Origin of the sequence: Janthinobacterium sp. (genome assembly GCF_031995485.1) — a bacterium.
Lineage (GTDB): Bacteria > Pseudomonadota > Gammaproteobacteria > Burkholderiales > Burkholderiaceae_D > Janthinobacterium.
Genome location: NZ_DAMAGB010000008.1, coordinates 78,241 through 120,440, shown reverse-complemented (window position 1 = coordinate 120,440; position 42,200 = coordinate 78,241). Strand labels below are relative to the sequence as shown.

Here is a 42,200-nt window from a genome sequence, read left to right as displayed (position 1 = left end):
GCAGGCCGTTGCCATAGCCGTTCAGGGGAATCTCGGAGGTCTTGCGCACGAAGCTGCCGATCAGGCTGAAGTTGTCCGTCAACTTGCCTTGCAGCGCGGCGCGGTAGGTCCATTTTTCAAATTCGGGTTGCAGGTCGGCGGTGGTCGAATTGGCCGCGCTGGCGCGCTGGCTGTCGTTGAGCTTGTATTGCATCCAGCTCGAACGCGTGCTTTCCACCGACACCTGGCCGCCCAGCTTGCGCGTCGGCGCGCAGGTATTGGCGTTGACCACGCCGCCCTTGAAGCGGCCATATTCGGCGCCGACGTTCGAATCGAGCACCGTCACCTCGCACAGCAGGCTGGTATCGATGGCGAAGCCCTGGCTGGCCGACGGCGGCGTGGTGGCGTTGTTGGTCTTGGCGACACTCACGGTGGGATTGTTGGTCGGGCCGATATCGTTGTTGAGCGACATGCCGTCCATCTGGTACAGATTGTCGTAGAACTTGGCGCCGTTGATGCTGATGTCGGCCGGTGCCAGCTCGCCCTGGGTGGCGGACTCCAGCTGTTTGTTGGCGAACTGTACGCTGGGATTAATGCGCAGCAAAGTGGTGATATTGCCGTCGATGCCATTCATGGCCTCGATCTGGCGCCGGTCCAGCTTTTGCTCGCCCAGCGATTCGCGCTCGGCCTGCAGGCGCACTTCGGGCATCACCTGGTGCGCGGGTTTGTCAGGATCGGCCTCGGCGGCAAAGGACAGGGGAGTGGTGCTGCTGGCGCCAAAGGCGAGACTGATGGCCAGCACGGACTGGCGCAGGGTAAAGGTGGAAGACATGGCGACCTTGAAACGGAGAAGAAGGGAGACAGTCCCACGAGACTGTCCTCACCTGCGTAGCTGGGGTCGATTGCTCATGCTGTCAGATGTAAATGATAACCATTTCTATTTGGATTGGCAATATTGATTTTGCCGTTCGTAAAAACAGGGCGCACCTGTGCACGCGGCGGCCTTCATGCAATTGGGCGATAATCGCCGCATCTTCCCCACCATCACAGGATGCCGCGTGAACACCAAAACCATCAACGGCCTGCACCAGGCTTACCGCGACGATATCGCCGATCTCACCACGCGCCGGCCCGTGCCGGGACCGCAGCTGGAGCAGGTTGATCCTTTCCTGTTCCTCAATCACCACGGTCCGCAGACCTATGCGCCGGGCAACCGCGGCTTGCCGTTCGGCCCGCATCCGCACCGCGGCTTTGAAACCGTGACGTTTATCCTCGAAGGCGAGCTGATGCATAGCGACAGCGCCGGCCACGACAGCATCATCCGCGCCGGCGGAGTGCAGTGGATGACGGCCGGTAGCGGCCTGGTGCACGCGGAACTGTCGCCGCCCGCCTTCAAGCGCGCCGGCGGGCCGCTGGAAATCCTGCAGCTGTGGCTGAACCTGCCGCCGCGCCTGAAGATGACGGCGCCGCGCTACCAGGGCGTGCAGGACGAAGCCATTGTCAAGCTCGCCACGCCGGACGGCTTGGGTACCCTGCACCTGGTGTCGGGCCAGTATGCGGGGCAGAAGGGGCCGGTCGAGTCTCTGACGGGCGTCTTCATGTCCTGGCTGGTACTGCGCCCCGGCGCGCGTTTTGCGCGCGATGGCTTGCGTGGACGCAATGTGTTTCTGTATGTGGTCAACGGCGCGCTGGCGCTGGAGGGACGGACAGCCGCCGCGTTTACCCTGGTCGAACTCGATCTGGAAGGCGATGCGCTGGAATTCACGGCGCCCGATGGCGCGGTGGTACTGTTCGGCCATGCCGAGCCGATCGGCGAACCGGTGGTGGCGCATGGCCCGTTCGTGATGAATACGCGCGACGAAATCAACCAGGCGATCCGCGATTATCAGGCAGGAAAGTTCGAGCCAGGTAAAGGCTGAGCTCTTGGTCGATCTGTTCTTCGGCCGGCTTGATCTTGGGCCTCGGCCTGGCTGGCCGGTGTCGCGCAAAGGCGATGTCCAGTTTCGCCAGTGATTGCGCTGATTTGCCGTCTGGCCGCCCGCGGCGGCGCCACATTGTATAGACATAATGGTTCCGCTATCTCTCCAATATTCACTTTTTACAGGCTTGCGGACTATATTTTCAAAAAGGAAAATATATATCGATGAAACGTTGACTCTAAAATAAGTGCGCTCTATATTCGGTTTTGCAGCTTGCAAATTCGATCAATTCATAAGCACTTTTGAGTGGACGTTTTCCCATGCCTAACAAAATCAAGACTGTCGCCGTGTATGCCTTGATACTCGCTGCCGGCCTTGGCAGCGGATATGTGCTGTCGCTGGCACCTGCCCTGTTCAAATCGAATTACACGGAAGGCAATTACGCCGCGTATTTCCCCAATGCCCACAGCAAAGTAGTGTTGTACGGCACCGCCTGGTGCGGCTATTGCGCCAAGACGCGCGACTATTTCAGGGCCAACCATATCGATTTTGTGGATCTCGATATCGAGAAGTCGCCGGAAGCGCTCAAGGCGCACAAAGAATTGGGCGGCGGTGGCGTGCCGGTCGTCCTGATCGGCAACCGCAAGATTACCGGCTACGACGCCGATGCCTTCCAGGCGGCGATCAAGAAAGCCGCCAGCTGATTCCTGGTCCTGTACGCAACATGAAACGGCGGCATGTTGCGTTTTTATCCGCGCCACTCATAAAGGATCAGCATGTTTAAAAAGTTTGCCTTTTTTCTGTTTGTGGCAGGCGCCAGCCTGTCGTTCAACAAGGCTGCGCACAGTGAACCGGGCTGTTCGATCCAGTGCAGCCAGCTGAGAGCGATCTGCCTCGATGAAGGCCGTGGCGCCGCCTCCTGCCGCGACAACTACAATTTCTGCATTGAAAACTGCCGTAACGGGATTTATCCGGAGATGCCGGAGTAGACATAACTGCGCCAGGCCGCTGCGCCTGGTGTCGGCAGGACGCGGTTCGGGCGGCGCATCCTGACGGTCATTTATCGCCTGTCATTTACCGGGAGTCTTGGCAATGCTGAAAAAACTGGGTTTCTTCTTGTTTGCAATGGGTGTGAGCGCATCGTATGCGATGGCGGGCGGCGGCGAGCAGGCATGCTATGCGCAATGCGATGACAATCTTGATCAGTGCGTGGTGGATCATCCGACATCCACCGGTGCTTGCACCAAGATCCACAGCATCTGCTACGAACGCTGTGATCACGTCAACGACTGATACAGCGCTGTAGCACGCAAAGCTCAGGATCGGCTTAGCGCGTAAGGGGCGGCGCGCCATGCATATGTTTGATTGCCTTCCATTTATACAAAGGAGCATCAATGTTTAAAAAGCTGGGTTTCTTTTTGTTTGCCATGGGTGTCAGTGGATCGTATGCCTTGGCCAGCAGTACCGCCGACATATCGGAATGCCAGTCCGAGTGCTATATGGCGCTTGATGCCTGCGTCATGGAGTTCAAGGTTCCGGAATGCGTCCGCCTCAACAAAGCGTGTCTGCAGCGCTGCGGCTAAGCAGCACCTGTCTGATACAAGACGGCGATGCTGTTTGACAGGCATCGCCGTTTTTGTCTCATCCGCGCGCGCGGTCATGCCGCCACAGCACGTCCGTACCGCCGGCAAACCGGTTCAGCACGCGCGACAGCACGAACAGCAGGTCCGACAGGCGGTTGACGTACTGGCGCGGGTGTTCATGGATGGTCTCGCTGCTGGCCAGCGCCACGATGCTGCGCTCGGCGCGCCGGCACACGGTGCGGCACACATGGGCCAGCGAGGCGGCGCGCGAGCCGGCCGGCAGGATGAATTCGGCCAGCGCCGGCAGGTCCGCATTGTATTTGGCCAGCAGCGCGTCGAGGCGCAGCACATGTTCTTCCCTGATCAGCTGGTAGCCGGGGATGCACAATTCGCCACCGAGATCGAACAGGTCGTGCTGGATGGCCACCAGCTCGTCGCGCAGCGCGTCCGGCATCGCTTCGCACAGCAATAACCCCAGATTGGAATTGAGTTCGTCCACGTCGCCCATGGCGTGGATGCGCGCACTGTCCTTGCTGGTGCGGCTGCCGTCGCCCAGGCCAGTGCTGCCATTGTCGCCGGTGCGCGTGGCGATTTTCGAGAGTCGCTTGCCCATGTTGTTGCCTTATCGTATGAAAGTATGAAGAAGAGGGCAGCATACGACACTGCGCTCCGCTTCGGCTGAAACTTGGCGCCGATTCCGGCGAAACATGCGCGGCGCCGCGGTTTTTGTGCTTACAATCGTGGCAACGCCATGCCTGCCCGGACCACCATGCATACCGATATCGCCGAACCAGGGTTTACCATCTCACGCCAGCAAACGGTGGCTGCCGCCTTGCGCGCCGTGCTGCCGGCGCGCTGCGTGCTGTCCGACACCGAAGACACGCGTCCGTACGAATGCGACGGCCTGGCTGCCTACCGCCAGTTGCCGATGATCGTCACCCTGCCCGACACGGAAGAACAGGTGCTCGCCATCGTGCGCGTGTGCCGCGAGCTGCAGGTGCCGATCGTGCCGCGCGGCGCCGGCACCGGCCTGTCGGGCGGCGCCCTGCCGATCGCCGATGGCGTGGTGCTGTCGACGGCACGCCTGAACCGCATCGTGCGCGTCGATGCCTATGCGCGCATCGCCGTGGTGCAGCCGGGCGTGCGCAACCTGGCCATCTCCGAAGCGGCCGCGCCCCACGCGCTGTACTACGCGCCTGACCCGTCGTCGCAGATCGCCTGCAGCATCGGCGGCAATGTGGCGGAAAATTCGGGCGGCGTGCATTGCCTGAAATACGGGCTGACCGTGCACAACGTGCTGCGCGTGCGCGTGGTGACCATCGACGGCGACGTGATCGAACTGGGCGGCGAAGCGCTCGATTCGCCCGGCCTGGACCTGCTGGCCGTCTTTATTGGCTCGGAAGGCATGCTGGGCATCGTTACCGAAGTGACCGTCAAGCTGATCCCGAAACCGGCCACCGCGCGCGTCATCATGGCCTCGTTCGGCGATGTCGTCACGGGCGGCAATGCGGTGGCCAATGTGATTGCCGCCGGCATCATTCCGGCCGGCCTGGAAATGATGGACCGGACCTCGTCGCGCATGGTCGAGCCGTTCGTCAAAGCCGGCTACGACATCGATGCGGCCGCCATCCTGCTGTGCGAAGCGGACGGCACGCACGAAGAGGTGGAAGAGGAAATCGCGCGCATGACGGCGGTGCTGGAGGGGGCGGGCGCGAGCGCGATTGCGGTGTCGCAGAGCGAAGCGGAGCGCCTGAAATTCTGGTCCGGCCGCAAGAACGCGTTTCCCGCCGCCGGGCGCATCTCGCCCGACTACTACTGCATGGACGGCACCATCCCGCGCAAGCGGCTGGCCGAGGTACTGACCGGCATCGCGGACATGGAAAAGACCCACGGCCTGCGCTGCGCCAATGTGTTCCATGCGGGCGACGGCAACCTGCACCCGCTGATTCTGTTCGACGCCAACATGCCCGGCGAATTCGCGCGCGCCGAAGCGTTCGGCGCCGATATCCTGGCGCTGTGCGTGGCCGTTGGCGGCACCATCACGGGCGAACATGGCGTAGGGATGGAAAAGATCAACTCCATGTGCGTGCAGTTTACGCGCGCGGAACTCGATGCCTTCTTTGCCGTCAAGCGCGCCTTTGATCCGCACGCGCTGCTCAACCCGGACAAGGCGATTCCGACCCTGAACCGCTGCGCCGAATTCGGCCGGATGCATGTGACGGCCGGACGGCTGCCGTTTGCCAACCTGCCGCGTTTTTAACTTTGCCGGAGAGCCTTTTGCAAGCGATCGTCGAACAATTCAGGCACACCATCATGGCCGCCAGCGCGGCGGGTACGCTGCTGCGCCTGCGCGGCGGCGGCAGCAAGGACTGGTATGGCCAGCAGCTCGCTGGCGAGGTGCTCGATACGCGCGCATACACCGGCATCATCGACTACGAGCCGACGGAACTGGTGATCACGGCGCGCTGCGGCACGCCGCTGGCTGACATCGAAGCGGCGCTGGCCGCGCGCAACCAGATGCTGGCCTTCGAACCACCCCATTTCGGGCCCGGCGCGACGGTGGGCGGCACGCTGGCCTGCGCGCTGTCCGGGCCGCGCCGCGCCAGCGCCGGCGCCGTGCGCGACTTCGTGCTGGGCGCCGTGCTGATGGACGGCCGCGGCGAACGCCTGGCGTTTGGCGGCCAGGTGATGAAGAACGTGGCCGGCTATGACGTCTCGCGCCTGCTGGCGGGGTCCATGGGCACGCTGGGGCTGGTGCTGGACGTGTCGCTGAAAGTGCTGCCGCTGCCGTTGCGCGAAGCGACCCTGCGTTTTGACTGCGCCGAAATCGCCGCGCTGCGCATGCTCAACGAATGGGCCGGCAAACCGTTGCCCATCTCGGCCAGCTGCTGGCATGACGGTGTCTTGATGCTGCGCCTGTCGGGCGCCGAGGCGGCCGTCTGCGCGGCGCAGGCCACGCTCGGCGGCAGCGTGGTGGCGCCGGAAGACGCCAGCGCTTACTGGATTTCCCTGCGCGAACAGACGCACGGCTTTTTCGATGGCGCCGGCAGCCTGTGGCGCCTGTCCCTGCCGCCGCACGCCAGCGCGGTGATCCTGAAAGGACGCCAGCTGATCGAGTGGGGCGGCGCGCAGCGCTGGCTGAAACTCGATGGCGACGCCGATGCGGCCGGCGCGCAGCGCATCCGCCAGACGGTGGCCGCCGCCGGTGGCCACGCCACGCTGTTTCGCGGCGGCGACAAGGCGGTCGGCGTGTTCCATCCGCTGGCACCGGCCGTGGCGCTGATACACCAGCGCCTGGCCCGCAGTTTCGATCCGGCCGGCATTTTCAATCCGCAGCGAATGTACTGAAGGTATTGAAACTCCATGCAAACCAATCTTGCCGATTTCATCAGGAATACGCCGGCCGGCGACGAAGCCGAAGCCATCCTGCGCGCCTGCGTGCATTGCGGCTTCTGCACCGCCACCTGTCCCACCTATCAGCTGCTGGGCGACGAACTCGATGGCCCGCGCGGGCGCATTTACCTGATCAAGCAGGTGCTCGAAGGCGCGCCCGTCACGCACAAGACCCAGACGCACCTGGACCGCTGCCTGACCTGCCGCAATTGCGAGTCCACCTGTCCGTCCGGGGTGCAGTATGGCCGCCTGGTCGATATCGGCCGCAGCGTGGTCGAGCAGCGCGTGCAGCGCCCCTTGCGCGAGCGCGCGCTGCGCTTCGTGCTGAAGGAAGCGCTGCCGCGCCGCTGGCTGTTTACGCCGGCCTACAAGGCGGGCCAGGCGCTGCGTCCGCTGCTGTCAAAGGGCCTGCAGGACAAATTGCGCCCCGCGGCCAAGCCCGGCGCGTGGCCGGCGCGCCGGCATGCGCGCACCATGCTGGTGCTGGACGGCTGCGTGCAGCCGGCCATGTCGCCCAATATCAACGCGGCCACGGCGCGCGTGCTCGATAGCCTGGGCGTGCAGCTGATCACGGCGCCCAGGGCCGGCTGCTGCGGCGCGCTGCGCCACCACCTGAACGACCAGGACGCGGCGCTGGACGACATGCGCCGCAATATCGATGCGTGGTGGCCTTACGTGGAAACGGCCGAGGCGATCGTCATGACGGCCTCCGGCTGCGGCGCCACCGTCAAGGAATACGGCCATCTGCTGGCGCACGATGCGCGTTATGCCGGCAAGGCGCAGCGCATTGCCGAAATGGCGCGCGACCTGTGCGAGATCCTGCCGGCGTTCGAGGCGGAGCTGGCGGCGCTGATGAGAGGGCGCATCACCGAACGCGTGGTGTACCACCCGCCATGCACCTTGCAGCATGGCCAGCAGATACGGGGCAGGGTGGAGCAGGTGCTGCGCGCGGTCGGCGTCGATGTGCGCCTGTGCGCCGACAGCCACCTGTGCTGCGGCTCGGCCGGCACCTATTCGATTCTGCAGCCGGCACTGTCGCTGCAACTGCGCGACAACAAGCTGGCGCACCTGGAAGCGTGCGCGCCGGACGTGATCGTGTCGGCCAATATCGGCTGCATCAGCCAGCTGCAGTCGGGTACCGGGGTGCCGGTGCGGCACTGGATCGAATTGATCGATGCGGCGCTGACAGCACCTCAGACCTGATCTTCCGTGTAGCGCGCCGCGCGCCATTGCGGCGGCGCGGTAAAGCTGTCGGCCCAGTCCAGCACCGCGTCGGCCGGCATCGGCCGGGCGATGCCATGGCCTTGCGCCAGCTCGCAGCCCAGTTCGATCAGGCGTTCGCCATGGGCGATGCTTTCCACGCCTTCGGCGATCACGGTCAGCCTGAACGAGCGCGCCAGGCCGATCACGGCGCGTACCAGGTGCAGGTCGTCGCGGTCGGTCAGCATGTTGTGCACGAAGCTCTGGTCGATCTTGATGATATTGGCCGGCAGCCGTTTCAGGTAGGACATCGAGGAATAGCCGGTGCCGAAATCGTCGAGCGCAAACGTGATGCCCAGCGCCTGGCAGGCGCGGATAATGCGGCGCACATGTTCGACGTCGTGCAGGGCAGACGATTCGAGGATTTCCAGTTCCAGCATGCTGGCGCGCACGCCGGGAAATTCACCGAGCATGGTTTTCAGGCGCAACACGAAATCGGGCTGCTGGAAGTGGCGTGCCGCGATATTGACGCTCACTACCCACTGCTTGCCCGCCGCGCTCCAGCGCTGGATCTGCCACAGCGCCTGGCGCAGCACCCATTCGCCGATGTCGATGATCAGGTCGGTCTGCTCGACCAGCGGCAGGAACTGCGCCGGCGCCAGCAGGCCGCGGCACGCATGCTGCCAGCGCAGCAGCGCTTCCATGCCGATCACGGCGCCGGTGCGCATGTTGACCTTGGGCTGGTAGTGCAGGCGCAGTTCGCCATGGTTCAGAGCGTGGCGTACTTCGGTGCGCTGGTTATGGTGAGTGCGTACGGTTTCGTCGAGCCGGCTGTCGAAAAAGTGATACTGGTTGCGCCCCGTCAGCTTGGCCTGGTACACCGCATGGTCGGCATGGCGCAGCAGGCTTTCCGCATTCAGGTCCTTGCCTTCGTACACGGCGATGCCGGCGCTGGCCGTCAGGTACACGGCCTGCTGGTCGCACTGGTAAGGACGCCCCAGCTCGCGCATCAGCAGCTGCAGATGCTGTTCGATGGCGGCCACGCTGGCCTGGCCGCACAGCAACACCACGAATTCGTCGCCGCCCAGGCGGGCCGCATAATGGAGCTTGCCGCTGAAGTCGTGCAGGCGGCCAGCCACCTGCTTGATGATCTCGTCGCCGGCTTCGGCGCCATGGCGGTCGTTGATGCCCTGGAAGTGATCGAGGTCGAACAGGCACACGGCCATCAGGCGCTGGCGCTCGCGCGCCAAAAACAGTTCCTGTTCGAAGCGCGCCGCCAGCGCGGCACGGTTGGGCAGACCTGTCAGCAGGTCATGGTAGTTTTGCCAGGACATTTTTTGCAGCACCTGCTGCATGTGCACGGTTTCCGTCAGCTGCACGTCCAGTTGCTGCCGGCTCGTCTGCAGCGAATGGAGCATCTCGCCCACATCGCCGACCATGCCGTTGAAGGCGCGCGACAGGTGCTGCGCTTCCGGCGTGGCGCCGGTGGCCATGCGTACCGTGAAGTCGCCGCCGCGCAGGCGTTCGATGGCCTGCGCCAGCCGCGCCAGCAGCCTGCGGTGCGACGCCAGCAGGAGGCCCAGCAGCGTCACGATCAGGACGATATTGATGGCGCTCAGCAGTGCTTGCTGCCGCACCGCTTGCCAGACATGCATCAGCGGCAGCGCCGGTGTATAGCGCAGCTCCAGCACGCCATCGCCACCGCCCGGCAGCGAGACTTGCAGGCGGCTGTGGATGGGCGCCATGCCCGCCAGGCCGGCAAACCACGGCGGCACGCTGGCGGCCGCGGGGGCGTTGTCCGGCTGCCCGGCCAGCAGCTCGACGTCGCTGCCGGCGCCATGCCAGGCGATGGCGGCCAGGTCGTGATTGAGCGGCAGCGCCGCGCGCAGTACCTGCGCAATATTGCCGCTGTCGCTGCGGACCGCCAGCGGCAGCACGGTATTGGCCAGGTAAAGATTGAGCTGCCGCGCCTCGCTGCGGTAGCGTGCATCGGCCTGCGCCGTTTCGGTCGTCAGCAAGGTGTAATAGCGCAGCGCCGAAACGGCCAGTATCAATAACACGATGGGCAAAAACCAGCGGGAATAGGTTCCCATCCGCAGCCATGACGACAAGAGTTTCCCAAAGACTGGCATCGTTGTGTATCGATATTCGTGAATAATTTAGCAAACATTATCACCGAAAATTGCCATTTGGAACACAATATTGACAGCAATGCTTAAATAAAATCAATTGTGCGGAAAATACATGATTGTTGTTTAAAATCAATGTAAGCCTTGATATTCCAGGCTTGACAGATTGCTTACAACAGGCCCAGTGAACTGCTGACGGCCGCTGCATTGCCGGCGTGCGCCGCTTTGCCGTTCAGCTTGATCGCCAGCCGCAGGTCATTGACGGAATCGGCATTGCGCAGGGCGTCTTCATAGCTGATCAGATCGAGCTCATGCAAATCGAACAGGGCCTGGTCGAAGGTCTGCATGCCCAGTTCGCGCGACTTTTTCATCAGCTCCTTGATCTCGTGCACCTGACCTTTGAAGATCAGGTCGCTCATCAGCGGTGAATTGAGCAGGATTTCCATCGCCACCTTGCGCCCGGCGCCATCCTTGCTCGGGATCAGCCGCTGTGAAATCAGCCCCTTCAGGTTCAGCGACAGGTCCATCAGCAATTGCTGGCGCCGCTCTTCGGGGAAGAAATTGATAATGCGGTCCAGCGCCTGGTTGGCGTTATTGGCATGCAGGGTGGCCAGGCACAGGTGGCCCGTTTCGGCAAACGCGATCGCATGGTCCATGGTTTCGCGGTCGCGGATCTCGCCGATCTGGATCACGTCGGGTGCCTGGCGCAGCGTGTTTTTCAGCGCCGTGGCCCAGTCTTCCGTATCGACCCCCACTTCGCGCTGGGTGACGATGCAGTTGCCGTGCGGATGGACGAACTCTACCGGGTCTTCGATCGTGATGATATGGCCGTGGCTGTTCGCATTGCGGTGGCCCACCATCGCCGCCAGTGTGGTCGACTTGCCGCAGCCGGTGGCGCCCACCATGATCACCAGCCCGCGCTTGCTCATCACCACTTCCTGCAGGATGGCTGGCAGGCCCAGCTTGCCCAGCTCGGGTATCGCTGTGTTAATCGTGCGCAGCACCATGCCTGCCTGGCCCAGCTGCATAAAGGCCGACACGCGGAAGCGTCCCAGGCCCTCGGGGCTGATGGCAAAATTGGCTTCGCGGCTCGCTTCGAACGCCTGTGCCTGCTTGTCGTTCATCAGCGCGCGCACATAGCTGGCTGCCTGCGCCGCCGGCAGCGGCGTCGCATCCAGCGGCGTCAGCTTGCCGTCGAGCTTGATGGCGGGCGGAAAACCGGCCGTGATGAACAGGTCGGAGCCGCCGCGCACGCGCATCTGCGCCAGCAGCGCATGGATGGCCAGAGTGTCGATGTCTGCCATGGAGATCAGCCCGGGAAGTTTTCAGGCGACTTGGCTGCCGAGCGCGCCGTCTCGGACGAGATCGCGCCGCGCCGCACCAGGTCAAGCAGGCACTGGTCCAGGGTCTGCATGCCGACATTGCTGCCGGTCTGGATCGCCGAATACATCTGCGCCACTTTCGCTTCGCGGATCAGGTTGCGAATCGCCGGCGTGGTCAGCATGATTTCATGCGCGGCCACGCGGCCCGTGCCATCCTTGGTTTTCAGCAGGTTTTGCGCGATCACCGCCTGCAGCGATTCGGACAGCATGGTGCGCACCATTTCCTTTTCCTCGGCCGGGAACACGTCGATGATGCGGTCGATGGTTTTCGCCGCCGACGAGGTGTGCAGGGTGCCGAACACCAGGTGGCCCGTCTCGGCTGCCGTCAGCGCCAGGCGGATGGTTTCCAGGTCGCGCAATTCGCCCACCAGGATCACGTCCGGGTCTTCGCGCAGGGCAGAGCGCAGCGCATTGCTGAACGAGTGTGTATGCGCGCCGACCTCGCGCTGGTTGATCAGGCATTTTTTCGGCTCATGCACGAATTCGATCGGGTCTTCGATCGTCAGGATATGGTGGTTCAGCCGTTCATTGACGTGATTGACCATCGCCGCCAGCGTGGTCGACTTGCCCGAGCCGGTCGGCCCCGTCACCAGCACCAGGCCGCGCGGACGCATCGCCAGCTCGCCGAAGATGCGCGGCGCGTTCAGTTCTTCCAGGCTCAGCACTTTCGACGGAATCGTGCGCAGCACGGCCGAGGCGCCCCGTTCCTGGTTGTAGGCGTTGACGCGAAAGCGCGACAGGCCGGGAATTTCAAACGAAAAGTCGCATTCGAGCGCCTCTTCGTAGACCTTGCGCTGGCCATCGTTCATGATGTCATAGATCATGCTGTGCACTTCCTTGTGCTCGAGCGGCGCCACGTTCAGGCGGCGCACGTCGCCGTTGACCCGTATCATCGGCGGCAGGCCGGCGGACAGGTGCAAATCGGAAGCCTTGTTCTTGACGGAGAATGCGAGTAGTTCGGAAATGTCCATTTATAATCCCTGTGCCTGCAATAAGGGGGCGCCGCGCACGGTGCTGCGGCAAAACCCGTGTCCAACAGAAAATGATTATGTCCACAATCGAAGAGAAACTGCAAGCCGTGCGGCGCGCGATTGCGCAAGCAGCCAGCGACGCCCGGCGCCCGGCCGACAGCGTGACCCTGCTGGCCGTGTCGAAAACCTTTGGCGCGGACGCCGTGCTGGCAGCGGCGGCGGCAGGCCAGACGGCGTTCGGCGAAAACTACCTGCAGGAAGCGCTCGACAAGATTGCCGCCGTGCGGCTGGCCTTGCCGCAAGCTTCACTGGCCTGGCATTTTATCGGCCCCATCCAGAGCAACAAGACGCGCCCGATCGCCGAGCATTTCGACTGGGTGCATACGGTCGAGCGCGAAAAGATCGCCGCGCGCCTGTCCGAGCAGCGTCCCGAGGGCATGCCGGACATCAATATCTGTCTGCAGGTCAATATCAGCGGCGAAGCGAGCAAGAGCGGCGTGGCGCCAGATGACCTGCCGGCACTGGCGCACGCGGTGGCGAAATTGCCCAGGCTGCGCCTGCGCGGCCTGATGGCGATCCCTGAACCGCAGAGCGAGCCAGCATTGCAGCGCGCCGCATTTGCGCAATTGCGCGAACTGTACGAACAACTGCGTGCCGAAGGCCTGCCGCTCGACACCCTGTCGATGGGCATGTCGGCCGACCTGCAGGCGGCCGTGCTGGAAGGCGCCACCATCGTGCGCGTGGGCAGCGCCATCTTTGGCGCCCGCGACTATTCCTGATTCCCTTTTGAAAGAGCATCCATGATGGCAGAACTGAAGATAGCATTTGTCGGCGGCGGCAATATGGCCTCGGCCCTGATCGCCGGACTGGCCGGCAAGCTGACGGCGGGCGGCAATATCCACGTGATCGATCCGCATGCGCCATCGCTGGAAAAGTTGAACACGCAGTTCGGCGTCACCACGGCGGCCGCTGCCGATGATGCCTTGCGCGCAGCGAACGTGATCGTGCTGGCCGTAAAACCGCAAAGCATGCGCGAAGTGGCGGCGCAGCTGCTGCCGTTCCTTGATGCCGGCAAGGCGCCGCTGGTGCTGTCGATTGCGGCCGGCATCCGCGCCGTCGACCTGTCGCGCTGGCTCGGCGGCTATCCGGCCATCGTGCGCGCCATGCCGAACACGCCGGCATTGATCGGCATGGGCATCACCGGCATGGTCGCCAGCAGCGGCGTGCATGCCGAGCAAAAAGAGCAGGCCGACGCCATCCTGGGCGCGGTGGGCCAGACCGTGTGGCTGGCCGACGAAGCGCAGATCGACCCGGTGACGGCTGTCTCGGGCAGCGGCCCGGCCTATGTGTTCTACTTTATCGAAGCGATGCAGGAAGCGGCGCGCGAACTGGGCCTGAGCGAAGAGCAGGGCACGCAGCTGGCGATCGCCACGTTTACCGGCGCGGCGCAGCTGGCGGCCAATTCCACCGAGCCGGTGTCCGTGCTGCGCGAGCGCGTGACGTCGAAGGGCGGCACCACTTACGCGGCGCTCGCCAGCATGGAAGACAGTGGTGTCAGGGCGGCCATTATCAAGGGCATCAAGGCAGCCGCCGCGCGCGGACGCGAGCTCGGTGAGGAACTGGGTAAATAGCAATGCCTGGCCGTGGTGAGCTGCGGGGAGTTGTTGTGGACGAACAATAGGCTCGGACTGATGAATCTTTGAAAACAGGCTTTGAAAACAAGGCTATGTCATCGTGATACGAGGGAACGTCCTGGAATTGCCGGCCACAACTCTCTTCGGCTCGCGGCGGTTTTGTCAGGCGTTCCAAGTCAGCGTTTCAAGGTTTTTTTAGCGGCGGTATGGCAGATTGCTTCTTGCTACTGGAAAACTCGGAACGGCAACCCCGGACAAAAAAGAGGCCCATTAAGCCAAGCAACACCGGAGTGCCCCACAAAGCGCCTTTGTCCTGAATGACAGCGGTCGCCTGGGGGTTTGCCGCACGATAAAGCACCTGAACCGGCTGACCGACTTCATAACCGAAAATCATTCCGCCCTGTGGGTAGGAAATGACATGGTTGTCAGCACTGGTAAATTCGATTTCCGGATGCGAGCCGCCGGCATTAAGAACTTTGACAATGCCCGGCGCTTGCTGCGCCTGAGCCAAAAACTCGTAACGTGCAAAGATCATATAACCCGCAATGGCAAGCAGGACTGCACCGACCAGGCCAAAGATCAGGCTTCGTATCACGTAGATGCAAGTGCCGGGAGGATGATTCATATTTTTGTGTGGTGGTTCGATATTTCGGTTTGCCCGGTGCACTGATGCCAATAGTTTAACCGAGCTGCGATGCAGACGCGCCTCAGGCATGTGTGCAACAAAGCCAAAACAGGCTCGCGGCATGGCTGGTTTCTGGACATCCGTTTCGGGGCGAATCCGGCCTGCCAATGCAGCCGCCAGATTTTCATCCTTGCAACCTGCTATGCTGAGCGGAACGGCCGGGTTCGGCCACAAGCAGTGATTGAAGCACCTGGTTCCCACCAATAATCCGCGCACTGAAAAGCGAGCAACACCATGTCTGACGATCAGCAGGAAACAGAAGTCTTCGAAATGGCAAGTGGCGATATTTATGTGTGGGTTGATGGCGGCATTCACCTGAAGATTAGGGGGGCAGGTACGGACCCTGTTGAACTCGGTGAGGCAGAGGCATTGGAACTGGGCGAACTTTTGCTTCGTCTGGCGCTACAACAGTGCGGCTAACGGCCAGAAGCGGCCAGAAGCGAACATTCAACGCAGCCACTTAGCTCACAAGGCGGCTTCAAACTTCATCGAGGATTTAATATGGCAGAGTTGGATCTGCGTTGGTTCGATAACCCGGAGGACGAACGGCAACTCAAGCAACTGGTCGATTCAATTGATGTCCTTGACGCCAATAATCTGAGTTCGAATGACGTGCGCCAGCTCCTCGACGTATTCGAGCGCTTTCCTGACGACGATGGGTTCGAGTCGTTCTGGGGAATTGTCCATGTGCTGGAGCGCGCGGGTGGCTACGAATCAGCACTGGTTGACTCCGTGCTGCGCAGCCCCGGTGAATTTAACCTCATGATGATCAACCGCCTGCTCAACGGGGGCATCAAACACGCAGGCGATCAGTCGCTGCTGTCGCTACTGGAAGATGTGGCGCGATCAGCGCGGGGCAATCCGAACCCGGCACGGTTGGCCAAGCATTTCGTGGAATATCAGCGGAACAAGACCTGATCTGATGCGGCGGAAAACCCGGCTATATGCGCCTGCTGCAACGTCCGCTTCGAGACCACAGTAGCCAATCGCATAGCCCAAGACCCCGCAGGTTGGTCAGCTGTCCTACATCACTTTCACCGCACGGCCGATATACAGAATCGGTCCCGTCGGCCGTCCTGTCGGCGAGCCGGTCTCCGGCTCCAGCGTGATTTCAAACAGCTGCTCGGCCTGCATCGGCGGCAGCTTGTCCAGGTTCAGCTTGAGCGTCTGGCCCGGCTGGACCAGGCCCAGCGAGACGGGCGCGCCCCAGTCCTTGCCCTTGGTCCAGAACTGCAGCGACTTCTGCTGCGGCACGGTGGTGGGCCCCAGCGGGATCAGGCTCAGGTCGCGGCCGTTCCTGTTGCCGGCTTGTACCACCCAGCCGGGCGCCTTGTCCTGCGGCGCCACCAGCACCACCAGGTAGCCGGGGCCGCCCGGTGCCTGCAGCTGCATGGTGACCATAACGGCCAATGCGGCGGCCGTTGCCAGGCCGCCGCCGGCCAGTATTCTCCAGAAGGCCAGGTTGTTCCACCATGCCTGCCAGCCGCCGGCCTGCTGCACCGCTTTTGGCGTGAACAGGGTCGAGGCAATGCGTGGCCACAGTTGGGCTGACGGTTCCGCAGGCGGCGCCAGCACGGTCAACGGCAGCAGCCGCTGTTCCCAGGCATCGACGGCGGCGCGCAGGGCGGCGTCGTTCGGCAGGCGCTGTTCCACCTGCGCGCGTTCGGCCAGCGGCAGGGTGCCCAGCACATATTCGCCGGCCAGCGCCTGCAGTTCGTCGTCGTTCAATGGTGTGTTCATCCCATGCACTCCCGCAAGCTGGCCAGGCCGCGCTTGACCCAGGCTTTGACGGTGCCCAGCGGCGAGGCGATGCGTTTCGCGATTTCGCTGTGCGAGCAGCCGTCGACATAGGCGTACAGGATGCAGTTGCGCTTGGCTTCGTCCAGGTGGCCCAGGCAATCGTGCAGCTTGCCCATGTCCGCTTGCAGCGCATAGGCATCGGACGCGTCGCCGGGGCCAGCGTCCTGTCGTTCATGCAGCAAGGTTTCCACGGTATCCTCGTCGGCCGATATTTCATGGGCGCGCGCACGCGCCACGTTCAGCGCCTGGTGCCGCACCACCACATAGATCCAGCCCTTGCCGCTGCCACGCGTGGCATCGAAACTCCCTGCGCGGCGCCAGATGCTCAGAAAGGCGTCGTGCAGCACGTCTTCGGCCAGCGCTTTCTGGCGCACGATGCGCAGCGCCACGCCCAGCAGATACCGGCTTTCTTGCTGGTACAAGCCCTGCAAGGCCTGCTGTTCGCCGCGCGCGCAGGCGCGCAGGGCGGCATCGTAATCGTAGTGGGCGGCTGGCGTAGGCAAGGTCGGCGCAATCGTGAGGTTGGCAAGTTTTTAATGATTATAGGTCAGAAAATAGCTTGCCAACCGTCATGTTCCTGCCGTTTTCAGGCCGCTTTCCAGAAAATATAATCGGCCTGGTAGGGTACCCATTGCTTGCTGCCGGTATTGCTGGCGTCGCACATGGCGGCCGGCGCCACGCCGCCTTGCGTGGCCACGCGCTGGATATAGCTGACGCCCTGCATGGCGCCGCTGCCGGTGGCCGGATTGGCTTTCACCAGCTGGTACGGAATGCTGCCGGCGCCGGCCGGCGAGACCGCTACCTGCGTGGCCGTCACGGACGAACCGTCGCGGCTGGCCCAGGTGGCGGGTGGTCCCACATACGTGCCGACCTGCATGCCGCCGCGGTCATTGAGCACCGCGTCCGGCCCGACGAATACCCATTCGTGGCCGCTCATGTCTTTCCTGGCCTTGCATTCATAGGCGATCTTGCCCACGCCCACGGTCTGCATCGCCACCTGATGGCCGGCCGGTACCTGGACGGTGGCGGGCAGGGCGTCTTGCGAGTAATGCGCGCCCATGGGGGCGCAGGCGGCCAGCAGCAGGGCCGACAGGGGAATGGCGATGGTGGTGATATGCATGGCAGGCTCCTGAAAGTAAGGTTCAGCCGGTTGGCTGATACCAGTACTACTCATGAGCACGGCATTTGGATGCAGGCAGGAAAAATTATTTTTGGATCTGGTGCGCGCGTTGTTTGTCCATCCGCTGCAGCACGCTGCGGATCACGGGCAGGGCCACCTTCGCGTGGCGCAGCAGTTTTGACGCTTTCAGCAGCAGCGGCAGGGTGCGGCGCGGACGCAGCAGCATCAGGCCCAGCACGGCGCCGCCCACCATCAGCGGCTTTTTCACGCGCGCCATGATGCTCTCGCGCAGCTTGCCGCCCGTCAGCGGGTCGAGCAGCAGATGCGTCTGCACGCCCAGCTGTGCGCGCTGCAATGCGCATTCGGCCAGCAGCGCGTCGCGCCGCTGCGCGGCAGTCAGTTTGATGGCGTCGTTGGCGACAGTGACGGGATGGCTGGTCATGGCTGCTCCGATTCGCGGTGCGCCAGGTGCTGCAGCGCGTCGAGGTCCTTGCCCAGTTCATCCATGGTAAACGACAGCAGCTTGGGCTTGCTGCGGAAGCTGGCGCGCACGCCCACCAGGGTAGCGATGGCGGCAACGATAAAGACTGCGGAGGAAATGGCGATGGCGGCAATGCGGTGCGTGTCCCAGAACATGACGATCACGAGGAACACCAGCAGCACCAGGCCGACAAACAGCAACAGCAGGGCCAGCATGGCCAGGCCCAGGTAGGTCAGGTAGCGCAGCGACTCTTCTTCCATCTCCACCGCCGCCAGTTTCAGGCGGGTGCGGACGATGGCGGCCAGAGTCGCCGCAACGCGGGCAGCATGTTGAACGATAGCCATGAACTGCCTTTCGTATCGAAATGCAGGCGGCCAGGCCGCCCGGATAAGGCGTGAAAACTAGCGGCGGGACGAGGCCAGCAGCAGGCCGAACAACACGCCCACGACGGCGCCGGCGCCGACGGCTTTCCACGGATTGTCCTGCACGTATTCATCGGTGGCCTTGGCTGCCTTCTTGGTGCGGTCGACCAGATCTTCTTCCAGACGGATCAGGTCTTTCTTTGCCGTGTCGAGGGTGGCAATGAATTTTTCTTTCACGGCGCGGATGTTTTCGCCGGTCTGCCCGCCTGCATTGTCGAGCCAGCCTTCTGCTTCATTGATGACACCCTTGATGTCGCCAATGACCTTGTCGCGTGCCTGGCCGGCTTCGGCGATGACGTTGTCGCTGCTGGATTTGCCTGTTGGTGTCGAGCTCATGTATTACCTCATCGATGGGTTAAATCACAGTGAAATACCAGTGTAGACAGCAGCGGCAAGGCGGTCTTGCGGCGTCTCAAAGCTTCTGAGACGCAAGACTTCTTTACTAGCGGAAAGCATAGTCGAGCACGACCCCTGCAAATACCGCTGCTCCTAGCCAGTTATTATGCCGGAATGCAGCAAAACACGGCATACGCTCGCGTGCGCGTATCAGCGTGTAGTGATAAACGGCGCAGCCGGCCGCTACCGCCAGGCCACCAACGAACCAGTAACGCAGTCCCAGATACCAGCCGCAAGCGAGCCACAGCAGCAGGAACAGCGCGTAGCACAGCATGATGATGGCCACGTCGTAGCGGCCGAACGTGATGGCCGAGGTGCGGATGCCGATCTTCAGGTCGTCGTCGCGGTCGACCATCGCGTATTCCGTATCGTAGGCCACGGCCCAGAATACATTGCCCAGCAACAGCAGCCAGGCCACCACCGGCACCGACCCGGTGACGGCGGCAAAGCCCATCGGAATGCCGAAGCCGAACGCGATGCCCAGATATGCTTGCGGGATGGCGAAGAACCGCTTGAAGTAGGGATAGGTGCCGGCGATGATGACGGCGGCCACCGACAGCTGCTTGGTCAGTGCATTGAGGGGAATGATCAGGCAGAACGCGGCCACCACCAGCACGCCGGCCACGGCCAGCGCTTCCTTGCCGCTGATGCGTCCGCTCGTGATCGGCCGGTCGACCGTGCGCTTGACGAATTTGTCGATGTCCTGGTCGGCGTAGTCATTGATGGCGCAGCCGGCCGAGCGCATCAGGAAGGTGCCAAGGAAGAAAATCAGCAGCAGCCGCCAGTCCGGCACCCCTTGCTGCGCCATCCACAAGGCGCACAGGGTAGGCCACAACAGCAATACGGTGCCGATCGGCTTGTCGAGCCGGATCAGGCGGAAATACAGCGCCAGCTTGTTCATGGGAAACTCAATCTTGTAGAAGAGAAACGCCGATTATCGCAAATAGTATGCTGATGTACTATCGTGCTGCTCAGGCTTCCTGCTCTTCCGTGTACAGCATTTCGACGCCGGGCAGCTTGCAGCCGGCAATCGCCGTGCACAGCGCGTCGATGGCAGCCTTGCGCGTGAAGCTCTTGCGCCACAACATCACCACGCGGCGCGACGGCGCCGGCTCGTCGAATGGGCGGTAGTCCAGCATGCCATCAACGGCGTGCATGTCGGGTACCGAGGCGCGCGGCAGCACGGTCAGGCCGATGCCGCTGGCCACCATATGGCGGATGGTTTCCAGCGACGACCCCTCGAAGGTGCGCTGCATGCCATTGCCGGGCGAGGAAAAGCGCGCCATTTCCGGACACACTTCCAGCACCTGGTCGCGGAAACAGTGGCCGTTGCCGAGCAGCAGCATGGTTTCCGACTTCAGGTCCTGCGCGGCGATGCTCTTGCGCGCGGTCCACGCATGGTGGCGCGGCATGGCCACCACGAACGGCTCGTCGTACAGCGTTTGCATGGCCATGCCGTGCTCGGGCAGCGGCAGCGCCATGATGGCCACGTCCAGCTCGCCCTGGCGCAGCAGTTCAAGCAGGCGTACCGTGAAGTTTTCCTGCAGAATCAAGGGCATCTGCGGCACTTGGTCGATCATGGCCTTGACCAGCGGTGGCAGCAGGTAGGGACCGATCGTGTAGATCACGCCCAGGCGCAGGGGGCCGGCCAGCGGATCCTTGTTCTGCTTGGCCAGCTCCTTGATGGCGGCCGTCTGTTCCAGCACGCGTTCTGCCTGCGCAATGATCTGCGCACCGAGTGGCGTGACGGAAATTTCCGCGCCACCCCGCTCGAACAGCACAACGCCCAGCTCGTCTTCGAGCTTCTTGATGGCCACTGACAGGGTCGGCTGTGCAACAAAGCAGGCTTCCGCCGCATGGCCAAAGTGCTTCGCTCGCGCGACTGCAACGATATATTTCAGTTCAGTCAGTGTCATAGGTTGATTGAAACACAGGAAGTGCCAGCTTGCAATGAATGAAACAGGACGCGCATGGCAAACTGTCGCGCCGATGGCGTATTGTAGCGGATCGCCCCCTATAATATGCGTTGGCGGCATTGGCGGCAGACGCCATGCACCGTCCGCCCATTTAACGTACTGAACAACGGATTCCCATGCCTGACTTTGAAACCAAACTATGCAGCCGCGAGGAGTTGCAGGCACGCGCCGCGGCCTTGCCGAAACCGGTGGTCGTCACCAATGGCGTGTTCGACATCCTGCACCGCGGCCACGTGACCTATCTGGCGCAGGCGCGCGCACTGGGCGCCTCGCTGGTGGTGGCGATCAATACCGACGCCTCCGTCAAGCGCCTGGGCAAGGGCGACGACCGCCCGCTCAACAGCTGCGAAGACCGCATGGCCGTGCTGGCTGCGCTCGAATCGGTGAGCCTGGTGGTGCCGTTCTCGGAAGACAGCGCGCTCGAAGTGGTGCAGGAAATCACCCCGGAGATTTATGTCAAGGGCGGCGACTACGATATGGCGGCGATTCCGGAAGGCAAAGCCGTGCTGGCGTATGGCGGCCAGGCCGTGGCGATCGACTTCGAACACGACCGCTCGACCACCAAGCTGCTCAGCAAGGTGCGCCAGCAATAATGCTGCGCTGCATTGCGCACACGGCCGGTTGTGCATGCGCCTGTTGCGTTTATACTATCGTGTTGATGTGCGGCGCAGTGCTGCACGCATGAACTTGGCCTTGGCCAATGTTTCCTCATGGATAAAAAGGCGGTAATATGATCAACATGCCAAGGCTGACAAGAAGACAGCCGCAGCGCGTAGTGCCGCCTTTCCTGTTACGCCACGTCCCATGGCGGTCATCGTTTGCGACAGAAGAAATCAATGGATCATAAAATCTCGGGAGAATGGCTGCTGCAGTCGGGCGTCTGGATGGCCGATGAAGCGCAGTCCGGCCTGCAATTCAAACGCAGTGCCGCCGGCAAGGCGGTCTCGCCGCGCCTCGGCAGCGACGATATCGGCCAGCTGATGCGCACGCACCGCCTGCCCGGCGACGCCAGCGTGCAGTTTCCGCCCGAATTCGAGTTCAGCCCTTACACCGGCGTGGCCCTGCAGACGCCGCCCACCACTGGCCAGGCCAGTGCGTGGGTGCCGCCGTTTGGCGCGCGCCCGGTCAACAGCAGCGCCATGCCGGGCGCCACCGGCCTGCGCCAGACGGCGCAAGCGCTCAAGCTGGCGCGCAGCCCCGCGCGCGATGCGCCCGCCGATGCGCTGGCCAATGCCGATCCCGATGCCAGCATGTCCACACCGCCGCCCGGCGAGCATGCGTTTTTCTCGGCCCGCTTCGGTACCACGGGCGCGGCGCTGCTGGCGCTCGATGCGCGCAAGGGCGCGCTGTATGGCTGGCTGCCCGGCTCGCAGCACTGGCTGGCGCTCGACTCCTCGCAAGGCGGCCTGCTGTCCGAATGCCTGCTGGGCGAAACGGCCTGGCGTGCCGAACTGGCCACTGGCTGGAATAGCCGCCTGTACGTGTCCAGCGGCCACGGCCTGGCCTGCATCACGCCCGATATTCCTTCACTGAGCTACCAGGTCGAGCATTTCGGCGATGCTCCGTCGGTGGCCGCACCGACCTGGTTCCAGGGCCGCCTGTGGGCGCCGCTGCAGGGCAGCGATGGCGTGATCCGTTTCCTGAACCTCGACGCGCAGCATGCGCGCGGCACGGATGTGCTGCTTGACGGCGCAGTCTGGCCGGGCCGCGCCAGCGCGCCAGTGGCCTACGGCCGCAGCGTGATCTGGCCGTGCGAGCATGGACAATTGCGCCTGCAGCAGCGCCAGGACGGCGGCATGGCCGCCTCATGGACGCCATGGCCGGCCGGCCTGCAGCCGCAGTTCGATTTCGGCTGTCCGTATCTGTCGCGCGACGGCGACCTGTGGCAGCTGTGCTTTGACAGCGGCGCCGACCGCTACCTGTACCTGAAACTGGGCACGCTGGGCGAAACGGTGGAAGCGATGGAGCCGCGCCTGTGTTCGGGCAATTTCAATTACCGCTTTTCCACCAAGCTGAAAACGGCGCCCTGGCTGGAACTGGAACGCGGCAATGACGGCGGCAGCAGCAAGTCCGTGATGCCGCTGCTCGAAGCGGGCGAAACCGTGCTGGGCGTGCGCTTTGAAACCCGCAGCAGTCTCGACAGCGTGCTGCGCTCGGAAGAGCGCATGTATGCGCAGTTGCTGCTGGATGACGGCGTGCGCGAACTGCCGTTCCACGCTTTTTCGGTGGCCGAACCGTGGCGCATGCGCCTGTTTACCCACCAGGGCACGCTGTGGGCCTACCACCCCTTGCTGACCCGTATCGACGGCTGGAAGCTGCAAGCATGAAGTGGATCGCGCGCATTATCGCCGCCGTTGCGGCCCTGGCAATGGCTGGCGCCGGCAACGCGGCCGGCATCCAGCAAGCCTTCCTGGTGCAGAACTCGGGCTGGATGGAGCCGTTCTACACCGACCAGCAATCGCAGCTGAAAGCGCTGGTCGGCGCCGTGGCGCAGGCCGCCAGCACGCCCGACGACCAGCTGTTCCTGCTCGCCTTCAGCCAGAGCAGCGGCAGCAATGTGTCGCCTGCGCTGCTGGGGCAGGGACGCGGCGCGGCCGGCATCGCCGCCCAGCTCGCGCCGCTGGGCCTGGCGCGCAAAAACAGCGGCGGCGCGCTGGCCGACACGGATTTCCAGGAAGCCGTGACGAAAACCATCACCGGCCCGTTCCGTTCGGCGTCCGGCATCGTGTGGATTTTCACCAATAACAAGAACAGCCCGAACAACGACAGCCAGACGGCCGAGCGCAACCGCGATTTCTATCGCCTGCTGCACCTGGAGCCGTCAATCACCAAAACGCTGGTGTTCCCGTTGCGCATGCCGGTGCAAGGCAAACTCTACAGCGCCAAGGGCCTGATGGTGTATGCGCTGGCCTATGGCCAGCCGGCTGCCGACGCGCTGACCCGCATCCAGGCCGAAGGGCGGCTGTCGAAAGTGCTGACGCGCGCGCCGGCCCGCTTGAAACCGGTCGACCAGGATGCCGTGCGCATCGTGCCGCAGTCGGTCAAGAACACGCCCAATGTGCATGCCAGCCTGGGCCGTGATGGGCGCACCATCGTGCTCGACGTGCAGGCGGCCAGCCTGGTGCCCAGCGTGGTGCTGCAGGCGTCCCTGCAGAACATGTTTTTCCCGTATGTGATCGAACGCGCCACCGTGCAGGCGGCGCTGGCAGGCCAGTCCGCGCCGCTGCAGGTCACGCCCGACACCATCAACCGCCTGCAGCCGGGCGCCAGCCAGAGCGTGGAAGTACGTTTCGACCTGCCGATGGCGCAGATTCCGTCGCCGTGGTCGGCCCAGGCCTTGTCCGCCATGGGCAAGCAGGTGCTGCTGCCGATGAAAGCCACGGTGGGCCTGGCCGGCCAGCGCCTGGCGTTATCAAGCGGCTTTGCCAGCGAATTGCAGGAACTGTTCCCCGGCGACCCGATCTCGGAAGTGTTCACGCCGCCCGACAGCGTGCGCGCCTCGCAGGCCACGGTGCCGCTGCTGGTGCGCATCCAGTATCCGCTGCTGCCGGTGCTGATCCTGATCGGCGCCATCCTGCTGCTGGTGCTGGCATTCATCGTGTTTGGGCTGCTCGGCACGCGCAGCAAGCGCTACCGCGTGGTGGTCGACGGCGTGCCGCGCCAGATAATGCTCAAGCCATTCAAGAGCATCATCATCCGCGACGAGGGCGGGCGCGACATTGGCGAACTCAAGCGTGGCCTGGGTCAGCCGTCCGTGGTGCGCGTGACCGAGGGCCACCAGCTGGTGCTGGGCTGATCACATTCCTGATTACTTTTCTGATTTATTGACATTACATTACTTTTCGAGGCAGACGATGGCACAAGATACTCCCAAAGACAACGCAGGCTTTACCTTGCCACCACCAGCTGCCACGCCGGCCGGCGAAGCTGCTCCTGCCGCAACTCCTGCAGCTGCAGCGCCTGCCACCACGGCCAGCGTCGAGAGCGCGCCTGCGCTGGACCAGGTCGGCGCCACCGACACCTCGTCGCGCGACACGCTGATCGGCGGCGCCGTGCTGCTGATCCTGTTCGTCGCCTTTTTCTTTGCCAAGAACGCCTACGCCAACGGCCTGGTGGCCAAGCGCGTGTCGCCGAACAAGGCCAATGCCTCGGGCTGGTGGCTGTTCATTTTCCTGGCCAGCCTGGCCACGGCCGTGGTGCTGGCAGCGGTCAACGCACATAAATTCCTCGCGCCGCTGTTCATGGGACCGCTGGTGCTGGTCGGCCTGGTCGCGCTGGTGCTGACCTTTACTTCCAGCAAAAACTGAACGCCCGCGCCGGCACCGAACTCGCTTAAGGAAACACCATGTCAGACACGCTGAACCAGACCACCGCCGCGCCGGGCGAGCGCAAGAAGGACAAGATCATCGATTTGCGCCCCACGCTGTTCATCGGCGTGGGCGGCACGGGCATGCAGGTGCTGATGCGCATGCGCCGGCGCATCCTCAATACCTTGTGGGGCAATGCCGGCCACCGCACGCGCATCGAGAACCTGACCGAGTTCCCGGTGGCGCAGTTCATCCATTTCGACCTCGACAATGGCGCGCTGGTCGAAAGCGGCGAATCGCAGGCGCAGGACCTGCAGTTCGACCTGCTGAAATTTACCGACGATGAAAAAGTCGTCGGCTCGTTCGACGCCGAAAAATATGGCCGCGACGACGACTCGCTGGAACGCTATCCGCACATCAAGGAATGGCTGCCGCTGACGCCGCAAAAGATCCGCGACCTGAATTTCGACATGCAGTCAGGCGCCGGCCAGGTGCGCGCCGTGTCGCGCCTGTATTTCTTCGACAAATACAGCAAGGTGCGCGACAAGATCCGCCTGAAGCTGAAAACCCTGAAAGCAGGCCTGTCGCACGAGCGGCAGTTGAGCGAGCTGGGCCTGCGCATGGAGCCGGGCCGCTTCCGCATCGTGGTGGTCGGTTCGGTGGCCGGCGGCACTGGTTCCGGCTCCTTCCTCGACATGGGCTACCTGGCGCGCTGGATCGCCAAGACCGAAGTCGAGCATGCCGACGTGGAGCTGATGCTGTTCCTGCCCAGCGGCTACACCAAGAACAACAAGGACCGCATCGAAGGCAATGGCTATGCGGCGCTGATGGAACTCGAATCGGCCATGATGGGCAACAAGAATTACCTGAGCCGCTGGGACAATTATGACCGCCCCGAGCTGACCCGCGTGCCGTACAACGAAGTGTTCCTGGTCGACTCGGGCAACCTGGCCCAGCAGCATACGGACAGCGTCGACGACATCTATCACATGGTGGCCGACTCCCTGTTCGAAGACTTCGCCTCGGCCGACTTTGCGCGCGCCAAGCGCTCGATCGCCGTCAACCAGGCGCAATACAAGAACCGCATGTACAAGGCGCCGGTGCCGCAAAACCGTTTCGGCGACATGCGCCTGTATTTCTCCCAGCGCTATTCCTCGTTCGGCATGTCGGTGCTCGACACGCGCCAGGAAGCGGCGCGCGACGAACGCGCCCACCGCTGGGCCGGCGCCATGCTGAAAGCCTTCTTTGGCGTCGGCGGCACGGACGCCGGCGCGAACCGCGCCAACGACGACCAGCGCAATACCTTTATCGGCGCGCACATGGGTTTGCGCGCGACGCCGTTCAGCGACTTTCCCGTGTTTTCCGACAAGAGCATCGAACTGAAGCGCTCGAATGGCGCGTTCGACGATTTCCAGGTGGTCGACGACCTGCTGGCCGAGCGCCAGGGCAGCCTGCTCAGCGGCGTGGAAGAGCGCGTCAACCGCCGTGTCGATGAAATTCGCACCGGCTACGACCGCAAGGAATGGCCGACCCAGGTGCGCGAAGCGGTGCGCCAGCTCGAACGCGACGCCGTGCGCGACCAGGATTCCACCGCCGACACCACCGAAGACCGCATCGCCAAGCGGCGCGCCGAATTGTTCGGCCATATCAGGCAGGTGGTGCGCGACCAGCTGTACGGCTACCTGGACAACAAGGAATTCGGCGGCCTCGAATACGTGCTGTCGCTGGTCGAACAGATCAAGGACCGCATCGAGGCACCGGGCAGCGGCCTGATCGCACAGATCGACACGAATGCCGAGCGCTATCGCGAAATCAAGGAAGCGGTGCGCACGCGCGAATACGAGCGCCTGCTGAACAACCTGGAACAGGTGCGTGGCGGCCTGTTCGGCAACGGTGAAAAACAGGCGGCGTCGGTGATGGATCATCTGCGCACCGAGATCGCCAATGCGCTCAAGTTCCACCTGCGCGCGCGCGCCGCCGACGAGGCCGTCCTGCTGCTGCGCGACATCTCGCGCTGGCTGGGCAACCGCACCGGCGTCGATGCCGAAGGCCGCGCCGTGTGGAATGGCCTGGTCGGCGAGTTGCAGGCTGGCCGCGCCGCCGTGCTCGACATGCTGAACCAGTTGCAGACAGCCAGCGTCATCGTCCAGAAGGACCTGCAGAAAGACCATGCGACGTCCATCGTGGTACCGGTCACGGTGGCCGATATCGCCATGCCGAATCCGAAAACCCTGCGCGAGTGGGCCGACGAGGCGTTCCAGGATATCGGCGGCTCCAAGACCCTGTTTCCGATGCTGGGCGACGCCTCGCAGCGCACCGAAATTCTGAACAAGGTCAAGCGCATGGCGGAAAACCGCCTGGCCGCCATGGGCGTCAACGACCAGGACGGCGCCAAGGCCGATCCGCTGTTCGCGGCGCTCGACCAGATGGAGCCGGCGCGGCGCCAGGATTACTTCCGCAAGCTGCTGGCCTGCGCCATGCCGTGGATCGACGCCAATATGGTGGCCGAATTCTCGGTGGTGGCCGACCAGTACAAATGCGTGATCGGCGTGGCGGGCGCAAAACAGTTCAAGGCCCGCTTCGGCGCGGAAATCGCCGCCTGCGTGCAGACCCAGGCCGGCATCACCAGCGACCAGGTCGACATCGTCGAAACCGGCATTGCAGGGCGCGCCGTCTGCTACTGCGAGCTGGCCGGCGTGCCGCTGACGGTGTTGCGCGGCCTGGAAGGCTGGCGCACCAGCTACCGCAAGGAAACTGATGACGACAAGGCGCCGATCCACACGCATATCGACACGACCCAGTTCAATCATCCGATCGCGCCGAGCACCGATGAAATCCGCTTGCAGGCCGAACACTTCGGTCTGTTCCTGAAAGCCATCATGCTGGGCGTGCTGACGCGCCACACGGGCCGCATCGTGCCGCTGGGGCAATATCTGTTTGCCATGGGCCGCGGCGACGTGCGCCGCATCGGCAACGAGCGCTCGATCCGCCAGAGCGGCTTGCATCATGTGTTCCAGGGGTTGATCGAGTCGCGCGTGGCCGAACGCCTGGCTGAATTCGACGCCGTGCAGACGGTGGCGATGGCGGCCCTGGCCAGCTACTACGCCAGCGATGTCTACACGCCGCGCCTGCTGTCGATGACGGGCGGCGCCCAGCTGGAAAACAAGGGCTTCGGCAATTCGATCGCCAATGAAATCGCGGCCGACCTGCGCGAAAACGCGCGCCGCAAGGGCCTGACGGATGCCGAGATCGACAAGCTCGAAGGCAAGCTGTATAACAGCCTGAAGACCTGGGCCAGTGTGATTGCCGACTCCGACGCCGATGCGCACGAATGGGAGGTGAAGGAACCGGACGACGGCGGCTTGCCGCGCCTGAAGTTTGCGATCAAGCCCGAAATGCTGGAGCCGGGCGCGCTGGAGGCGCTGCTGTCGCCTGCGGCAGTTGCAGCCCCGGCCGCAACAGCGGCAGCCGCGTCGCCGTTCGGCATGCCAGCGCCGGCACCAAGCATGGCGCCACCGCCGCTGGTCGAATATCATTACTTCCTCGGTATCGACGGCAAGCAGCAGGGGCCGTTCACGGTCCAGCATATTGCGCAATTCGTGCGCGCCGGGCAAATCGTGCCGGCCGCCACCAAGGTCTGGCGCGAAGGCATGCCGGCCTGGGCCGACCTGTCGCAGTTCCCGGAACTGGCGTCGGTACTGGGCAGCGCGCCGCCTCCGCTGATGACGCCGCCGCCCCCGCTTTGATGAAGGAAGTGTCGTGAACAAGTGTGTCAAGTGTCAATCAACGCTGGCCGGTGGCGTGCCGTTCTGTCCGTTTTGCGGACAGGGCGTCGCCAACGCCGTCCAGCCGCCACCGCTGCCCAAGCCGGCGGCGGCCGCCGCCGTGCCGCCGCCGGCTGCGCCGCCAGCAGCCAGGACTGAACCGAAACCGGTGCCCAAGCCGGAACCGAAGCCTGAACCCAAGCCGGAACCGAAGCCTGAACCCAGGCCTGAACCCAGGATTGCGCCAAAGATTGAACCAAAGGCGGAGCCAAAACCGCAGCCTGAACCGCTGATCGTGCCCAAGCCGGCGCCACAAGTTGACACGCCGCCCAAGCCGCCCGGGCCGCCGAAAAAATGGCCGCGCTGGCTGGCCGGCATCGCCGTGCTGGCGCTGGTGATCGTCTACATGAACGGCAAGCCGGGCAGCAAGAATGCATCGGCCTGCAATGACGCCATCGACAGCGGCCTGAAACTGGTGGCCGACGGCAGCCTGGACGGCGCGCGCGGCAAGCTGGCCACCGCCAGGCTGGCGTGCAGCGGCAAGTCCAGCGCCAAGGCCGACGACTTGCAGGCGGCCATCGGCAGGGCCGGTGCGGCCAGCAGCGGCTGCCAGCGCAGCGTCAAGGCGATTGAAAATGCAATCGATGGCAAGCGCCTGCAGAGCGCCAATGAGGCGCTGGGCAAGCTCGACGCCGATTGCGCCGGCGCCTCCACCGTGGAATCCCTGCGCAAGCAGCTGGCGCGCCAGCAGGCGGCCGCCGCCTCGGTGCAGGTGGGCGTGCGCCAGGCGCTCGACAGCAAGGATGCCTCCGCCGCGCAAAACGGCATCGCCAGGCTCGAAGCGATCGACCGCGAGTATCCGGAACTGAAACAGCTGAAAGCCGACCTGCAGGCACTGGCCACGCCCGAGCCTGCGCCAGCGCCGGTTGCCGTACCCGCACCAGCCCCGGCGCCGGTGCAGGCGCCCGCACCGATCGAGACTGCGCCGGTGCGCAGCGTGCCGCGGGAACCCGCGCCGGCGCGCGTGGTCGAACGTGCAGTGCCTGCCGTCGACAACGGCGCCGCCATGCGCAACGACATGGCGCAGTCGTTCCTGCGCGACGCCGAACGCGCTTTGCTGGAAGGCAAATTCGACGCGGCCAAGACCTATCTGGACAGCGCGCGCCGCATCGATCCGGGCAACAGCCGCATCGACAGCCTGGCGCGCCGCATCCGCGACCGCGAGCACCAGGTGCTGCAGACGGAAACAACGATCAAATAAGTATGCCTACACTCTGGAGTTCTCATGTTCAATAAAAACACCTTGCGCGCTGCCGCTGCGCTGACCCTCACCGCCATGCTGGCCGGCTGCGCTACCGCGCCCGGCAATCCGAACGGCGTGCGCCAGGATGCGCAATACCCGCAGGGCGGGCAGAATCCGCAGGCCGCCGCCGACGAGGATCCATGCAGCGTGGGCGCGACAGCGGCCGCCGGCGCCGCTGTCGGCGCGCTGCTGGGCGCCTTTGTCAACGGCAAGAAGGGCGCACTGCAGGGCGCGGCCCTGGGCGGTGGCCTGGCTGCGGCCGGCTGCCTGGCAATCAATGTCAATTCGCGCCAGACCAAGACGGCGGCGCAGGCCGACCGCGACTATATCCGCGCCCGCGGCGCCTTGCCGCGCGAGCCGCAAGTGGTGTCGTACACGCCGCAGGTCAGCTCGGCCACCGTCAAGCGCGGCCAGCCGTTCAAGGTCAATTCGGTGGTGGAACTGGTCAACGGCAGCGCGCAGAACGTCAACGATGTGCGCGAGGAACTGGTGGTGCTGGACCCGCAGGGCCAGCCGTTCAAGTCCGGCTCGAAAGCGCTGGCCAGCAACAACAAGACGGGCGGGCGCTTTGAAAACTCGTTCGAGCTGACCCTGCCGGCCGGCGTGTCGCAGGGCGTCTACGGCGTCAAGACCAATCTGTACGTGAACGGCAAGCTGGCCGCCACGCGCGACTTGCGCACGCAGCTGGTGATCATGGACGTGGATGCTGGCGCCAACGCGCAGCTGGCGCTGCGCTGATTGCGTATGCGAATCCGCAGGTCGGATTAGCGCTGCGCGCGTAATCCGACAACACCGTTGGCTGCGTTAACAATGTTGTCGGCAATGTTGTCGGATTACGGCCTGCGGCCTGATCCGACCTACGCGCCGCCGGCGTAGCCATGCTGGCGCCACGCTTCATACACCACCACCGCCACCGTATTGGACAGGTTCAGGCTGCGGTTGTCGGGGCGCATCGGCAGGCGGATGCGCTGCTCGCCGGGAAAACTGTTGCGCAGTTCGGGATCCAGTCCCCTGGTTTCCGAACCGAACACGAACACGTCGCCGGGCAAAAAAGACAGCTCGGCAAACGGGCGCGAGCCGTGCGTGGTCATGGCGAACATGCGCGCCGGGTCCGGTTGCGTGTCGGCGAGGAACGCCTCCCAGTTCTTGTGCACTTTCATGCTGGCGTAGTCGTGGTAATCGAGGCCGGCGCGTTTCATTTTTGAATCGTCGAGCGGAAAGCCCAGTGGTTCGATCAGGTGCAGCTGCACGCCCGTATTGGCGCACAGGCGGATGATATTGCCCGTATTGGGCGGAATTTCCGGGTTGACCAGGACTACATGAAACACATTCTTCCCCTTGTAAAATAGTAATCAGTGCGGCGGCGTGCGCGCCGCCACCAGCACGGTGACCTTGCGCGCGCCCGCCCGTTTCAGTGCGGCCGCCAGTGCATGGACGGTATGGCCGCTGCTCATCACGTCGTCGACGATGCCGACGTGGCAAGCTGCAAGCCGGGCCGAAAATGCCGGCTCGGCAATAAAAGCATGCGCCAGGTTGGCCCGCCGTTCGCGCGGCGCCACGCCGCTCTGTGCCCTTGTTTCGCGCACGCGCAGCGCCAGCCGCGCCTGCAGCGCGATATCGAGATGGCGCGCCAGCGGCCGCGCAATTTCCAGCGCCTGGTTGTAGCCCCGTTCCACCAGCCGGGCCGGGCCCAGCGGTACCGGGCACAGCAGTTGCGGCGCGTCCCAGTTGCTGTCGCGCTGCACCGCCTGCGCCAGCAGTTGCGCGAACAGCGGCGCATGCGCCAGGCGCGCGCCAAATTTCAATTGCAGCAACAGCTGGTCGACCGGCGCCGCATAGTCCGCCGCCGTGAAGGTGGCGTCATACGCGGGCGGGCGGCGCAGACAGCGCCCGCACAGCTGCGCCATGTCGTCGAGCGGATTGGCGCACTGGCGGCAGCGCGGCCGTGTCTGTTCCAGATATTGTTGCCGGCACGGCACGCACACCAGCTCGCGGCATGGGCCGGCGCACAGCGCGCACTGGGCCGGCAGCAGGCTGGCCAGCAGCTGCCGCGGCAAGCGCTTCCATGCATCGTGACTGAATAAGGTCCTGATCGCCATGGCCGTGTTCCATGTACACTGCCGACATTATCTCATCTCACCCGATTCGACATGTCAGTTCCCACTACTCCGCCCAAAATGAGTGCGCCCATCGATCCGGTGCACGTCCGTGATTTCTTTTCCCGTCCGGCGCGCGTGGCGCCCTCCGACTTTTTGCGCCGCGAAGTATCAAGCCGCATGCATGAACGCCTGGAACTGGTCAGGATCGCGCCGTTGCGCGTGCTTGACGCGGGCTGCGGCCCCGGCGCCGACCTGGCGCAGCTGCACAAGGATTATCCGGCCGCGCAGATCATCGGCCTCGACGCCGCGCAAGCAATGATGCAGGCGGCGCGCGCGCCGGCCAGCAAGTTGTCCGGCCTGAACCAGTTCCTCAGCAAATTGTTGCCGGCCAAGGCGGGCGTGGACCTGCTGTGCGGCGACCTGGGCGACCTGCCGCTGGCGCCGAACAGCATCGACCTGGTGTGGTCCAATCTGGCGCTGCACTGGCATGCCCAGCCCGACCGCGTGTTTGCCGAATGGCGCCGCGTGCTGCGCCTCGACGGCTTGCTGATGTTTTCCTGTTTCGGCCCCGACACCTTCCGCGAACTGCGCGACGCGTTTGCCGAGGCCGACCTGTATCCGCACGCCTTGCCGTTTGTCGACATGCATGATTTTGGCGACATGCTGGTGGAAGCGGGGTTTTCCACGCCGGTGCTCGATATGGAAATCATTACCGTTACCTACGATACGCCGCAAAAACTGCTGGCAGACGTGCGTGCCTTCGGCGGCAATCCTTTGACCACGCGCCGGCGCGGCCTGATGGGGAAGGGCGAATGGCAGCGCATGCTGGCGGCCTTGGAAAAAATGCGCCGGCCCGATGGCAAGCTGGGGCTCAGTTTCGAGATTGTCTACGGCCATGCGTTCCGCCCCGCGCCACGCGTCACGCGCAACGGTGAAGCCATCATCCGTTTTGATTTACCAAGAAAATAATTGAGATAAAAACCGAGGCAATCAGCGCGCAACCCCAGGAGTCCCTGATAAAACGGCCATGGCGTCGTTGCGCTGCCTCGCCGTACCTGCGTACTGTCTTCGGCAACGCGCCTGGCCCTGGCCATTTTCTCAGGAACTCTTTGCGCGAGGTTGAAAGGCGTGGCTTCGTCAGCTTTCCGGGCGAACTGGCGGCAACCGTTGCAATCCGCGCCACCATTGCTGGCGCGGTTCTGCGCACACCGCATATTTCTTGATGGATTCAACTTTTCTTGCTTATAATCGTTGATTGTTTTATCAGCTTATCAAGCTTGAAAACAAGGGCGGCACAAAAAAAATAAAAACAAAGCAAGCCGAATCCGAAGTTACTGCATTAGTATAGTAACCATCTTGCATGCAGGGACATGATGCAGATGTAAAAGAAAAACAAGATTCCAGCATGGCTGTCCGGCGATTTTTCTGCGCCGGCGGCCGGCATGAAATCGGCTGGTGCGAGGTTACTGAGCAGCGTGCGACCGTGGTCTGGCCGCGACGCTTTCATGGAGGAGCGGCAGCGGGGGAGTACGGAGGTTTCCGCAGCCGTTTAAAATATCGTTATTTTTTAGGTGGTTGGGGAAAACATGACACATGCAAAGCGACTGCTATCGTCGATGCTGGGACTATCGCTGCTCGCAGCGAATATCGCAAGATGGGCCACGGCGGCGCCTGCCGCCTCCACCTATCCCGGTACCGGCGGTCCGGTGCCGTTCGAGATGAATCTGCAGCCGCCTGCCACACAGATCGCGCACGAAATCTACGACCTGCACACCTGGATGATGGTCATCTGCCTGGTGATTTTCGTGGCCGTGTTCGGCGTCATGTTCTATTCCATCTTCAAGCACCGCAAGTCGCTGGGCCACAAACCGGCCACCTTCCACGAGAGCACGACCGTCGAGATCGCCTGGACCGTGGTGCCGTTCCTGATCGTGATCGGCATGGCGCTGCCTGCCACGCGCACGGTGGTCGGCATGAAAGATACGGCCAATGCCGACATCACCATCAAGGCCACCGGCATGCAGTGGAAATGGGGCTACGACTATCTGAAAGGCGAGGGCGAAGGCATTTCCTTCCTGTCCAACCTGTCCACGCCGCGCTCGCAAGTGGGTGCCCCCGGCGCGCCGCCAACGGAAAAACGCGGCGAAAATTACCTGATCGAAGTCGACAATGAAGTGGTGGTGCCGGTCAATAAAAAGATCCGCATGGTGCTGACCGCCAATGACGTGATCCACGCCTGGTCCGTGCCCGCATTTGGCGTGAAGCAGGATGCGATTCCCGGTTTCGTGCGCGACACGTGGTTCAAGGCCGACCATATCGGCACCTTCCGCGGCAATTGCGCCGAGCTGTGCGGCAAGGAACACGCGTTCATGCCGATCGTCGTGAAGGTTGTCTCGGCTGATGACTACAAGGCCTGGGTCGATGTGAAACAGAAGGAAATGGCGGCGCTGGCCGACGATCCGAACAAGACCTGGACCATTGACGAGCTGAAAGTGAAGGGCGAAAAAGTCTATGCCGCCAACTGCGTGGTCTGCCACCAGGCGACCGGCAAGGGCGTGCCGGGTGCGTTCGCACCCCTGGACGGTTCGGCGGTGGTAAACGGTCCGAAGGCGGCGCAGATCCATGTCTTGCTGAACGGGCAAAAGAGCGGCAAGTATCCGGCGGAAATGCCAGCCTGGAAACAACTGTCGGACACGGATATCGCGGCAGTGATCACTTACACGCGCAATAGCTGGTCCAACAAAGCCGAAGAAAATATCGTTCAACCAGCCGAAGTCGTGGCTGCACGCAAGTAATCAGGAGCCGCAGATGAGCACGAGCACTAGCACCCTGGACCGCACCGGTCTCGATTTACACGACCACGCGCACGATCACGCCCACGATCACCCGACCGGCTACCGCCGCTGGCTGTTTGCCACCAACCACAAGGATATCGGCACTTTGTACTTGTGGTTCTCGTTCATCATGCTGCTGTCGGGCGGCGTGCTGGCGCTGATGATACGCACCGAGCTGTTCCATCCGGGCCTGCAATTCTTCCACCCTGAATTTTTCAACCAGCTCACCACCATGCACGGCCTGGTGATGGTGTTCGGCGCCATCATGCCGGCCTTTGTCGGCTACGCCAACTGGATGATCCCGCTGCAGGTGGGCGCCTCCGACATGGCGTTTGCGCGCATGAACAACTTCTCGTTCTGGCTGCTGCCGCCGGCCGCCATTTTGCTGGCCACCTCGTTCCTGGTGCCGGGCGGCGCCACCGCCGCCGGCTGGACCCTGTATGCGCCGCTGTCGACGCAGATGGGCCCTGGCATGGACATGGCGATTTTCGCCATGCACCTGATGGGCGCCTCGTCGATCATGGGCTCGATCAATATCATCGTCACCATCCTCAACATGCGCGCCCCCGGCATGACCCTGATGAAAATGCCGATGTTCTGCTGGACCTGGCTGATCACCGCGTACCTGCTGATCGCCGTGATGCCGGTGCTCGCTGGCGCCATAACCATGACCCTGACCGACCGCCATTTCGGCACCTCGTTCTTCAACGCGGCCGGTGGCGGCGACCCGGTCATGTACCAGCATATCTTCTGGTTCTTCGGCCACCCCGAAGTCTATATCATGATCTTGCCGGCATTCGGCATTGTCTCGCAGATCCTGCCGGCGTTTGCGCGCAAGCCGCTGTTCGGCTACGCCTCGATGGTGTACGCGACGGCATCGATCGCGATCCTGTCGTTCATCGTCTGGGCGCACCACATGTTTACCACCGGCATGCCGGTGACCAGCCAGCTGTTCTTCATGTACGCCACCATGCTGATCGCCGTGCCGACCGGCGTGAAAGTGTTCAACTGGATCGCCACCATGTGGAAGGGCTCGATGACGTTCGAGACGCCGATGCTGTTCTCGGTCGGCTTCATCTTCGTGTTTACCATGGGCGGCTTTACGGGCCTGATCCTGGCCGTGACGCCGATCGACATCCAGCTACAGGATACCTATTATGTGGTGGCGCACTTCCACTACGTGCTGGTGGCCGGTTCGCTGTTTGCCCTGTTCGCCGGCTTCTATTACTGGTCGCCGAAATGGACCGGCCACATGTACAACGAGACGCGCGGCAAGATTCACTTCTGGCTGTCCCTGATCACCTTCAACATCACTTTCTTCCCGATGCACTTCCTGGGACTGGCCGGCATGCCGCGCCGCTACGCCGACTATCCGGCGCAGTTCACGGACTTCAACATGATCGCCTCGATCGGCGGTTTCGGCTTCGGCCTGATGCAGGTCTACTTCCTGGTGTTTGTGGTGATCCCGACGATTCGTGGCGGCAAGGCCGCGCCGGCCAAGCCGTGGGAAGGCGCGGAAGGGCTGGAATGGACCGTGCCGAGCCCGGCGCCGTTCCATACGTTTGAAACGCCGCCGACCGTGAAATAAGCGACGCCATGAGCGAACTCGATACCCAGCGCAAGAAGAGCAACCGCCGCACCGGGCTGATCCTGGCGGCGCTGGCGGCCTTCTTTTTCCTGTCGGTGTTTGCCAAGCGGCTGTGGCTGTGACATGACGACGCCAGTACAGCCGCAGCCGCAGCCAGAACCCGCAACACGCGGCCTGAACCGCCAACTGCTCGGTAAACTGCTGGTAATCGCCTGCGTCATGTTCGGCTTTGGCTATGCCTTGATTCCCGTCTACAGGCAGATTTGCGAAGTGATGGGCATCAATATCCTGACGCAAAAGGACGGCACGGTCGCCTGGGACAAGAACACGCAGGTCGACACCACGCGCAGCATCACGGTGGAGTTCGACGGCAATGCGCAGGGGCCGTGGCGGTTCCGTCCGGTGGTCTCCAGCATGAAAGTGCATCCGGGCGAGCTGGTCACGGTGCTGTATGAAGTGGTCAACACGCAGGGGCGCACCGTCAATGCGCAGGCCATTCCCAGCTACGCGCCGCAAAGCGCGACGCCGCATTTCAAGAAGGTCGAATGTTTCTGCTTCCAGCAGCAGACCCTGAAACCGCATGAGGCGCGGCAGATGCCGGTGGTGTTCTTCCTCGATCCGGCGCTGCCGAAAGAGGTAAAGACCATTACCCTGTCGTACACGTTTTTCGAGATCGCCGGTCTGAGCCAGGCTCGGACGCCGGCGGTGCAATAGGAGTGGCGATGAACGAGCCCAAACAGCACGCGTCGTTCCTGTATTCATTGAAGGCCGTGATCTGGTCGTTTACCGGACTGCGGCGCAAGAGTGATTTCGATACCGATTCGGCAAAGCTGAACCCGGTGCATATCGTGATTGCCGGCCTGCTGGCAGTAGCTTGCCTGGTCGGCATCCTGATTGCCATCGTCAGCCTGGTCGTACCATAAATAGATAAACGAGGAGATGAGTATGAGTGCCAATCACGCCGCTGCACCTTATTATTTCGTGCCCGGGCCATCGCGCTGGCCGATGCTCGGCGGCGCCAGCCTGCTGCTGACCATGATCGGCGCCTCGGCCTGGGTCAACGACGTGGCGTGGGGACCGTATGTCAATTACGCCGGCATCGCCGGCATCCTGCTGGTGCTGTATTTCTGGTTCGGCGACGCGATCGGCGAATCGGAAAAAGGCCTGTACAGTGAGCGCATCGATTACTCGTTCCGCTGGAGCATGGGTTGGTTTATCTTTTCCGAAGTCATGTTCTTTGCCGCCTTCTTCGGCGTGCTGTTCTATGCGCGCGTGATCTCGACGCCGTGGCTGGGCGACCTCGACCATAAACTGATCTGGCCCGATTTCTCGGCCCAGTGGGGCTCGGTGGGGCCGGCCGGCACGGTGCAGGAATTTACCACCATGACGCCGTTCTGGATTCCGACCATTAACACGGCATTGCTGCTGACCTCGGGCGTGACGCTGACCATCTCGCACCACGCGCTGCGCGCCGGCCACCGCGGCGTGACGGCCCTGTTCCTGGCCGCCACCATCCTGCTGGGCGCGGTCTTCATGGGCTTCCAGGTCTACGAATACATGCACGCGTACAGCGAGCTGAACCTGAAACTGACGTCCGGCATCTACGGCGCCACCTTCTTCATGCTGACCGGCTTCCACGGCTTCCACGTGACCCTGGGCGCGATCATGCTGTCGGTGATTTTGTACCGCGTATTGAAGGGGCACTTCACGCCCGACCACCACTTCGGCTTCGAAGGCGCCGCCTGGTACTGGCACTTTGTCGACGTCGTCTGGCTGGGCCTGTACGTGGTCGTGTATTGGTTATAATGCGGGGCAGGGCGCATGGTGTGAGCCATGTGCCGGCAGCCTGAAAAAAGCCGTACCGGACGATCCGTGTACGGCTTTTTTCATGGTGTGAAAATTTGCTATTGAGACAATGTGAACCCAGCGAAATGCTGGGATCGGACCCTGAGGGTCCGACCCCGGTCCTTGCCGCTGGGTTTAATGAATACCGGTAGGCTGGATATACCCCAGCCGGTGCGCCAGCAAGATCAGCAAAAACAGCGCAATCGAAAACCCCACGCGCATGGCCAGCGCCTGCACGGTGCGGTTGCTCTTGCCCTTGTCGCGCATCAGGAAAAACAGGGCCGAGCCGAGGCTGCCCAAAATCAGGATAAACGCGATGGCGACAACGATTTTCATGGATGGCAAGGCCCGCTCTGAGGAGGTTTCATTGTAATGCCAATACGCTTCCCATTCCGCTTTCGGTGGATACCATTTGTGGTCATGCTGCTGCTGGTGACGCTGGGCCTGTCGCTGGCGCAATGGCAGCAGCGCCGCGCGGAAGAGAAAATCGCCCGCGCCGCCAAACTGCAAGCGGGCAACCTGGCCGCGCCGCTGGCATTGACGGCCGCGCCCCTGCTGCCGGTGGACGCCGAAGCGATCGAGTACCGCCGCGTGACGCTCACCGGCCACTTCGTGCCGGCCTGGACCGTCTACCTGGACAACCGCCCGTACAAGGGCCAGGCCGGCTTGCATGTGCTCACTCCCTTTCGCATCGACGGTTCAAGCGTGCATGTGCTGGTGGCGCAGGGCTGGCTGCCGCGCAATAATGCCGACCGCACGCGCATTGCCGATTACACGACGCCCACCGGCACCGTCACCATACAGGGCATTGCCCGCCTGAACGCCGGCCATGTGATGCAGCTGGGCACGGCCGCGCCTCTGGCGCCGCAGGCCATCGTGCAAAATGCCGATATCGCGCAGCTGGCGCAGGCCAGCGGCCTGGCGTTCCAGCCGCTGCTGGTCGAACAGACTGGCCCGGTCTCAGGCGCACTGCCCGTGCGCGACTGGCCGGCGCCCGACCTCGGCGCCGACAAGCATCGCGGCTACGCCTTCCAGTGGTTGGCCCTGGCGCTGATGGCCTTCTTATTTTTTGTCTTTACAGGATTTCGACGTGCAAACAACTCTTCCCGATAGCAAAGCGCAAATTACCGGCCGCTGGAAACTGCTGGCCGTGGTGGCCGTCTGTGCCTTTCCGATTATCGCCTCGTATGTGACGTATTACATCATCAAGCCCAGCAGCCGCAACAACTATGGCGCATTGATCGATCCGCGCCAGTATCCGATACCGGAAGCCAAATTGCAGGTGACGGAACTCGATGGCAAGCCGTCGCCCCTGGAACAATTCAAGGGCAAGTGGGTCATGCTGCAAACGGGGCCGTCCGATTGCCAGGACGCCTGCAAGCAGCAGCTGTTTGCCATGCAGCAGCTGCGCCTGACGCAAGGCAAGGAAATGGAGCGCATCGAGCGCGTCTGGCTGATTACCGACCCGCAGCCGATCGACACCATCGTGATGCGCGAATACGACGGCACCAATATGCTGCGCGTCAATGGCGACGCCATCAGGGCGTGGCTGCCGGTGGAGCCGGGCGGCAAGATAGACGATCACCTGTACCTGATCGACCCGCTGGGCAACCTGATGATGCGTTTCCCGAAAGATGCGGACCCGACCAAAGTCAAGAAAGACATCGCCAAGCTGCTCAAAGCTTCGGCGATCGGTTAAGGAGCCCACATGCCTGCAATGCATCTTTCCGCACTGGCCCAGCTGGGCCTGACGGGTTTGCTGGTGGCGCTGCTGCCGTTGACCATGGTATGGGTGTCGTCCGACGCCAACAAATACCGCAAACTCGTCTGGATCGCCGTGTTCCTGACGGTCGACCTGATCATGTTTGGCGGCTTTACGCGCCTGTCCGATTCCGGCCTCGGCTGCCCGGACTGGCCAGGCTGCTACGGCTCGGCCAACCCCTTCCTGGCGCACGAACATATCGTGGCCGCCGAAACGCTGATGCCGACCGGCCCCGTGACGGTGGTCAAGGCGTGGATCGAAATGACGCACCGCTACCTGGCGATGGCGATCGGCGTGCTGATCGTGGCGATGATGGTGCAGGCATGGCGCCAGTGGCGAAAAAACCACCGCCAGGAATTCGCCCCGGCCCTGCCGACGGCGCTGTTTTTCTTTGTCTGCCTGCAAGGTGCATTTGGCGCCTGGACGGTTACCCTGAAACTGCAGCCGGTGATCGTCACCATCCATTTGCTGCTGGGCATGGGTCTCTTGTCTCTGCTGGTGTGGCTGGGCGGGCGCCAGGATCATGCGGTCTCTCCCGTGCTGAATGCCGATGCGCCATCCGCCGTATTGCGCCCCGTGCGTACGCTGGCAATTTTCTCGGGCGTGCTGCTGCTGGTGCAGATCGCGCTGGGCGGCTGGGTCAGCACCAATTACGCGACCCTGGCCTGCACCGACTTTCCGCTATGCGGCGGCAAGGTGATTCCCGAGATGGATTTCGAGCACGGTTTTCACCTGTGGCGCGAGCTGGGCAAGACGGCCACCGGCCACTATCTGCCGTTCTCGGCACTGACGGCGATCCACTGGGTGCACCGCAATTTTGCGTTCGTCGTGCTGGCCGGCATCGGCTATACCGTGTTCCGCGCGTGGAAGCTGCCGTCCTTGCGCGGCACGGCCCGCTGGATTGCGCTGGTGCTGGCGCTGCAGGCAGGCACCGGCCTGGCCACCATCTACCTGAACTGGCCGCTGGCGATTGCCGTCATGCATAACGGCGGGGCGGCGCTGCTCGTGTTGTTGCTGACCATGTTAAACTACAAGGCCAAATTCCAGCTCGATGCCGCGCTCCAGCGCAGCGTTTATCGCGCTTCCACCAGCGCGACAGTGCCCACGGCGCCAGGCAGCACTTCCCGTATCTCATAATGACTACTCAGACCATCAGCAGCAAACCCTCCCCCCGCCTCGCCCAGTACTGGGCGCTGACCAAGCCGCGCGTGACGCAGCTGGCCGTGTTTTGCGCCGTGATCGGCATGTTCCTGGCCAGCGAGGAGTTGCCGCACTGGCAGCCGGTGGTGTTCGGCACCATCGGCATCTGGCTGCTGGCCGGCGCCGCGTTTGCCGTCAACTGCCTGGCCGAGCGCGAGATCGATGCGCGCATGGCGCGCACGGCGCGCCGGCCGATGGCGATGGGCGACATCACGGTAAAACAGACGGTGGTGTTCGCGCTGGTGATCGGCGGCCTGGGCATGGGCATCCTGTATTACCTGGTCAATCCGCTGACCATGTGGCTGACCTTTGTCACCTTTGTCGGCTACGCGCTGATCTACACGATGGTGCTGAAACCTGCCACGCCGCAGAACATCGTCATCGGCGGCCTGTCCGGCGCCATGCCGCCGGCGCTGGGCTGGGCGGCG

The 42,200-nt window shown here is 63.1% G+C and carries 47 protein-coding genes (1 of these 47 running past the window's edge); 30 read left to right on the top strand and 17 right to left on the bottom strand.

Translation table 11 applies throughout. The features are described from left to right. On the bottom strand, positions 1–811 hold an 811-nt coding region (locus tag RTQ46_RS08360; protein WP_312435822.1), incomplete at its 3' end, for a TonB-dependent receptor plug domain-containing protein. A 226-nt stretch (positions 812–1,037) separates the two neighbouring features. Between RTQ46_RS08360 and RTQ46_RS08355 the strand changes: the two genes are divergently transcribed. From RTQ46_RS08355 to RTQ46_RS08335, 5 genes are all read left to right on the top strand, one after another. Further along, positions 1,038–1,898, top strand: a complete 861-nt coding sequence (locus RTQ46_RS08355) for a pirin family protein (RefSeq protein ID WP_312435821.1) — start codon at positions 1,038–1,040, stop codon at positions 1,896–1,898. Positions 1,899–2,218: 320 nt separating this feature from the next. Beyond that, positions 2,219–2,602: a glutaredoxin domain-containing protein gene (locus RTQ46_RS08350; RefSeq protein ID WP_312435820.1), complete on the top strand. Its 384-nt coding sequence runs from the start codon at positions 2,219–2,221 to the stop codon at positions 2,600–2,602. A 72-nt stretch (positions 2,603–2,674) separates the two neighbouring features. After that, positions 2,675–2,887 (top strand): hypothetical protein, encoded by a 213-nt coding sequence (locus tag RTQ46_RS08345; protein ID WP_312435819.1) that lies wholly within the window; start codon positions 2,675–2,677, stop codon positions 2,885–2,887. A 103-nt stretch (positions 2,888–2,990) separates the two neighbouring features. Beyond that, positions 2,991–3,191 (top strand): hypothetical protein, encoded by a 201-nt coding sequence (locus RTQ46_RS08340; RefSeq protein ID WP_312435818.1) that lies wholly within the window; start codon positions 2,991–2,993, stop codon positions 3,189–3,191. 101 nt (positions 3,192–3,292) lie between these two features. Next, a complete protein-coding gene (locus tag RTQ46_RS08335) occupies positions 3,293–3,481 on the top strand; it encodes a hypothetical protein (protein WP_312435817.1) in 189 nt (62 codons plus the stop codon). Between the two features lie 58 nt (positions 3,482–3,539). On the opposite strand, the gene RTQ46_RS08330 is transcribed toward RTQ46_RS08335, so the two are convergent. Further along, positions 3,540–4,094, bottom strand: a complete 555-nt coding sequence (locus RTQ46_RS08330; RefSeq protein WP_312435816.1) for a cob(I)yrinic acid a,c-diamide adenosyltransferase — start codon at positions 4,092–4,094, stop codon at positions 3,540–3,542. Between the two features lie 156 nt (positions 4,095–4,250). Between RTQ46_RS08330 and RTQ46_RS08325 the strand changes: the two genes are divergently transcribed. The 3 genes from RTQ46_RS08325 to glcF are packed head-to-tail and all read left to right on the top strand — an operon-like array spanning position 4,251 to position 8,077. Then, positions 4,251–5,741 carry an FAD-linked oxidase C-terminal domain-containing protein gene (locus tag RTQ46_RS08325; RefSeq protein WP_312435841.1) on the top strand — a complete coding sequence of 497 codons (1,491 nt, stop codon included), beginning with the start codon at positions 4,251–4,253 and terminating at the stop codon, positions 5,739–5,741. Between the two features lie 17 nt (positions 5,742–5,758). Then, a complete protein-coding gene (glcE, locus tag RTQ46_RS08320; RefSeq protein WP_312435815.1) occupies positions 5,759–6,829 on the top strand; it encodes a glycolate oxidase subunit GlcE in 1,071 nt (356 codons plus the stop codon). A 15-nt stretch (positions 6,830–6,844) separates the two neighbouring features. Next, a complete protein-coding gene (gene glcF, locus RTQ46_RS08315; RefSeq protein WP_312435814.1) occupies positions 6,845–8,077 on the top strand; it encodes a glycolate oxidase subunit GlcF in 1,233 nt (410 codons plus the stop codon). On the opposite strand, the gene RTQ46_RS08310 is transcribed toward glcF, so the two are convergent. From RTQ46_RS08310 to RTQ46_RS08300, 3 genes are all read right to left on the bottom strand, one after another. Next, positions 8,068–10,167, bottom strand: a complete 2,100-nt coding sequence (locus RTQ46_RS08310; RefSeq protein WP_312435813.1) for an EAL domain-containing protein — start codon at positions 10,165–10,167, stop codon at positions 8,068–8,070. The genes glcF and RTQ46_RS08310 overlap by 10 nt on opposite strands. A 206-nt stretch (positions 10,168–10,373) precedes the next feature. Further along, a complete protein-coding gene (locus RTQ46_RS08305) occupies positions 10,374–11,507 on the bottom strand; it encodes a PilT/PilU family type 4a pilus ATPase (protein WP_312435812.1) in 1,134 nt (377 codons plus the stop codon). Between the two features lie 5 nt (positions 11,508–11,512). Continuing rightward, positions 11,513–12,556 carry a type IV pilus twitching motility protein PilT gene (locus tag RTQ46_RS08300; RefSeq protein WP_312435811.1) on the bottom strand — a complete coding sequence of 348 codons (1,044 nt, stop codon included), beginning with the start codon at positions 12,554–12,556 and terminating at the stop codon, positions 11,513–11,515. Between the two features lie 77 nt (positions 12,557–12,633). Here RTQ46_RS08300 and RTQ46_RS08295 point away from each other — a divergent pair, with 77 nt between their 5' ends. Beyond that, positions 12,634–13,335: a YggS family pyridoxal phosphate-dependent enzyme gene (locus RTQ46_RS08295; RefSeq protein ID WP_312435810.1), complete on the top strand. Its 702-nt coding sequence runs from the start codon at positions 12,634–12,636 to the stop codon at positions 13,333–13,335. A gap of 21 nt (positions 13,336–13,356) precedes the next feature. Further along, positions 13,357–14,187 (top strand): pyrroline-5-carboxylate reductase, encoded by an 831-nt coding sequence (gene proC / locus RTQ46_RS08290; RefSeq protein ID WP_312435809.1) that lies wholly within the window; start codon positions 13,357–13,359, stop codon positions 14,185–14,187. 187 nt (positions 14,188–14,374) lie between these two features. Here the strand turns inward: proC and RTQ46_RS08285 are convergent, their stop codons facing one another. Then, the gene (locus tag RTQ46_RS08285; protein WP_312435808.1) at positions 14,375–15,049 is read right to left on the bottom strand and encodes a DUF3592 domain-containing protein; all 675 of its coding nucleotides are present in this window, start codon (positions 15,047–15,049) and stop codon (positions 14,375–14,377) included. Positions 15,050–15,109: 60 nt separating this feature from the next. Between RTQ46_RS08285 and RTQ46_RS08280 the strand changes: the two genes are divergently transcribed. Beyond that, positions 15,110–15,295 (top strand): hypothetical protein, encoded by a 186-nt coding sequence (locus RTQ46_RS08280; protein WP_312435807.1) that lies wholly within the window; start codon positions 15,110–15,112, stop codon positions 15,293–15,295. Between the two features lie 81 nt (positions 15,296–15,376). Continuing rightward, positions 15,377–15,793 carry a hypothetical protein gene (locus tag RTQ46_RS08275; RefSeq protein WP_312435806.1) on the top strand — a complete coding sequence of 139 codons (417 nt, stop codon included), beginning with the start codon at positions 15,377–15,379 and terminating at the stop codon, positions 15,791–15,793. Between the two features lie 105 nt (positions 15,794–15,898). On the opposite strand, the gene RTQ46_RS08270 is transcribed toward RTQ46_RS08275, so the two are convergent. The 8 genes from RTQ46_RS08270 to RTQ46_RS08235 form a co-directional block, all read right to left on the bottom strand. Continuing rightward, positions 15,899–16,615 carry an anti-sigma factor domain-containing protein gene (locus RTQ46_RS08270; RefSeq protein WP_312435805.1) on the bottom strand — a complete coding sequence of 239 codons (717 nt, stop codon included), beginning with the start codon at positions 16,613–16,615 and terminating at the stop codon, positions 15,899–15,901. Further along, entirely contained in the window at positions 16,612–17,178 is a 567-nt protein-coding gene (locus RTQ46_RS08265; RefSeq protein WP_312435804.1) for a sigma-70 family RNA polymerase sigma factor, read from the bottom strand. The genes RTQ46_RS08270 and RTQ46_RS08265 overlap by 4 nt, the downstream gene beginning before the upstream one ends. An 83-nt stretch (positions 17,179–17,261) precedes the next feature. After that, on the bottom strand, positions 17,262–17,795 hold the full coding sequence (locus RTQ46_RS08260) for a DUF3455 domain-containing protein (protein ID WP_312435803.1): 534 nt from the start codon (positions 17,793–17,795) through the stop codon (positions 17,262–17,264). 85 nt (positions 17,796–17,880) lie between these two features. Beyond that, positions 17,881–18,237, bottom strand: a complete 357-nt coding sequence (locus tag RTQ46_RS08255; RefSeq protein ID WP_312435802.1) for a hypothetical protein — start codon at positions 18,235–18,237, stop codon at positions 17,881–17,883. After that, complete coding sequence (locus RTQ46_RS08250) at positions 18,234–18,620, bottom strand: phage holin family protein (RefSeq protein ID WP_312435801.1); 387 nt, start codon at positions 18,618–18,620, stop codon at positions 18,234–18,236. Before RTQ46_RS08250 ends, RTQ46_RS08255 begins: the two co-directional genes overlap by 4 nt. Before the next feature lie 57 nt (positions 18,621–18,677). Then, on the bottom strand, positions 18,678–19,034 hold the full coding sequence (locus RTQ46_RS08245) for a glycine zipper domain-containing protein (protein ID WP_312435800.1): 357 nt from the start codon (positions 19,032–19,034) through the stop codon (positions 18,678–18,680). A 106-nt stretch (positions 19,035–19,140) separates the two neighbouring features. After that, entirely contained in the window at positions 19,141–19,995 is an 855-nt protein-coding gene (gene ubiA, locus RTQ46_RS08240) for a 4-hydroxybenzoate octaprenyltransferase (protein WP_312435799.1), read from the bottom strand. 70 nt (positions 19,996–20,065) lie between these two features. Continuing rightward, entirely contained in the window at positions 20,066–21,010 is a 945-nt protein-coding gene (locus RTQ46_RS08235; RefSeq protein ID WP_312435798.1) for a hydrogen peroxide-inducible genes activator, read from the bottom strand. A 176-nt stretch (positions 21,011–21,186) separates the two neighbouring features. Here RTQ46_RS08235 and rfaE2 point away from each other — a divergent pair, with 176 nt between their 5' ends. The 7 genes from rfaE2 to RTQ46_RS08200 all read left to right on the top strand — a co-directional run bounded on the left by rfaE2 (position 21,187) and on the right by RTQ46_RS08200 (position 31,182). Continuing rightward, on the top strand, positions 21,187–21,663 hold the full coding sequence (gene rfaE2, locus RTQ46_RS08230) for a D-glycero-beta-D-manno-heptose 1-phosphate adenylyltransferase (protein ID WP_312435797.1): 477 nt from the start codon (positions 21,187–21,189) through the stop codon (positions 21,661–21,663). Between the two features lie 243 nt (positions 21,664–21,906). Then, positions 21,907–23,397 (top strand): hypothetical protein, encoded by a 1,491-nt coding sequence (locus tag RTQ46_RS08225; protein WP_312435796.1) that lies wholly within the window; start codon positions 21,907–21,909, stop codon positions 23,395–23,397. Next, on the top strand, positions 23,394–24,866 hold the full coding sequence (locus tag RTQ46_RS08220; RefSeq protein ID WP_312435795.1) for a hypothetical protein: 1,473 nt from the start codon (positions 23,394–23,396) through the stop codon (positions 24,864–24,866). Before RTQ46_RS08225 ends, RTQ46_RS08220 begins: the two co-directional genes overlap by 4 nt. A gap of 58 nt (positions 24,867–24,924) precedes the next feature. Continuing rightward, the gene (locus RTQ46_RS08215) at positions 24,925–25,377 is read left to right on the top strand and encodes a hypothetical protein (RefSeq protein WP_312435794.1); all 453 of its coding nucleotides are present in this window, start codon (positions 24,925–24,927) and stop codon (positions 25,375–25,377) included. A gap of 38 nt (positions 25,378–25,415) precedes the next feature. Next, positions 25,416–29,123, top strand: a complete 3,708-nt coding sequence (locus tag RTQ46_RS08210) for a tubulin-like doman-containing protein (protein WP_312435793.1) — start codon at positions 25,416–25,418, stop codon at positions 29,121–29,123. A 13-nt stretch (positions 29,124–29,136) separates the two neighbouring features. Further along, a complete protein-coding gene (locus tag RTQ46_RS08205; RefSeq protein ID WP_312435792.1) occupies positions 29,137–30,402 on the top strand; it encodes a hypothetical protein in 1,266 nt (421 codons plus the stop codon). Between the two features lie 24 nt (positions 30,403–30,426). Continuing rightward, positions 30,427–31,182 carry a hypothetical protein gene (locus tag RTQ46_RS08200; RefSeq protein ID WP_312435791.1) on the top strand — a complete coding sequence of 252 codons (756 nt, stop codon included), beginning with the start codon at positions 30,427–30,429 and terminating at the stop codon, positions 31,180–31,182. A gap of 119 nt (positions 31,183–31,301) precedes the next feature. Here the strand turns inward: RTQ46_RS08200 and trmL are convergent, their stop codons facing one another. Continuing rightward, complete coding sequence (gene trmL, locus RTQ46_RS08195; protein ID WP_312435790.1) at positions 31,302–31,772, bottom strand: tRNA (uridine(34)/cytosine(34)/5-carboxymethylaminomethyluridine(34)-2'-O)-methyltransferase TrmL; 471 nt, start codon at positions 31,770–31,772, stop codon at positions 31,302–31,304. Positions 31,773–31,796: 24 nt separating this feature from the next. After that, a complete protein-coding gene (locus tag RTQ46_RS08190; protein WP_312435789.1) occupies positions 31,797–32,543 on the bottom strand; it encodes a ComF family protein in 747 nt (248 codons plus the stop codon). Between the two features lie 78 nt (positions 32,544–32,621). On the opposite strand from RTQ46_RS08190, the gene RTQ46_RS08185 reads away from it, so the two are divergent. The 7 genes from RTQ46_RS08185 to RTQ46_RS08155 all read left to right on the top strand — a co-directional run bounded on the left by RTQ46_RS08185 (position 32,622) and on the right by RTQ46_RS08155 (position 38,771). Beyond that, positions 32,622–33,512, top strand: a complete 891-nt coding sequence (locus RTQ46_RS08185; RefSeq protein ID WP_312435787.1) for a methyltransferase domain-containing protein — start codon at positions 32,622–32,624, stop codon at positions 33,510–33,512. A gap of 617 nt (positions 33,513–34,129) precedes the next feature. Next, positions 34,130–35,338 carry a cytochrome c oxidase subunit II gene (gene coxB / locus RTQ46_RS08180; protein ID WP_312435785.1) on the top strand — a complete coding sequence of 403 codons (1,209 nt, stop codon included), beginning with the start codon at positions 34,130–34,132 and terminating at the stop codon, positions 35,336–35,338. Between the two features lie 13 nt (positions 35,339–35,351). Beyond that, positions 35,352–36,965, top strand: a complete 1,614-nt coding sequence (gene ctaD, locus RTQ46_RS08175) for a cytochrome c oxidase subunit I (RefSeq protein WP_312435784.1) — start codon at positions 35,352–35,354, stop codon at positions 36,963–36,965. Between the two features lie 8 nt (positions 36,966–36,973). Then, positions 36,974–37,087, top strand: coding sequence for a cytochrome oxidase small assembly protein (locus RTQ46_RS08170; protein ID WP_312435783.1), 114 nt, complete (start codon positions 36,974–36,976; stop codon positions 37,085–37,087). 1 nt (position 37,088) lies between these two features. Beyond that, a complete protein-coding gene (locus RTQ46_RS08165; protein WP_312435781.1) occupies positions 37,089–37,679 on the top strand; it encodes a cytochrome c oxidase assembly protein in 591 nt (196 codons plus the stop codon). Between the two features lie 8 nt (positions 37,680–37,687). Further along, on the top strand, positions 37,688–37,888 hold the full coding sequence (locus tag RTQ46_RS08160; RefSeq protein ID WP_312435780.1) for a DUF2970 domain-containing protein: 201 nt from the start codon (positions 37,688–37,690) through the stop codon (positions 37,886–37,888). A 22-nt stretch (positions 37,889–37,910) separates the two neighbouring features. Next, positions 37,911–38,771: a cytochrome c oxidase subunit 3 gene (locus tag RTQ46_RS08155; protein ID WP_312435778.1), complete on the top strand. Its 861-nt coding sequence runs from the start codon at positions 37,911–37,913 to the stop codon at positions 38,769–38,771. A gap of 174 nt (positions 38,772–38,945) precedes the next feature. Here RTQ46_RS08155 and RTQ46_RS08150 read toward each other — a convergent pair whose 3' ends face one another. After that, on the bottom strand, positions 38,946–39,146 hold the full coding sequence (locus RTQ46_RS08150) for a twin transmembrane helix small protein (RefSeq protein WP_312435777.1): 201 nt from the start codon (positions 39,144–39,146) through the stop codon (positions 38,946–38,948). A gap of 84 nt (positions 39,147–39,230) precedes the next feature. Here RTQ46_RS08150 and RTQ46_RS08145 point away from each other — a divergent pair, with 84 nt between their 5' ends. The 4 genes in view from RTQ46_RS08145 to cyoE are tightly spaced (at most 18 nt apart) and all read left to right on the top strand, a layout consistent with a single transcriptional unit that may run on beyond the window. Further along, complete coding sequence (locus RTQ46_RS08145; RefSeq protein WP_312435840.1) at positions 39,231–39,923, top strand: SURF1 family protein; 693 nt, start codon at positions 39,231–39,233, stop codon at positions 39,921–39,923. Next, positions 39,901–40,509, top strand: coding sequence for an SCO family protein (locus RTQ46_RS08140; protein ID WP_312435775.1), 609 nt, complete (start codon positions 39,901–39,903; stop codon positions 40,507–40,509). Before RTQ46_RS08145 ends, RTQ46_RS08140 begins: the two co-directional genes overlap by 23 nt. Before the next feature lie 18 nt (positions 40,510–40,527). Then, entirely contained in the window at positions 40,528–41,709 is a 1,182-nt protein-coding gene (locus RTQ46_RS08135) for a COX15/CtaA family protein (protein WP_312435838.1), read from the top strand. Next, on the top strand, positions 41,709–42,200 hold the 5' portion of the coding sequence (gene cyoE / locus RTQ46_RS08130) for a heme o synthase (protein ID WP_312435774.1). Its footprint extends 408 nt past the window's final position; only the first 492 of its 900 coding nucleotides appear in the window; the start codon lies at positions 41,709–41,711; its stop codon lies beyond the right edge, outside the window. Before RTQ46_RS08135 ends, cyoE begins: the two co-directional genes overlap by 1 nt.

Coding starts and splice junctions, on each gene's coding strand:
- RTQ46_RS08155 (WP_312435778.1), top strand. CDS start 37,911: ATGAGTGCCAATCACGCCGCTGCACCTTATTATTTCGTGCCCGGGCCA.
- glcF (WP_312435814.1), top strand. CDS start 6,845: ATGCAAACCAATCTTGCCGATTTCATCAGGAATACGCCGGCCGGCGAC.
- proC (WP_312435809.1), top strand. CDS start 13,357: ATGATGGCAGAACTGAAGATAGCATTTGTCGGCGGCGGCAATATGGCC.
- RTQ46_RS08330 (WP_312435816.1), bottom strand. CDS start 4,094: ATGGGCAAGCGACTCTCGAAAATCGCCACGCGCACCGGCGACAATGGC.
- RTQ46_RS08300 (WP_312435811.1), bottom strand. CDS start 12,556: ATGGACATTTCCGAACTACTCGCATTCTCCGTCAAGAACAAGGCTTCC.
- RTQ46_RS08305 (WP_312435812.1), bottom strand. CDS start 11,507: ATGGCAGACATCGACACTCTGGCCATCCATGCGCTGCTGGCGCAGATG.
- rfaE2 (WP_312435797.1), top strand. CDS start 21,187: ATGCCTGACTTTGAAACCAAACTATGCAGCCGCGAGGAGTTGCAGGCA.
- RTQ46_RS08345 (WP_312435819.1), top strand. CDS start 2,675: ATGTTTAAAAAGTTTGCCTTTTTTCTGTTTGTGGCAGGCGCCAGCCTG.
- RTQ46_RS08325 (WP_312435841.1), top strand. CDS start 4,251: ATGCATACCGATATCGCCGAACCAGGGTTTACCATCTCACGCCAGCAA.
- RTQ46_RS08340 (WP_312435818.1), top strand. CDS start 2,991: ATGCTGAAAAAACTGGGTTTCTTCTTGTTTGCAATGGGTGTGAGCGCA.
- RTQ46_RS08165 (WP_312435781.1), top strand. CDS start 37,089: ATGACGACGCCAGTACAGCCGCAGCCGCAGCCAGAACCCGCAACACGC.
- RTQ46_RS08170 (WP_312435783.1), top strand. CDS start 36,974: ATGAGCGAACTCGATACCCAGCGCAAGAAGAGCAACCGCCGCACCGGG.
- RTQ46_RS08145 (WP_312435840.1), top strand. CDS start 39,231: ATGCTGCTGCTGGTGACGCTGGGCCTGTCGCTGGCGCAATGGCAGCAG.
- RTQ46_RS08280 (WP_312435807.1), top strand. CDS start 15,110: ATGTCTGACGATCAGCAGGAAACAGAAGTCTTCGAAATGGCAAGTGGC.
- RTQ46_RS08135 (WP_312435838.1), top strand. CDS start 40,528: ATGCATCTTTCCGCACTGGCCCAGCTGGGCCTGACGGGTTTGCTGGTG.
- RTQ46_RS08160 (WP_312435780.1), top strand. CDS start 37,688: ATGAACGAGCCCAAACAGCACGCGTCGTTCCTGTATTCATTGAAGGCC.
- RTQ46_RS08150 (WP_312435777.1), bottom strand. CDS start 39,146: ATGAAAATCGTTGTCGCCATCGCGTTTATCCTGATTTTGGGCAGCCTC.
- RTQ46_RS08200 (WP_312435791.1), top strand. CDS start 30,427: ATGTTCAATAAAAACACCTTGCGCGCTGCCGCTGCGCTGACCCTCACC.
- ctaD (WP_312435784.1), top strand. CDS start 35,352: ATGAGCACGAGCACTAGCACCCTGGACCGCACCGGTCTCGATTTACAC.
- RTQ46_RS08245 (WP_312435800.1), bottom strand. CDS start 19,034: ATGAGCTCGACACCAACAGGCAAATCCAGCAGCGACAACGTCATCGCC.
- RTQ46_RS08215 (WP_312435794.1), top strand. CDS start 24,925: ATGGCACAAGATACTCCCAAAGACAACGCAGGCTTTACCTTGCCACCA.
- ubiA (WP_312435799.1), bottom strand. CDS start 19,995: ATGAACAAGCTGGCGCTGTATTTCCGCCTGATCCGGCTCGACAAGCCG.
- RTQ46_RS08235 (WP_312435798.1), bottom strand. CDS start 21,010: ATGACACTGACTGAACTGAAATATATCGTTGCAGTCGCGCGAGCGAAG.
- RTQ46_RS08270 (WP_312435805.1), bottom strand. CDS start 16,615: ATGAACACACCATTGAACGACGACGAACTGCAGGCGCTGGCCGGCGAA.
- RTQ46_RS08260 (WP_312435803.1), bottom strand. CDS start 17,795: ATGCATATCACCACCATCGCCATTCCCCTGTCGGCCCTGCTGCTGGCC.
- RTQ46_RS08220 (WP_312435795.1), top strand. CDS start 23,394: ATGAAGTGGATCGCGCGCATTATCGCCGCCGTTGCGGCCCTGGCAATG.
- RTQ46_RS08250 (WP_312435801.1), bottom strand. CDS start 18,620: ATGGCTATCGTTCAACATGCTGCCCGCGTTGCGGCGACTCTGGCCGCC.
- RTQ46_RS08295 (WP_312435810.1), top strand. CDS start 12,634: ATGTCCACAATCGAAGAGAAACTGCAAGCCGTGCGGCGCGCGATTGCG.
- RTQ46_RS08190 (WP_312435789.1), bottom strand. CDS start 32,543: ATGGCGATCAGGACCTTATTCAGTCACGATGCATGGAAGCGCTTGCCG.
- RTQ46_RS08185 (WP_312435787.1), top strand. CDS start 32,622: ATGAGTGCGCCCATCGATCCGGTGCACGTCCGTGATTTCTTTTCCCGT.
- RTQ46_RS08335 (WP_312435817.1), top strand. CDS start 3,293: ATGTTTAAAAAGCTGGGTTTCTTTTTGTTTGCCATGGGTGTCAGTGGA.
- RTQ46_RS08210 (WP_312435793.1), top strand. CDS start 25,416: ATGTCAGACACGCTGAACCAGACCACCGCCGCGCCGGGCGAGCGCAAG.
- RTQ46_RS08275 (WP_312435806.1), top strand. CDS start 15,377: ATGGCAGAGTTGGATCTGCGTTGGTTCGATAACCCGGAGGACGAACGG.
- RTQ46_RS08255 (WP_312435802.1), bottom strand. CDS start 18,237: ATGACCAGCCATCCCGTCACTGTCGCCAACGACGCCATCAAACTGACT.
- RTQ46_RS08350 (WP_312435820.1), top strand. CDS start 2,219: ATGCCTAACAAAATCAAGACTGTCGCCGTGTATGCCTTGATACTCGCT.
- RTQ46_RS08225 (WP_312435796.1), top strand. CDS start 21,907: ATGGATCATAAAATCTCGGGAGAATGGCTGCTGCAGTCGGGCGTCTGG.
- RTQ46_RS08310 (WP_312435813.1), bottom strand. CDS start 10,167: ATGGGAACCTATTCCCGCTGGTTTTTGCCCATCGTGTTATTGATACTG.
- coxB (WP_312435785.1), top strand. CDS start 34,130: ATGACACATGCAAAGCGACTGCTATCGTCGATGCTGGGACTATCGCTG.